Below are 57,671 nucleotides of genomic sequence, written 5' to 3'. Positions count from 1 at the left end.
TCGAACGTTTCTTACGAGACGATCGCAAGGTAATCAGCACTGGTATTTCCAGTCTGTTTGAGGAGATAGTTACCTCCACTTCTGGTGAGATACGTTATTTTCAAACAATCAAAAAGCCTATTCAAGATGTAGAAGGTAAATCAAGATTGGTTCTCGGAATCAGTACAGATATAACCCATGTTAGGAAGTCAGAATCTTCTTTGGCAAAACGAGAGCGATATCTAGCAATGCTAGTTAAAATCCAGCAATTGTTACTATCTTCCCAAAGTACACAAGTTCAGTATGATGAAATTCTGAAACAATTGGGGCTAGCTTCTGGGGCTTCTAGAGTTTATTTGTTTGAAAATTATCGAGATGATGCGGGCACTCTGCTAGGGAGTCAGCGCGTAGAGTGGTGTGCCCCAGGAATTTCACCTAGGACTGGCAATTTCGCCCAGTATGATTTCTCTTGTCAAGACTTAGTTCCACGCTGGACGATGCCCCTAGCCCAGGGGAAAAGCGTTTATGAGATGGCCAGTGATCTGCCAGAGTCAGAACGATTGATATTAGAATCCCAGGGGATTTTAGCCATTTTGATTTTTCCAATAATGGTCAGAGGAGAATTTTTTGGATGTATTAGTTTTGACAATTGCGAAACTCTTAAGGACTGGGATGAGTTAGAAATTAGTCTACTTTGGGCAGCGGTTTCTGCCCTGTCTTTATACCAAGAGCGCCAGCAGGCTCAGATTATACTCGCTCAGCTTTTAGCTCAAACCCAGGAACAGTCTCTCGCTTTGGCAAAGGCGAAGGATGCTGCGGAGGCTGCTAACCGAGCCAAGAGTGAATTTCTGGCTCACATGAGCCATGAGTTACGAACACCTCTCAATGCAATCCTTGGGTTTACTCAGGTCATGGGTCATGATCAGAGTCTAAGCCTAGAAAGTCAAAATCATCTAGCGATTATTAACCGCAGCGGTCAGAATTTACTGGAATTAATTAATGATGTCTTGGAAATGTCTAAGATTGAGGCAGGCAAAGTCTGCCTTAATTCCTCTAGCTTTGATCTCTACAATCTTCTGGATGAGCTAGAGACCATGCTCTATATTAAAGCGCAAGCTAAGCAGCTTCAGTTGATCTTTGACTGTGCTCCGACAGTTCCTCAATATATCATCACCGATGCCGGGAAATTACGTCAAGTGCTGCTTAATCTTCTCGACAATGCCATTAAATTTACGGATGTGGGGCAGGTCTCGTTGCGGGTTAGTATTTCTCCCGAGGCTGATCAGCAACGAGGAGAGGATGGGGGATTGCTTGTGCTCCCGATTACCTTTGAGGTTAAAGATACTGGTTCTGGTATTGCTCCAGAGGAACTCAACTCTCTATTTCAGTCCTTTGCCCAAGCTCGGGCTGGACAGAGGGCTAATGAAGGGACTGGCTTAGGGTTGGCAATCAGCCGTAAGTTTGTTCATCTCATGGGGGGAGAGATTCAGGTTAATAGCGCGGTTGATCGGGGCAGCCACTTCTCATTTGATATCCAGGCAACGGTAGCCTCCACCACGGATTTAGCCCTAGGCAACGGGCCGCAAGTAGTGATCTCTCTAGCCCCCAATCAGCCCACCTATCGTCTTCTGATTGTTGAAGACCAGTGGGAAAACAGTCAAGTGTTAGTCAGCTTATTAGTCCCTCTAGGATTTGAAGTGCGTGAAGCGAGAAACGGGAAAGAGGGCATCCATATATGGCGGCAGTGGCATCCTCACCTCATCCTGATGGATATCCGCATGCCAGTTATGGATGGTATTGAAGCAACTCAAGTAATTCGAGCTCTGGAGCAATCTAGCCCGCCTCACTCCGAACTGCCAACTGCGGCGGCATTATCTTCTAACGAAGACTCTGGGGTTATGACAAAAATTATCGCTTTGTCGGCCAGTGTTTTTGAGGAGACCAAACTCAATGCGACGGCGATTGGCTGTGATGACTTTTTACGTAAGCCGATTCAGGAAAATGTACTGCTGCTGAAATTGGCACAACATCTCGGCGTGGTTTACCTCTACACAGAGGCTTCCTATCCGGGACAAGTCTCCGCTCAGGGTTCCCTGATTCCATCAGATTCCCTGGATTTTAGGATTCACCTTGCTCAAATGCCCAGGGACTGGGTTCGACAACTTCATCATCTAGCGGTGAGGGGATCGGATCGCCAGATCGCCCTACTGATTGAGAAAATCCCCCCAGATTGTACTCCCCTAGCTCAAGCTTTAACGGCTTGGACTGACCATTTTCGGTTTGATGATATTATTCATCTGACCGAAACCTTTCTATATAGCGGTTCTCGGTGATATGCGTTTACCTGTATCCCGGCCACTCATTTATCAAGTCTTTCGTGGGATACCTCTACGCCTGATTTTAGTGGTTCCGTTTGTCTTGCAAGTTCTAGCTGCTGTAGGTATAACAGGCTGGATTTCCCTGCGTAATGGCCATAAAGCTGTCCATGATTTAGCAACCCAGCTTCGTAGTAAAACCAGTGATCAAGTGACTCATCACTTAGAAGATCAACTGCTGATCCCCCATCAAATCAATCAACTTAATATGGATGCCATTCAAATTGGGATTCTGGATTTGCAAGATTTTGATAGTTTAGGACGTACTTTCCATCGGGAAATGCAGATTTTTGGTGTGGATTATATTAATTTTGCTAATCCCCAAGGTGAGTTTATTGGGGTTGAGCGTTTAGAAGAGAATGAACTGGTTATTAATGAAACTCGTCAGCCTGATCTCGATCAAATGTCAATTTATGAACCTAATGATGCGGGCGATCGGGCTGGGCTGAGGGAAATCATTATGAATGATGTGTCGGTGATTAAAGAGGAGTGGTATGCCGATGCCGTTGAGGCCCAACAACCCATCTGGAGTAATATCTACCAGTGGTCTGATAAGCCAGAGGTACTTTCAATTTCTGCTAGCTATCCTATTTATAATGAACAAGGACAACTATGGGGAGTAATTGGTGTTGACTTAATTTTATCAAATCTCAGAGATTTTCTTCAAGCTCTAGACTTGAGTCCTACGGGAGAAATTTTTATTCTTGAACGCAATGGATTGCTCGTGGCTAGTTCGGATGTTGAATTACCTTTTGAGCTAGATGCAGACAATAATATTGAACGCATGTATCCTAGCAAAAGTCGAAATCCCTTGATTCAGGAGACTGCTGATTATATTACCCGTAAATTTACGGATTTAACCCAAATTCAAACGACTCAGCAACTGAGCTTTTCTGTAGCTGGACAACAGCAATTCGTACAGATTACGCCTTGGCAAGATAACTATGGCTTAGACTGGTTAGTTGTCGTGGTGGTTCCAGAGTCTGACTTTATGGAACAAATTAATGCAAACACTCGCATGACGATTCTGCTGTGTTTACTGTCGTTAACATCGGCTATTTTTTTAGGGCTGATTACATCACGCTGGATTTCTCACCAAATTCAATGTTTAGTTCAGATCAGTCAGGAGATTGCTCAAGGTGAACTAGATTCAAGCATTGATATTCAGGGTATTCGGGAGTTTGAGGATTTATCAGAATCTTTTAACCAGATGGCGATTCAACTTAATAGGGTCTTTCTGGAATTAGAGGATCGGGTTGCTGAACGAACCGCTGATCTTTATGAGGCGAAAACGCTAGCGGAATCTGCTAATCAGGCTAAGGGTGAGTTTCTGGCGGCTATGAGCCATGAATTAAGAACGCCGCTGAATGCTATTCTTGGGGTCGCCCAGGGATTTGAGACGAGTCTGGCGTTGTCACCAGAGCATCAAGAGCAGTTGATGGTGCTGCACCGCAATGGAAACCGGCTCTTAGGGTTGATTAACAATCTACTGGAGATTGCTAAGGCTGGGGTGCCTGAGGGCTCTACGGAGAATCTGCAATGGGATCTGGATTGGTTATTGTTGAGTGATGAATTGCCTTCAGGGGAGGAGACTTTGGATCAGTCTCTGACGGTTGCTTTGGCTCAGATGCCACTAGCCTGGAGAACGGCACTGAAACAGGCGGCGATCAGGGGTTATGATCAAGAAATTATTGATTTGGCGAGTCAGATCTCGACAAAGTTTGCCCCTTTGGCCATCAGTTTGATTGCCTGGGCGAAGGATTTTAAGTTTGATCAAGTAATTGTTCTCATTCAGCAGGTGGAAGAATAAGCGGTGGAGGTTTGTAATCATGGCAATTCTTAGCTGCAAAACATGATGAATAACTCGATGACTAATGGGGTAAAAGGTGACATTTTGCTGGTGGATGACACACCAGACAATTTGCGGGTTTTGTCTGCAATGTTGAGCAACCACGGATTTGAGGTGCGAAAGGCATTGAATGGCAAGCGGGCCTTGGCTTCTGTACAGGCAGATTTACCTAATTTAATTTTGCTCGATATTAAAATGCCTGAGATGGATGGCTATAGGGTCTGCCAAATCCTAAAATCTGACGCTAGAACTCGGGATGTTCCTGTAATTTTTATCAGTGCTTTGGATGATGCTTTGGATAAGGTGCAGGCTTTTTCGGCGGGGGGGGTAGATTATGTCACTAAGCCGTTTCAGGAAATGGAGGTCTTGGCACGGATAGAGCATCAGCTTTGCATTCAGCGATTACAGCAGCAACTTGTCCAGCACAATCAGGAACTGGCACGTTCTAACCAAGAGTTGGAGCAGTTTGCCCATGTGGTTTCCCATGACTTACAGCAGCCATTGCAGAGTATTACAGGGTTTGCCAAGATTATTCATCTGAAGTATCAGGAGCATCTGGATGATGTGGCGGTGGATTACCTGAATCGCATCCATGATGCGGGTGGTCGCATGCAGATGCTGATTCAGGATCTGCTGAGTTACTCGAAGGTTGGCAAGGCGGATCGGGAGCTTCAGGTGGTGGACTTTAATCTTGTTCTGAAGCAAGTGATGGAGAATTTGGAGATTGCGATCGCAGATCAGAATGTTACCCTAACCCATGATTCCTTACCTACCCTGATGGGGTACGAAACCCAACTGATTCAGCTCGTGCAAAATTTGATTAGTAATGCGATCAAGTTTGTAAAGCCTGAGGTGACGCCACAGGTCAATATTACCGTTGTTAAGGAGGGTAAATATTGGTTGTTTGGCGTTCATGATAATGGTATCGGCATTGATTCCCAGAATCTAAAGCAGGTGTTTGAGATTTTCCTAAGAACGGAGTCAGCTCGCAGCTACCCTGGCACAGGAATTGGTTTGGCAACCTGCAAAAAGATTGTCGAAAACCATGGAGGTCAAATTTGGGCAGACTCTCAACTAGGCGTGGGAACAGATTTTTATTTTACGCTCCGTGACGTGGCGAGTTGACTTGCAAAACTTTTGAATCTATAGCGGTTCTCACTCGGGTTAAGTACAGGCAAGGGGCTTAAGCCCCTTGTTCCCCGAATTGCCATCAAGTTGAGCTGTACCTCATCTATTAGGGAGTTGAACTGCCCTCCCCCTCAGCGGCCTAGAACAGCGGTGCCTTCGTAGAAGTAGACTCCAGCGATACACCCTGTCATCAGGGTGGCCAGGGTACCAGCCCACAGGGCTTTCCAACCCACAGAGCTAATGTCTCGACGGCGCTCTGGTACCAGCCCCGCCAGACCCCCCACAAAGATGCCCACCGAAGGAATGTGGGCAAAGCCGCAGAGCACATAGCTGACGATCACCAAAGCGCGATCGCTGATTGCCCCTTCTGCTGACAAATTGGCCAGAGCCACGTAGGGGGGAATCGCCGTCTTCAATAGCCGCTGGCCGATCAGCACCGAGGAGGTCCAGAGTTCGGTCCAATCTAGAGAAACTCCCGTCAAGAAGGTGAGGGGCAGAAATAGAATCCCAGTGAGGTTGTCTAGGGTAATGACGCTAAAGACAGTGCCAATACCTCGGAAGACGATAAAGTCACTGCCCTGCAAATTGGCCAGGAAGATGAAAAGCTGATCGAGCAGGGCCACCATACCTAGAATGGCCACCAAGGAGGCGAAGATGCCCACCGACAGCTTCACCCCGTCCAGTGCCCCGAGGATGAGGGCATCCATCGGCCCCTTCTGCTCTTCATCCGCCATGGCTAGGTCTGGCACTTCCCCAAGGGTCTCTGGCACCCCCTTCTCTGGCACCAAAATCTTGGCCATGATAAAGGCGGCGGGAATGGTCAGCACCGAAGCTGACATCAAGTGACCTGAGATCGCGGGAAAAGTCCCTCGCAAAAAGCCGGCGTAGAGGCCCAAGACCGTGGAGGCAATAGAGCCAAAGCAGGAGGCCAAAACCGCACAAAGCTCACTACGGGTCATCTTCAGCAAAAAGGGCTTAATCGCCACCGCTGACTCAATGCCCACAAAGATATTGGCTGCCCCCGCCAAGGACTCAGCCCCGCTGATGTTCATGATGGAGCGAAAGAACTTGGCAAATACCCGCACCACGGGCTGTACCAGATTCAGGTTGTAGAGCAGAGCAAAAATAGCCGCGAAAAAGATCACCTGGGGCAGCGATCGCAGGGCAAAGATAAAGCCCAAATTCAGGTTGCTCTCCCCCAGCCGATCTCCCGCTACGGGGACAAAGGGCGGGGTCAAGGCGCGGGCAATCCAGCGGCCCGCCCCCTGTGGCCCCACCTGCTGGCCCAGATCTGGCACCAGAATGGGGCCAAACAAAAACTTCGCCCCCGCCTCCGAAGCGTCAATTAGGCCGTTGAGCAGCGTACTCAACCAAACCACCACCTCGCGAGTGATGGGAAACCGAAAAATGAATAGCCCCAGAACGAGTTGGAGGCCGATGCCCCACAAAATAATTTTCCACGGCACCTGACGACGGTCTTCCGACCCTAACCAGGCCACCATACACAATCCTCCCAAGCCCACCAGTGAGAGTAAGTTGAGCATTCAGCGCCATCCATTTCCCTAGGGGTCGCCACGATTTTACAAGCAGATATGGCCAATAGAACGCCCTGACGCCGAATGTGGCAGGAAAGTCAGTATTATCCTTCAAACTTTGATACGCAGGATAGTGGCATTTCCCGGCCCAACCCATAATGGGGAAAGCCTTGCTAGGTTTCACCATGGATGCCTTTTCTCCGGTCCCTCCCGCCTGGGCAGAATCGGCTACCCACGCGCTCCAGTTTTGCTGTCCCCGTTGTGGAGCCAGCACTGCCCAGGCCCAAGCAGTGTGGATCAACCGTCGTACCCCGGTCTATACCCCCAATCACCGCCGCAAGTGGCAAGAGTTTTACCACTGCGGCGAATGCCAGACCCCGTGGTGGGCCTGGAACAGCGATCGCCCGCCCACCCCCGGTCTCAGTGATGAGCATGGCGAGGCGGATGAGGATGAGGATGTATGACTCTGCTTGTTTTGGGCAGCCTAAATATGGATCTGGTGGTGCGATCGCACCACCTGCCCCAACCAGGGGAGACCTTGGTGGGCAGTGAATTCACCACCGTAGCGGGGGGTAAAGGAGCCAACCAGGCCGTTGCGGCGGCGCGGTTGGGGGCCACCACCTATTTAGTGGGTCGGGTCGGAGATGATAGCTTTGGTCGCGCCCTGGGCGCAGGCTTGGCGGCGGCGGGGGTGCAGGAAAATGGCCTCTATATCGATGCTTCAACCGCTACGGGCATCGCTGCGATCGCAGTAGCCGATACCGGCGAAAATCATATTGTGATTGTGCCAGGGGCCAATGGCCGGGTGGACCATCACGATGTCGCCCGCTTGCAGCCCCTATTGCCCCAGGCCCAGTTTTTGCTGATGCAGCTAGAGATTCCTCTGGCGGCAGTACTGGCAGCGGCCCGCGCCGCCCGTGCCGCCGAAGTGGCGGTCATCCTCGACCCGGCCCCGGCCCCAGACGCCTTTCCCCCCGAGCTGTATTCCCTGGTGAACATCCTCACGCCCAATCAGGTGGAAGCGGCCCAACTGGTGGGGCATCCGGTAGAGACGGTGGCCCAGGCTCAAACGGCAGCCGCGACCCTGCGGGGGCGGGGTGTAGAGACGGTGCTCATTACCCTCAGCGCCCTAGGCACAGTCTGTGCCCAGGGCGCTGAAATGTTTCATTGTCCTGCCTTTACGGTAAGGGCGGTGGATACCGTCGCCGCTGGAGATGCCTTTAATGGGGCGCTGGCGGTGGCCCTGGCTGAGGGACAGCCGTTGTCAGCGGCGGTGCGCTGGGCCTCAGGTGCAGCGGCGCTGGCGGTCACCCAACCCGGAGCCCAGACCTCGTTGCCATTGCGATCGCAACTAGAGGCATTCCTCGCCGCGCAGAGATCTACGGAACCCTAGTTGCCGCCGATACTGATGGGGGTGCCCACCACTTCCGCAGAGGTTAAATCAATATTCTCCATCGACGCCCCCGCTACCTCCACAAAGTAGAGGCTGGCTTGGGTCAGGTTAGCCCCGTCTAGATTAGCGTCAGTGAAATTGGCATGGGTCAAAAAGGCGCTGGTCAGATTGGCCTCTGCCAAATTGGCTCCCTCCAAGTCGGCTCCTTCTAGATTGGCTTCCGTCAGGTTGGCTCCTTGGAGATCGGCAAATCGTAGGTCTGCCCCAATCAGGTGGGCCTGGGTCAGGTCCGCCCCGCTCAAATCACACAGGGGACAACTTCCAGTGGTGAGCAACTGCTCTACATGCAACGGATTTTCGGCTTGACCCGGAACCGCGATCGCCAGTGGAATCGCCACAGACAATGCCACCCATGGGATACGTTTGATTATTTGCATAAGGTCCCCCTTTATCTATTGAAATCTGATGTAAGACCGGGGTAGCCATCGTCTAACTGGTCTCCAAGAGCGATCCCCTCTGGGGCTCAGCTTCGGAGTTCATTCCCGCAATTAAAAAGACAAAGGGAAACATTGAAACGTCCCCATGTTTAGCCTGTTACAGTTCAGGACTTGTCCAGTATTGCCAGCCACAATACAGAGAAAAAATCCCTAAGACGACCGGCTTAATTGAGCCACAGGATGGCTTTCGAGATGGAATAGGTTTGAATAACTAACCCTATAGCTATGCTGGCACAGGGCTCTTGTCTTGATCACAGCAGAGCCAAAATCTTGAACAAAAGATATAGATCATGGGTCTATTAATGCCATCAACCTATACCTTTCGATAGGTTCCTTGCGTAGGAGGTCTCATGGGCGCACATCAAGATCAGGTTCGAGGATTCGCTAAGTACAACATCGAGCTCAATCGAAGGCTCTTTGACAAACTCTCAGGGTTGGCCGATGCCGAGCGCAAAAAGGATATGGGCGCTTTCTTTGGTTCGATTCATGGGACTCTGAACCACATCCTGCTTGCGGACCGAATCTGGCTTGGCCGTTTTGCGGTGGCAATCCCTAGCCTATCGTCGTTGACTGGGGCAGCCCTGGTACAGGAGTTCTCGTCATTGCGCCAAGAGCTCTGTACTGAGTTTGATGAGCTGTATGCCGAGCGGCGTGCCACCGACCAGGTCATTTCAAACTGGGCTGAGCAACTCTCGGACGATCTGCTTGCGGCAACGATGAGCTATCAAAATTCCCAGGGCCATCTCCGCAGTCATCCCGTCTGGATTGCAGTGGCGCACATGTTCAATCATCAGACCCACCATCGCGGTCAAGTCACAACCTTGATGCATCAACTCGGGTGTGCTCCTGGTGTAACCGACTACTTCATGTATGTATAGCAATCCTGCATGAGCAGCGATATTTCTAGATCAAATGTGTCCATACGCTGATTTTCTGGATGCTCAGCTTGTGCGTCCTTTATGCGCTGTTGAGCGGCATTTCTGGTCAGATCACCAGATGGACGCGGGTTGCCGTGGGGTTGGTGCTGATCGAGAGTGGGGTATCCCCCCCTGGCAATTGGGATCTCTTGTACTAAACTATCGGCACTACTGCTATTTTCCTGTCGATGACTACCGCCGAACTCCCCGAATTACTCCATTTCCTTCATCAAGATCTCGCCGTTCCTCAAAGCGCTATCGCCCTCGGCCTAGAACGCACGACCGATACCCCCACCCTGCTGCCGATGGTGTTGTGGCAGTACGGCTTGGTCACCTTGGCAGAGCTAGAGCAAATCTTCGACTGGCTAGAACAACGTCCGCTGCCCAGTGCCTAGTACTGGGCGGCGGAAATACCCTGGCCGTTCCATCGTGGCACACTCGGCCCCTCACCCTAGCCCTCTCCCACGGGGAGAGGGGACCGGAAAATGTTGGGCTGGTGTAACGATAGTGGACTGATTTACGCCCTACGGTACTAGTACTCTGCGGCGGAAATATCCTGGCCGTTCCATCGTGGCACACTCGGCCCCTCACCCTAGCCCTCTCCCACGGGGAGAGGGGACCGGAAAATGTTGGGCTGGTGTAACGATAAAGGTAACAAGCTAAAAGCCTCCCCTACAACACCCTCACCACTGCGTGAGGGGCCAATTAGAGTGGCCTAGAGTATGCTGAGGGACGAACAACCTATTCGTTTGAACAGTTTTATACCGTCCTGACTCCATGACATGTTCTCCCCTTGCCTATGAGCGCCTTGGATGGGGTTGGGCCATTGCCTTACCCATCGCAGTGGTAGCAGGATTAGCTCCCCTCCCTGCCGCCGCAGATATGACCAATGATTATTTGTGCTGGATTGAAACTCCTGGCAATAGTACCTATACCCTAGAGGGCCTATGCGGCGGAGCAGCCTTGGGACCAGGGTTATTCGACTATGGGGCTAGCGGCTATTTCATTGATGATTACAACTTCGATTCACAGGGGTCTACCGCAGCGGATGGCAACTCCGATTTCTTTGAAGACCCAGTGGCTATGGCCCTGTTTGAAGATTTTGCCAACATGTACCTGGGGCTAGTGGGACTCCGCCCTGAGGAAATCCTAGGCTGGGATTTATTGCTCAACTTTCTGATTTATTGCGAGGCCCAGATTCAAGGTCGAAGTCAAGCGGAATTCTTACGGGACGTGGATGAGTTTGCCCAGGCAAGCGGTATGTCTCCTGCGGACAGGGTGTCTTGGGACAATCACTGGCAAGCGATGATTACATCTGCTGAAGCGACCAAGGTTTGCAGCATCCTGTAGCTACTCCCTTGCAAATATTGCGGGCTCATCGGTAGTCCATGTGGGGTATCAACTCACAGCGGGACAACTCTCGTGGGGAGGAGTTAGGAGCCAGAATCTAGGAGAGTACTGGATTCGGACTTCTGACTGGCCAGCTTTAAGCAGTTCATTGAGACCAACCTGAACCTGGTACCGGCCCTGCTGGTGGTGACCCAGCGTCCCCGCGATCTGACCCGCGCCCAGATCAAGGCGTTGCGGGCGGCGCTGGATGGGGCAGGCTATTCGGAAACCATGCTGCGATCGGCGTGGCGCGATGCCACCAATGAAGATATTGCCGCGTCGATTGTGGGCTACATTGGGCAGGCGGCGCTGGGCGATGCGCTGGTGCCCTATGGGGAACGGGTTGATCGCGCCATGAAGACGATTCTGTCCAGTCAGCCCTGGACGACCCCGCAACGGCAGTGGCTAGAGCGCATTGGCCAGCAGATGAAGCAGGAAACGGTGGTGGATAAAGCTGCCCTGGATCAAGGACAGTTCAAGGCCCAGGGCGGCTTTAAGCGCATCGACAAGGTGTTTGAAGGTCAGCTAGAGACCCTACTGGCCGAGATCAACAGTGCGATCTGGCCAGATGTGGGTTAAAGCTAGAGGTTGAGTAGTTGCTGAATAAACTGCTCTGCCGCCGCATAGTTGTAGCCCGTGTCGATGAAATAAGCACCGATCAAGGCTTCAAGGGCACCACTGAGGACCTTGCAACTTTTTCGACATCCTTGCTTAATGGCATATTCAGCTAGGTAAAGCTGTTGGCCCAGATTAAGGTGTTTGGCAACTTTGGCTAGCGCAGCGTTGCACACAAGCTTGGATCGCTCTCGCGTTAAGCGCCCTTCTCGATAGTTGGGATAACGCTGACTAAGCAGCGCCGTCACCACACCTTGAAGGATGCCATCCCCAATGAACTCTAAGCGCTCATTATGATTGGGTAAAGAACGATGGGTCAGTGCTTGGCGGCGTAGATCATCATTGTTGAATTTGGGTAATTTAGCCATCATGGCCTCCGTATACGTGTAAAAACACGCGCCACGAGTAGTCCAAATCAGCCCACACGAAAATGTGGACTAGGACGTTGCCTAAAGGCTTAATAAACAAAAATGGGAACGCTTGAAATATTTATGCCTCAAGCTCGCGACTGCTAAAGCGCTAAGGCTTTAGCTAGCTAATCTCCATAAAACAGAGCATTCGGTAGAACCGAACAGCGAGGAGTCAAACCAAGCAAGGTGTGCTTTCTAAAAGCGCATCTTGTCCCTAGCATTCAGGGGATCCGCTCCACTAAGGGAGTAGTTGCTGCTTGGGGCATAAATATGCCAAGGGTTCTAAAGCATGTTCACTGAAACAGCTAGAACAACGCTGGATTTTTCGAGGTACGTAACTACTGGTGTAACCTTTCAATCATCAAAATGTCAATCCGCTTTAGTTAAATTGCATTAAGTGACTCAGTAGTTAGGTCGCCGAACCGCTCTTGGTAGCGGGCTAGTTCTGCTTCTACCTCAGTCGTAGGGTGGGCATTGCCCACCGCTCAAACTCGCTCCCCCACCTCCAAGCACCTCCCCGAACACTCAACATTCTCACATCCCCAAAAGGCATATTGGCTTTGATGGTAGCCATGGCATAGCGTAAACGTCGTGCATTTTCCGGCCCAGGGATGGTGGGCAATGCCCACCCTACCAAGAGCTTGTCCAACAAGGGTTACGGATTACTGAGGAGAAGGCTTGCTCAGTCAGAGCGATCGCTACGATCCCCAACCGCCCGGCATTCAAATGACCGGGCTAATCGCTGCCGTTCTCTAAAGAGAACTCAAAGCTCAGGAATCCTCTTTAGAGGACGGTTGCTATGAGCGGCGGAATTCCATTCCGGCGCGGGGTTGCAGCAGTGGGGTGGACGACTTTAATGGCATCCCCATTTCCGGGTATGGATCCTTATTTAGAACAGAGCACCTTCTGGTCTGAGTTTCATAGCCACTTGATTGTGGCGATCGCCGATGCCCTGGCCCCCAGCCTCCTGCCGCAATACTACGTGGCGGTGGAGACTCGGACCTACCTAGATGGCACCAGTGAAGAGCTTCTGGTGGGGATTCCAGATGCGATTGTGTTGTCTAGCCCTGTGCCATTGCCCCCCGCCAAAGCCGAGAGGTCTAGCGCTGGGGTAGCCACTACGGTACGGCCCCAGTCAGTGATTTTGCCCATGCCGCTAGCGGTTAAAGAACGCTATCTGGAGATTCGGGAGGCGGGTAGTGACGCAGTCATCACCCTGGTTGAGGTCCTGTCGCCGACAAATAAGCGCCAGGGCCAAGGGCGCAGAATTTATAGCACTAAGCGCCAAACCATTCTGGGCAGCGCCTCCTATTTAGTGGAAATCGACCTGCTGCGGGCCGATGAACCCATGGCGAGGCGATCGCTAGGGACAGAGTCAGCCTCGGCGGATCGGTATCGTATTTTGGTGAGTCGGTCAGAGTGTCGCCCTCGGGCTGACCTGTACGAATTTACGCTGTGGGAACCCATCCCTGAGTTTTCGCTGCCGCTCCAGGCAGAAGGGGAACAGGTGATGGTGGATTTGCAGCCCCTAATCCACGGGATTTATGAGCGCAGTGGCTACAGCCTACGGATAGATTATCAAGCCCCCGTGCCACCACCGGCCCTGACGGTGGCTGATCAAGCTTGGGTGCATGAGGTATTACCCAGCGCTTAGTTCCCGTAGCTACAAATTGAGGCTTGACTGAGCACTAGGGTTGTAAAGCCTGCTTAGCCCGCTGCCAAAACACTTCCAATTCCTCTACAGACAAGTCTCCCAGGGATCCTCCAGCAGAAGCTTCCACCTGCTCGAAGCGCTGAATAAAGCGACGATTGGTGCCCTGGAGGGCAGCGGCGGGGTCCAATCCATACCAACGGGCCAGATTGACAAGGGTGAATAGAACATCTCCCAATTCTGCCTCCTGGTTCTCGCGGGGTTCCGCTGCGATCGCAGTGCGAAATTCCCCCAGCTCCTCCTCAAACTTGGCCCAGACCCCCTCCACCGTATCCCACTCGAACCCAGCTTGCGCAGCCCGATGGGAAATCTTGCTCGCGGCCATGAGGGGAGGCAGGGTGCGGCTATCCCGCTGCAATTTAGGCGTCAGACGATGGGGATCGGGGACTTCGCCCTTTTCCTGGGCCTTGATCGCCTCCCAGTTGCGGTGGACTTCCTCCACCCCCTCTACCTGCACATCCCCGAAGACATGGGGATGGCGGCGGATTAGCTTCTCACTGATGCCCGTCGCCACGGTGGCCAGATCAAACGCCCCAGCATCCGCCGCCACCTGGGACTGAAGCACCACTTGCAGAAGCAAATCTCCCAGTTCCTCCGCGATCGCACCTTTGTCCCCCGACCGAATTGCATCTACGACTTCGTAGGCTTCCTCAATCACATAGGGAATCAGGGTCTCCGGCGTCTGCTGCAAATCCCAAGGGCACCCCGTTTGGGGATGGCGCAGTTGGGCCACGATAGCGACTAACCGCTCTAGGGCCGCCAGCACGGCGGGGGCAACGGGCTGAGACATAACAAGCACCTAACTTGACTCCAGTGGGCTAATTCCGAAAACAGCGAAACCCCCCATTGCTGGGAGGTTTCGCCTTATCGGAGCGACAGGATTTGAACCTGCGACCCCCACTACCCCAAAGTGGTGCGCTACCAAGCTGCGCTACGCCCCGGTTTATTAATGATGCTTTGAAAGCATAACATAAGATACCCCCAAGATTATTGACCGACTCCGGCCCTTTTGCCCTGGGGGTATCTGGGACTTATCTGTCGCTGCCTTGGGCATAGGGCGCTTCCACTAGGCCCAATTCATAGAGTTGCTGATAGGCTCGTTGCCCCAGTTCGCGGGTGGGTTGCTGGCTGCGGAGGATTTCCATCAATAGCGCGACGGCCTCCTCGGGACGGTTTTGGGTGCGATGGACCAGGGCCAACTGATAGGAGGTCTGGTCACGCTTTTGGGCTATGGCTAGGGCCAGGGTACGGTTGCTATTGGTTTGGCTAGCATCTACGCCGATGAACATCGCCGCCAGTTCTTGGTAATAGCCGGAGAGCTGGTTGTAGAGTGTCTGTGCTGCCTGGAGGCGTTGAATGGTGAGGGGGTAGTCTTGGGCCGAGATCGCTTGGCGGGCTTCTTCGGCCAGACGATCGGCGGCGGCCACACTAAAGCTGCCATCATTGGCGGGGCTGACTTCGGCGGGGGAACTGCCGGGGCCAAAGGGCGCTTCCACTAGGCCCAATTCATAAAGTTGCTGGTAGGCCCGTTGCCCCAGTTCGCGGGTGGGTTGCTGGCTGCGGAGGATTTCCATCAGCAGGGGGACAGCATCCTGGGGACGGTTTTGGGTGCGATAGACCAGGGCTAACTGGTAGGATGTCTGGTCGCGCTTTTGGGCTGAGGCTAGGGCCAGGGCACGGTTGCTATTGGTTTGGCGGGTGTCTACACCGATGAACATCGCCGCCAGTTCTTGGTGGTAGCCGGAGAGCTGGTTGTAGAGTTCCCGTGCCGTCCGGAGTTGTTCAATGGCACGGGGGTAGTCTTGGGCCGCGATCGCTTGGGTGGCTTCTTCGACAAGGCGATCGGCGGTGGCCACATTTAAGCGCCCCCCCACATTGGCAGGGCGGACTTGGGAGGGGGAGGTGACCTCGGCTTCAGGGGCAGGGTTTTGGGCTAGGGCGGACTGCATTCCCAGTCCTAAGCTGCTCACTGCAATAACGCTACTGCCCAGCCAGCTCGCTAACCACGCTGTTCGAGGAAACTGAAGCACAGCCATAAAGTAACCTAAGGTGTTGACAAACGTAGGACAGAAAAAGCTCTGGAGTATACTACCACTTTGGCTAATCTTCTTCGCCCTTCCCTAGGGAGTCGCGATCAGATTAACTCCACGGTCAGGCAGGATGCCTGACCTACAAGACCCTACAAAACAGGCAGGATGCCTGTCCTACCAAGAGGCAAGATGCCTGATCCACAAAAATTGCAGATAAAATTGCACATTGAAGGATCTGGGTTCCTAAGTATGAGCAGAGACCGTCTTACCCGATCATCGGTTCCCCTGCGGCCATGACGAACGCCACGGGGATGAATGGACCTGCCCCTAGTGAGGGCTTGATATTGCAGCGGGGCGGGGAAGAATTGCTGCTGGAGAAGGGGCGAGATCGCTTCACAACTCAGCTTACTGATCCCGATGCGATCGCAGTTTTAGAGTCGATCTTGCAACCCAGATCTCGCCATCCCGTTGCCCAGGGTCAACTGGTGGTGTGGGAGGTGGAGCCGGAACGCCTAGAGACGACCTTAGAGCAGGCCCGAAGTCTAGAGGCGGTGCAGTTTGCCAGCCATGTCTATCGATTGGTTGCGAGTTCTCAAACCTGGGTCTATCTAACGGACCAGATCACGGTACAGTTCACCCCCACCCTGACCCGCCCAGAGCAAGGGGCGATCACGGAACCCTTGGGGTTAGTGTTGGATCATCCCCTCTTGGGAATATCCAATACCGCCGTCTACCGCGTCGGTCCTACTGCCACCGCCAACCCGATCAAGCTGGCGAATCGTCTCATGGCCCATTCGGTGGTGTTGACGGCGGAGCCCAATGTGGTGGTGGCTACTGAGGGGCTATACCGTCCTGTGGATACCCTCTACTCCCAGCAGTGGCACTTGGCCACCAGTGGCGGTAATGAGGTGCTGGCGGATGCCCACATTTCTGTAGAGCGGGCCTGGGATATCACCCGAGGGACGCGGTCGGTAGTGATTGCGATCGCAGATGATGGTTTTGACCTAAACCATCCCGATTTGCAGGGCAGGGGCAAGCTAGTGGCCCCCCGCGACCTGAAATCACGGAATGCCGTGCCCCTACCCATGGGGACCGATGAAAACCACGGCACCGCCTGCGCCGGATTAGCCATCGGCGAAGAAAATCAGTCGGGCATTGTCGGGGTCGCCCCCGGTTGTGGCTTCATGCCCATCCGCACCACGGGCTACCTGGATGACACCTCCATTGAAATGTTGTTTGACTGGGTAATCACCCAAGGGGCAGCAGTGGTGTCCTGTAGCTGGTCCCCCGCCGCCGTGTATTTTCCCCTATCCCTACGTCAGCGCCATGCCCTGACTCGGGCCGCCACCCAGGGACGGGACGGCAAGGGCTGTGTGGTGCTGTTCTCGGCGGGAAATGCCAATCGTCCCGTCAGCGGTACGGTGCAGGAACAGGGCTGGCCTCCAAATACCCTACGCGGTTCCACCACTTGGCTCAGCGGCTTTGCGGTCCATCCCGATGCGATCGCAGTTTCCGCCTGCACCAGTCTCAATCGCAAAGCAGCCTACAGCAATTGGGGCACCCATATCGCCGTCAGCGCCCCCAGCAATAATGCCGCCCCCAGCATGGCCCTACCCCAGGTGGGCAGCGTCGCCACAGGACCAACAATCAACCAACGACTACCAGGACGGGGCATGGTCACCAGCGATCGCCTCGATGATCGGGGCTACGATCGAGGGGCCTTTACCCACACTTTTGGCGGTACGTCGAGCGCCTGCCCGGTGGCAGCGGGGGTAGCGGGATTAGTGTTGTCGGCCAATCCGGATCTGACCGCCCGCGAGGTGCGGCAAATTCTGGAACAGACCGCCGACAAGATCACCGATGCCAACCCCGACCCCCAGCTCGGCAACCGCTATGGCTCCTATGACCAAAATGGTCATTCCCAATGGTTTGGCTATGGCCGGGTCAATGCCTACCGGGCGGTGGCGGAAGCACGACGGCGAGCCTGGAGCCGTGGGACTTCTGGGCAACAGGTGACCCCTCGTGATGAGGCAGCGGTGGGCATTCCCGATAATCGGGCGACGCCCTTGGTGCGAATGCTGGCGGTGACGGGCAGCGGCACGGTGCAAGATGTGCGAGTAGATGTCGCCATCGACCATGAATACTTAGGGGATCTGACCCTGGCCCTCAGTTCCCCGGCGGGGAAAACGGTCACGATTCAGGGTCGTACCCTGAGCAATCAGCAGCAGCTACGCAGCCACTACGACCTAGCAACGACTCCGGCATTGCGATGGTTTTTGGGCGGGGCGGCGGCGGGGACTTGGCAACTGCGGGTGGTAGACCATGCCCCCGGCCACACGGGGAGATTGCAGTGGTGGCAGTTGACGCTGACGCTAGGCTAGGGCAGGTGGGCAATTAATAAGGAAACCCTTGCGGGGTAGGCACGACCACGCCCGCTCTCATGAATCAATTTAGGAGTTGTAGCCACCCCATAACAATTGAGTTCAACAGCGGCAAGAAAGCTTGGGCTATTTGCAATAGTATTTCGCCTGCCATTGCAACCATTTATTAGCCTGCTTCTGCACGGTGTGTAAGCCATCGCTGCAATGACTTCTGACTTTCCCCTGATGGTTGACCCAAAATCATATTTTTAACGCTGATATCTTCGTCAAACTGGTTCCAATGAATACCTTCACCCTTACTAAATTAATCGCCAATTTTGACGCTCTTCTGTAGAACCGTGTAATAGACGTGGATACCACGCTAACGGTACGGAAATAGTATGACTATCTGACAAATCAACAGATAAGGTGTCGTCTGTGATCTCAATTGATTGAATTGTAGGTATATCTAGTAAGTCAATCATTAAAGAAGTCATTCTAGCCCTCTAGTAACCTACCCGATTAAGTGGCTTCAGCGACTATAAGGTTGCTCCAGACTAAAGCCTGAAATAATTTGATAGTGCTTCACGTTGAACGTACATGTCGATCATGACATCAGTATCAACTAGATACATTTGTCACCTAAGCCCGCTCACGGTGTTCAGCTTGGTCACGCAATCTGCGGGCATGCTCCTGGCTATCATCAATATCGGGTCGAGAGTTGATCATCCCAACGCTTTCCCAGTAAGTAACCAACTCCACCCCGGTTGTAGGAAACATCAGACTATCCTATGAGCCCCTCTACGGGACGCTTCTAGGTGATGCACTTCATTCTAGAATCGGCGAAATTTAAGCTGGGATGCTTCAGTAGAGAGTTCATTTTTTAGATCAGAAGGCCGCTCTATGCTGACGTTCACTATCCACTCCTACACTAACTGCCTAACAAAACCGATCATAGCTGATACACAAGCTACTTTGTTTGTAATTAGTCACCGCAATAGTGAGTCACTATTGAGAAAAAAAATCCTAGAACCCTTAATTCATAGGCATTCCACAAGAAATAGTTCATACGCTCTAGTTGCGCCTGTCCTCAATAAGTAGCAATTTTCTCACCTAGTTGACAATAGCTAACAGTTCAAATGAATTAGGGCATTGAGCGCAAATTAGCGATGCCTGATGTTCAAGGGTTTCAGCCTGCACTATTCTCAATAAGCCTCGCTTGTTGCGGTGACTAATTACGCCAAATCTTGTATTTTCAGAGCAACCAATTATCTAATTTCAAGGCAAGCACACGCTCAAATTCACGGGTATTTGCTGTGACAAGAGTCAGATCGAGAGCTAGAGAATGCGCAGCAATCAGTAAATCATTTGGACCGATCGGGGTTCCTGCTTGCTCCAAATATGTACGAATTGCAGCGTAGTGTTCATCTACAGGTGATTCCAACGGCAAAACTGTCAAAACTTCAAGAATTTGTTCTAGTTGCTGTACCAAGCGTGAGGAACCGCTCTTAACCACTCCAAATCGTAGTTCACACGCCACAATGATGCTAGTACAAACGCTATCTTCCCCGACATCTACAATATGCTGAAAAACCCGACCTTGAGGATGTCTGACCAAATCTGACAGGATGTTGGTATCAAGCAGGTACTGATAGGACATTGGGTAGCACTAAAGTGTGATGTCATCAAGGAGAAGTAAACCCTCATCTATATCAGGGAAACTATCCGTAACGTCTTGCAACGTAGTCAGCAAAGAAAGTAGAGAACTAGAAGAAATGGGTTCAATGATTAAGCGATGACCTTCTTTGCGTAACAAAACTTCTGTGCCCGACAGGGCAAGTTCATGGGGAATGGTTAGGACTTGGTCTTGTCCACTTTTTAGTAAAGAAACATGACGCGAGTTTTGCATAAGTGACCTCTTTCTCTGGGATAGATGCGAGACTATTATTTAGGGCGCAGGACGCAGGAGACAAGACATAGGATAAGAGTATTCGGATTTCAGCAAGTTAACGGTTCGCTTGAGCCGCTGCGAAAAAACTTCGCTACATACCCAGATCTTTCGTCAGTCCGCTCCAAGTGAATTGTTCACGCCCAGCATGGGCGTGAACTAATGGGGTGAAAGTCCCCTGTGGGAGAACCAGCCATCCAAATGCTCGCAAGTCGTAGGAGCCGAGAGATGGACAACCACTAGCTTAAGGCAAGGGCGTTTCCGCGAGGGAGGGTCGGTCAGAAGCGTTCGACTGAGCTCACACCGAAGTCCAGCGGCCAAAGTCCGAGCCGACGGACAGAAGGCCGAGTCTCTGGGGCGAGTTGGCACAACACAACATAGGCGAAGCCTTCCCGCAGGGTAGCCCGTTGGCTCAGGAGATACGGTAAATGAGGCGATCGCGCATCGACAGTTCACGTTCTTATCTGGGGAGATCTGCCTCTTTCGTCACAGATTGAATCCCAGTCAACATCATTCAATATTTTTAGTAATAAATTGATGAATGCGATGATTGCTCCACCAACCTCTGGACTGGGATCTATAATCCGGTGTGCATAATGATTACGAAAAACAGCCATCATACCTGCATATAAATCACGATATCCCTTGCGTTGCTTCTCATCAAGCTTGCCAGCTAGTACTGGGTTCTTACCAGCAAAAATGAGGTTAACTATGCCTTCACCAGTAGCACCTGGGTTGATAGATTCAGTTCTTCCAAGTTCCCTCAAACGTTCTTCTAGCACCACCATTGCTGTGCGGACTGCCTGGTCCCAAGCTTTTGGATCATCTCCACCAACACTCAACGAAAAACGGCATCTCTCCCATAGTGTAGGATCCAAATGCTTAACTTCAATTAGAGGAATCAAGTGAGGAATAGCAGACAAGTTGGGAGCACTAAAATTAGAGTCAACGGCTTCATAGGCTTTGCTGGTTAGAGCGCACTTATACTGATGTTGACGACTTCGGTCACATGATAGACAACCACCACTCTGCAAAGCGTCGAGAGTTGTCGACTTTACTTCAGGGACATTCTCCTGATAACCAACTAAACTTGTACGGCCAGAAATCCAAATAAACCAAATTTCCTCCTCATTAAGTATCCCAGCACGTACTTGTTCTACTAGCCATTGTAAAAGGTTTTTCTGGGTTTCAGTTAAATTCAAAGGTTGCATATTGAGAGGTTGAAATGAGTACAGGTATTCTAGCAGTAATTTTTTAGACAGGCATCACTTTCTTCTAAATTTCTTCTCTGACAACTTCAAAATAGGGTGCAGCGGGATACTAATCTCTGGCAAAGCCAGACTTTTGGATTGCGTCTGCTTTCGGGTAAGTCGCTTTTCTAGGCTCTGTTTCACCATGGGAACTCCCTATTAGCGCCAGTGTCACTTGCAATGAGTGTCTGATTGCGCCCTGCTCCCAGCTTCGACCTCCCGAATTCCGAGTCGGGCCATCGTGGGCAGGTCAGGAGCCACATCCGAGTTTGATGGGAGGGACTTTCACCTCATCAAGAGGACAGTTCAGCTTTTTAGAGGGCTTCATATTTGGAAGCTAAGCTGGTAGAGTTATTTACGGACTCTAACCGTTATTCGTCTGCAACGAATCGCACCTTTTATCCCGATTAGCAGGGTAAGCGCAAGAACCAATAAGAAGGGGAGTATTCGCAATAAGCCCAATACTGATAGCAGCACTATTGAAATTAGAGCTTAACTATCGATAATTTTTACGGCTACACACCATACTTTGGTACATTTTTTCTTGCGCTTACCCTGTCCCGATTAGGCTTACATCTCATAGAGATGTAGCCCCACTGAAGCACCGATGATGTACCATATGTCCTGCCATAGTACATAGGCTAAATCCGTCCCTGCATAAGCTGTTTCTTCATTTCCTTTCCTTAATAGCTTGCCGTTCGCCAAATACTTGCTCTCGAGTGAACCAATCTTTCTAGGGCTAAGTTCTTTGGGCAGTACAATTCTTAGGGGATTGCAATATACAGGGTCGTCCGCGACTAAAAAAAACTCATCAAATAGATGTGAGAATGCGACCATATGGTTGCCAAGCTCAGAACTATACCATTTCTCAGCAATAGTATTTATACGAACTTCGCCCTTCTCGTATTCTTTAACATATCCATCCAAATGCTTAACCTTATGAGAGTCTTCTTCTGGATGAAATACAAAAACAGTAATAAAAGATTTTTCATGCAGCCATTCAATAGCATGAGGAATTAACTCTTCTAAATTTATTGCTGACAAGTTTTTGTTGGGATGCAACTGCTTGAAAAAACTAATCGCTTTAGCTGCCTCCCTACGGACAAATGGGTAATCAATGTACATCACACGATATTTTACTGGAGATCTTTGCATGCGCTCACTGTAAATTTGACGGACTTCTAAGACACAGTCTTTGGGATTTCTGTTGATTTCTCTGCCGGTAAATCTAATTACGGTATAACCAGCTCGTGATAAATATCGCTGTCTAATAGCGTCTTCTTCAAGCTGATCTTTTGTTGAATGGTAATCATATCCATCTAACTCAATGATTAAACGAGCATCTTTAAGAATAAAATCAACTCTAAATCTACTGTGTTTTTCAGGGTCTCCAAACCAATGTTCACTTTCAATGGTGTCAGCCAAATCACCCAATTCTCTACTAAACTCTTTCTCGATGTAAGATTGACCTCGATCCCTGTACCAACTTGGGGGTGATTCTGGTTGCCCTGGGTATTTCATTTTCCCTCGAATATTATGTAAAGCCTAACTATTGTATTGAGCATCAAAAGTGATAGATAAGTCCGATGCTGGGGGTGTTATCCAGGCTCTTCCGGTAGCATAGTGATAAGTTTTTCCAATTAGAAAATCAGGCTAGCAAAAGCTTGCGGAAATTTCCAAAGTTTACAAACCCATAAGCTTGGCGCTTAATCACCTTGATTCGATTGTTGATTCCTTCCATTGACCCACTTGTGGTTCGAGTACGAAAGTAGTTGCAAATATCATCTAAATGATTACGAATGGTCGTCGTCATCTCACTGAAAATCTTTTGGGCTCGATTTAACCATTCCTGAAAGTGCAGTCTCCCTGTCTCAACCGTTAACGGACTCTCATAGATAGCACGAAGTTCTTCTTTCGACTCATAGGCTTTCCTGAGTCGTTTAGACCGATTCAAAAGCTGCTCTAGTGTCTGTTTCTCATCCTCCGTTAAATCAACACCATTTTTCAACAGGATAAACTTACTACCTCGGTCAAAAACACGCACTTGTCTGCGAATCTTATTTAGCTCCTTATTCGCCGCTTTCATCACATGAAACCGATCGATCACAAGGGTGGCATTGGGAAACACTTTTTCGACAACTTTGGGAAAGCCACCCCACATGTCAACACTCACTTCCACAATCTGCTCACGCACCGCTATCGGTTGCTGCTCAAGGGCTTCAATGATATCCATCTGCTGATGACTGTCAATCACCTCCAAGAGTTGCCCAGCTTCAAGGTCTCCGACAACAGTGGCAAAGTTCCGATGTCCTTTACGGTGACTGACTTCATCAATTGCGATTCGTTTCGCTCCAGTCCAACTCTTTTTTTTAATTCGTATTGATGATTAAAAATACCTTGAACACGGTCATAGGTTAAGTCTTCCATGCGACTAACCTGCTCAATAGTCGTCAATTATACTTGCTGATAGATATACTCTTTGTATCGAAAAGTATACTGCCGCCCTTTGTCTACATATGGCAGAGATTCCGTAAAGTACCGTTGGTAAGAACGGCAATAAAACTGACGTCGCGGAACCTTCAAGTGAGTGGCTTGACCAAAAATGGATAAATCGCGCAATAATACGGGGCGACTTTGGTGCAATTTTTCAGTCGTTTTCCCACAGTGAGGACAATCGGCTGCATCGTTGAGTAATCGCAATGTCAGAAATATTTCTCCGGCCTCCTGAATGCACTGTTCAACGGTTACATTAGGAAAATTGAGCAGCGTATCTAGGTGAAAGTCCATGATGCTAGCCCCCCTAAATGTGACTCATTATACAATTACCACCTTGGATCCGGAAGAGCCTCTGGAATTGCAATATATAAGCGCGTGCGATAAATCAACCGTACAGAGTTTTGAGGATCGCAGAAGCGTTGATGAAATACGGTTAAGTCTGACATCAGCTTTTCCAAATCTTCCCCTCCAGAGGGTGTAAACCCTTGGCTTCGGGCTAAACCTATTAACCCTAAGAAATCTAGATATTGGTTAGACATAAACTCATGTCGCTGTAAGCGTGTAAAGGAAGGTAGCCATAACCCTTGCCAAAAAAGTTGATAACGTATGCCTTTGAACCATGTTTTTAGCTGTATTCGAGATTGGGATTGAGGCTCTCGATCTTTGGATGCTTCAAAAAGCAAGCGAGTGTATTCTTTGGACACAGGATCGCTTTGATCCCAAAAGCTCCATATTAATGCTAAACGTCCACCAGATTTGAGGATACGGCGAAACTCTTGGAGGCTTTTATCAAAATCAAACCAATGGAATGCTTGAAATGAGGTCACTAAATCGACCGATACATTCTTGAGAGGAATCTGCTCGGCAGTTCCGGCTAGAAACTCTACTCCTTCATGTGGTGTCGCTGCCGTTCTCATCTCTTCGTTGGGTTCAATCGCCACAACTCGAACACCTCGATTCGCCAACAATCTTGCTCCAATCCCTGTTCCTGCTCCAACATCAACAGCAGTAATCTGAGTCAGAGATTCCAAACCTGACAAAATTGTGTCAATCGCAGAAGCTGGATAAATCGGACGATACTTCTCGTAATCTTCGCCTCGATCAGAAAAATAGCTCAACGGGTCTGTTATCGAATCGGAGACAGTGGAAAAATCAAAACTCATATCACCTCGCCATCAGTTGCATTATGAGACTATCTCAGAAGCCAGGATTGCAGGATAATGCTCGACTCACGCAACGGTTTGGAGCTGCGAAGCAGCGAACAATCGATCGCTGTGCAGCCGATTGTTAGAGTTCAAGGCTGGTAGTTGGCTTCTGGCCATATTTCATTAATCTCATCAGCTTGATGCTGGGCAGTGAATCGCTCCCAGATAATACCGTTCACATCAGTATCCTGTGTAAACTCAGGCGCTGTAGGATCTTCCCAACCCAAGTGCCTTAGGGCACCAGCCTCACAAGTGAGGTCTTGACGCACAGAAACATTCAAAAAATCCGTTCTCCACAGTGCATATTCGCCAGGAATAAATGAACACGGCTGCTTTCCTAAGCGTACAGAATAGTCGGCAACAGTTTCGTCGATTTTATCTGTTGATATTGCAATATGAAGTTTCTTCATGATTTTCCTTTTGGGCTCTTGCGGCTTAAGTATGCAAAACTGCTCCACGATGACCTGAAAGCATTGCTATACAAGGCTTTTAGCTTAAAATAATTCTTCAAGGCTCCTTTTATGGGGCTAAAGCTTACAAGCATTGGTATGAGAGGATTTTAGGTATCTTGGGTCTTGGCTTCCCATAGCCAGACCGGAAGAGCCAAAACTCAAAACTTTCTGCAACCCACTACATTGGGCGCGGAAACCGCGCCCCTACGAGATATTCAATTCAAAACTCAAAACTCAAAACTCAAAACTCAAAACTCAAAATTCCCCCACCTAAGTCCGACTAATGACTGATAGCCCTGCCACCACCACAGACGGGGTATAGCAACCGCCGTTCCATTCGCCATCATTGCCTAGGGCTAGCAGATTGAGTAGGGCGGTGTAGACATTGCCCGCGACCATGGTGTCCTTCACCCGTCCCTGGATGGTGCCGTGGTGGATGCGGTAGCCCAGATCCACATTGATGGAGAAGTCGCCGGATATACCTGCTCCATCCCCCAGCATTTGGTCCACGATGATGGCCTCATCTAGACTCTGGATCAACTGCTCCAGGGATTGATCTCCTGGGGCGACCAAAGTATTGAACAGCCCCGGTGTGGGATAGCTGCCTAAATCGGGGCGAAAACCATTGCCCGTAGACCCGCCACCCAAGGCGCGGCCCACGGTGCAATCGGTATAGAACAGGCGCAGGGTGCCCTGGTCAATAAACACCAGGGATTGGGTGGGGTTGCCTTCGTCATCGAAGGGGCAGCTAAAGGGGCCAGATTCGGGATCTTGGGAAATGGTGAGGGCGGGGGCGGTGACCACTTCCCCTAGACGATCGCTCCAGGGGGAAGAACTTTCGATGACTCGCTTGCCACTGAGGGCCGCCTGCACCGTCCCCCACAGCATGTCTGCGGCTTTGGCGGTGAAGAGGACGGGGACTCGTCCTTGGGGAGCGGAGACGTTATCTTCGGCCCAGGCCAGCCGCTGCAAGACCTGCTGGGCTAGGGCGTGGGGGTCAAGGCAGTCCCGTCGGGTTTGACCATCTCCAACGCTAAGGAAATCGTCGCCCCGCACCCGCTCCGCCGAGAGATAGCCGTTCAGGGTGGTATCCGCATAGCTGTAGTCCAGCCCTCGGGAATTGACGATGCGGGTGGTTTCCACGTCGCATTCCAACTCCGCTTCGCAGATTACATCGGGGTAGGCGGTGCGGATTTGGGCGATGGCCTCTTGGCCCCAGTCCACAAGCTGGGCCACCGCTACGGGAGTGCCCACGTCGGGATAGCGCTGGATCTGCCCTGCCCGCATTTCAATCGCCTCGGCAACATTGAGATGGCTAATGGCCAGGGCTTTTTCTACCAGGGCTTGGGGTTGAATTGGGCCGTGGGCTACGGCAATACCGGGGCGACCCTGGTGCCATAGGCGCAGGGCGGTACCTTCGACCTGATTGCTCTCTAGCTGCTTGAGGCGGTTGGCTTCAAAGTACACGGGTTGGGAGGCGGCCCGAGACTGGAAGACTTCGGCGGCCTCTGCCCCTGCTTGGTGGGCAAGATCCAAGAGTTGTTCTGGCAGGGTTTCCCAGTGCGTTGCTGCCCCCATGTGGTTCCTGATTGCTCCGCCTGTCACACCTCTACACCTCCCCATCATCTCGGAAAGGGTGACATTTCCGACAAAAAATTGGGGCAGGTCTGGGGACAAGTTTGGTCTCAGGGGTGATGGGGTGATGGGGTGATGGGGTGATGGGGTAAATCCCGTAGGGGCGGGTTTGGCTCGGATCTAATGGGGAATCCGGGATGGGAGGCTCAAAACCCGCCCTGCTGTCGCCGGGTGACCCGGATTGGGGGAGTGGGGGAGCTGGTGAAAATCCCTGGTCTTACCTCAGGGTCCGGTGACAGCGCTAGACTGGGCAAGGGCCGCGATGGTCATTGGTGTAGCCGCCCCTAGGGGGCTAGACCGGCCCCAGTAGACCATCGTGGATTCGGATTCTAGACCTAGACAGTAGACCAGTAGGACCGCAGTAAACCAACCATGCCAACCATTCAGGACATTGCCACCGCCGCTGAGAAGGCTGCTAAAACCCTCGGCATTAGCAAGTACGACGTGTATGGGTCGGCGGTAGACGAGACCAGTGTGCAAGTCGATAAGGGGGAACCCAAGCAGGTTAAGGCGTCTCAGCGCTCCAGCGTGATTGTGCGGGTCTGGAATGATGAGGGATTACTGGGGGTGACCACTACGACTGATGTGGATGGGGCGGGTTTGAAGCTAGCACTGGAAACGGCTCAGGAGGCCAGTGCCTTTGGGGCTAAGGAACATATTCCCGACTTTAGTCCTGAGGCTACGGCTCCCTTGGCTGAGGTGATGGTGGAAAAGGTGCCTGCGGCTCCAGTACCGGCCCTAGTGGAAACCCTGGTGGCGGCGGAGGCGGCTCTCTTGGCGGCCCATCCTGCGATCGCGGCGGTTCCCTATAATGGTCTGGCCCAGCGCCAGGTGGATAAGTTCTATCTCAACAGCGCCGGAGCCCTGCGACAGGATAGCCGCTCCTACGCTTCGATTTACCTCTATACCAAGACGGAGCAGGAGGGGCGTAAGCCGAGATCGGCGGGGGCCATGCGGGTGCAACCGGGGCTGAATTCTCTGGATGTGCAGGGTTGCCTCCAGGAAGCCCAGGAAAAAACCATTAGCCATCTGGACTACCGTGGCATCGAGTCGGGCAAGTATCTGGTGGTGTTTTCCGCTGAAGCTTTTCTGAGTTTGTTGGATGCCTTTTCTAATCTCTTCAATGCCCAGAGCATTCTGGATAACCGCAGTCTCTCTACGGTGGAGTCTCTGGGAACTGCGATCGCAGTTCCCCTGCTGTCGGTCTATGATGATGCCCTCCACCCCGACAACATCAGCATCGAAACCTTTGACGGCGAAGGCACCCCCACGCGGCGTTTGCCCATTATTGAAGCGGGGGTGCTGACCCACTTTCTCCACAGTGCGGGTACTGCCAAGCGGCTCAATACCCAGCCGACGGGCCACGCTTCCATTGGAGCCAAGGTGAGTGTCGGCCCCAGTTTTTACCATGTGCTGGCAGCCCAACCCTCGACCTCTTCCCTGAGCTTAGAGACCGCCGAAAATGTGGTGTACATCGACGATGTGCAGGCACTCCATGCGGGGGTCAATGCCCTCCAGGGATCTTTTTCCTTGCCCTTTGATGGTTGGCTGGTGAACCAGGGGGAAAAGGTCAGTATTGAGTCCGCTACTGTAGCCGGGGACTTCCGGGATCTGCTCAAGTCCATTGTCCACATCGAAGCGGAACCGGAGATTACCCCCGGTGGTGTCTGTCCTCGAATTTGGGTGGAGGCTCTGTCTATTACGGGTGAAGGTTAGGGCTAGGTGTTGAGAAGTCTAGGTCAGGGCAAAGTGCGATCGCATAAAATCCCCAGGGTTTCCCGGAAAGGTACATATCCGTACTCAGGGCGCGATCGCGCCTCTTTCTGGGAGAACCACACCCATGGCCTTCTTTCGTTTTCCGACTAAAAAGCGTCCCGCACCTCAAGGCTTCGGCCCCCAAACCTCAGCCCCTACGTCTCTGCTGGGCCAAACCTTCATCCTAGAGCCCATCCTCACCCCCAGCGGCCTCCTAGATACCGGCAGCGATAATGATGCGCTCAGCGATCTAGATACGATCCCAATTCCTGAGATTGATGGCGATGGTGACCTGACTGGCCTGAATAATGATTTCGCCTTTGCCAGTCGTGATGTCGCCGCCGAAGACGCTGACATTCCCTTTGTGACCTCAGAAGGTATTGGCGATGATGGCGAGCTGAGCGACGGTTTTGTCCCAGATGGCGACGATGACTATGGCTTTGGTTTCCCCGGCAGCGATCTGCCGTTGGACTTTGATAGCCCCCAGTTTGAGTCCGGTGTCTTCATCGTCGGCGACAGCGGCGCAGTCACCATCGACTATCTCTTCGACGGCGGCAGCTACCAGGGCGAACTAGCCATCTTTAGCCTGGAGGGGATGGAGGAGTTTGAACTGGGCTCTGAGGACTTCATCCGCGAAGCCGCCCGCCGCGCCCTCACTGGCACCGAAGAAGGCCACATCGTCATCCGCGATCGCCTGGAAGGTGCCCGCTTTGGGGAATACAATCCCAAGCTGGATCAGTGGAACTCGGGGGATTACCTGGGAGCCAAGACCTTTCAGATGAAGGCGGGGGATGAATTCGGCCTCATGCTGGTGCCCAGGGGCCGGGTCTGGAGCGCTTTCAATAACCCGAGTGTTGGTAGCAGCGGCACACCGCTGTTCTCGATGTCCACGGCGAACCCCGATGATATGTTCGCCATGGGCCAAATCGCTGATGTCTTCGGTGATGGCAACACTTTTGTCTTTGAAGACATGCGCGTCGATGGCAAATCAGATCTGGACTACAACGACATTGTGTTCCAAGTGCGGGGAGCCACCGGCACCGCGATCTACATGGGTGATGTGGTTAATACTGATTTGGACTGGCGCACTACGGATATCGGACAATCCATTAGGGCTTATACCGATGCAGCAGTGACCTGGGCTGACGCAGACTTCTCCCTGGGATTCACCGCCCCCCTAGAGCAGCAGCCCCTCATAGGCATTATTGACACGGGCTTCAGCGGCGATAATCCTGACATTGACTACTCCCGAATTGTCCATGGACGTGACTTGATAGGTGGTGATAATAACCCCTTGTTGTCCCCAGGCGAAGGCAATGAGCATGGCACCCATGTTCTGGGTATCATCGGCGCTACCCGTGATAACGACCTCGGCATTGACGGTATCAACGACCAAGCCCCGCTTTGGCTAGAGCGTTCTATTGGGTCGGGACAGTGGGCTGACTCTCTGGCTAAGTTTGTAACCCAGTTTATTGAGTCTGATCAGCCCAATGGCATTGTTAATCTCAGCCTGGATCTGACCCAAATCAATGCTGATGGCAGCATGACCACCCGTTATGAACTCACACCTCAAGAACGGATGGCACTGGAATTTGCCCGCCAGCATAATGTCGTTGTCGTCGTCGCAGCGGGTAATGACGGTGGGGTCATGTCTGCCCTAGGGCAGGCCGCCCAAGAATTTGACAACATTATTACCGTTGGGGCTAGCGATGGTCTTGACCGGGCAGAGTACTCCAGCTATGGTGCTGGCCTCAGTATTTTGGCCCCTGGGGGCACCCTAGATAATCCTAAGCTCTCCACCGTTGGCGATGGTCTCGGTTCTATGCATGGCAGCTCGGTAGCTGCGGCTAAGGTGACTGGGGTGGTGTCGCAAGTATGGGCGGCGAACCCAGAGCTGAGCTATCGCCAGGTGATTGAAATTCTGCAACAGACGGCGCGGGATCTGGGCACCCCCAACTGGAACCCCGAAACGGGTGCTGGACTGGTGAATATGGCCGCCGCCGTCTACATGGCCAAGGCAGCCGCACCCCAGAGTCACCATGCCCCAGCCTCTCTGATTCCTGAAACCTGGAGTGGCGATGGGATTGTCACTCCCTTTGAAAGGGCCGTCCAACATCCCATTGTGGCCGAGACATTTACGGGTTCTCCCACTCCCAGCATTGGGACAGCCTATCGCTACACCCCCGTACATAACAATCGGGTGCCTAGTCCTTTTCCTGGGGCTACTTACCTTGCAGAATCAATCGGTAAGTCATTGACATTCAACGCTTGGACCTATGGCGAACGAATCACTTGGAATAACAACCCACCCAACGAACTGTGGTATCGCATTAACTACAACGGTACAAACTACTGGATGCCTGCGGCTTACCTTGCGGGTGCCCCAGCCAGCAACCCCCCTCGACTAGCGCCTCCAGCATCGAACCCTAACCCCTCCCCGCAGCCTGTAAATGTGCCCATTAATGTGGGGTCTGCTAATTACCGCAACGGCAACCTGAATCCCTTTGCCTGGAATTCGGCGCTGATTGGTCAATGTACCTGGTACACCTATGGGCGGATGCGGGAAACGGGGTTGCTGCCCGCCAATGTTGGGAATCGTTTCCTGGGCCATGCTGCTAACTGGGCGCAGGATGCTCGTACTTTGGGATTACCTGTTACCTCAACGCCGACACCCGGAGCCCGTGGCATCGTCGTCTGGCCCCCTGGTGTCCAAGGCGGTCATGCTCGCTTTGGACATGTGGCTTTCCTGGAGGAGGTCTATCCCGATGGCCGCATCCGTATTTCTGAATCCAACTGGGCCGGACGACCGGCTGGGAGTAGCCGGATTCTGACTCCGGCTCAGTACAACGGACTTCAGTTTGTCCAGTTGGAAAATGCATCGACTCCTACAGTACCCGTCACTCCTCCCCCACCACCAGGACGGTACCAGCAATATGTGGTGCAACGTGGGGATACCCTATGGGGCATTGCTCAGCGCTATCTGGGCAATGGTAATCGCTGGCGTGAGATCGTGAAATCTCCAGGAGGCGCTAGCTTCACGGATGCTGAGGCCAGAGTTCTGCAAATTGGCCGTACGGTTTATATTCCTGTCACCCAACAGGTGGGAACTGGGCAGCCTGTGGTTCCGACACCACCGACGCCTAATCCTGCCCCAGTCCAGACCCGGCCTGGTCACGTCAATGCCAATGTGGGGAATTTGTCTCTGAATATGCGGCGGGGGGCATCTACTGGCCATGGTGTGATTCGGACATTGCCTCGGGGAACGAATCTGACCATTCTGAGAACTGTGAGCGGCGGTAGCTACTCTACACCAAACGATACTCGCTCTGACTGGCATGAGGTGCGAGTGGGCAATCAAACCGGCTTTGTGGCTGCTTACTACATTGGTTCCGGTCATCAGAACTCTGGTCCCTCTCCATCAAGTGGCCAGCCTGCTACTGTGATGTCCTTGGCTCAGTTTGATCAGTGGCGGAACCGGCCTGAATATACCTCTCGCAATCCTTTCCCAGCTAAGGGAATGAACTGTACCTGGTACGCCCATGGCCGGATGTTGCAACTGGGGTATAGCAAACATGCCTTGGATAGTATGCTGGGCAACGCTGGCACTTGGGACAACACAGCTAGTCGAGGAGCGCGAGTGGTAAGCAGTCCACAGGCACCCTCAATTGCACTCTGGGAAGCAAGGGTCGGCGGCGCTGGTTCGGTAGGCCACGTTGCGGTTGTTGAGCGTATTAATGCGGATGGTTCCATTGTGATTTCCGAGTCCAATTGGAACGGGCAACGCTATAACGTGCGGACTATCCAACCTGGCTCATCTCAATGGCCTAGCAAGTTCATCACGGTGCCGAGAGCATAGTAGATAGTGCCAGGTGAGCATTGCCCACCTGGCAGTTTTAGTCAGCGATCGCACTTTTCAATCCCACACATCCACATCCCCAGTGGCGGTATTGAGCGAGATGGGTAGACGCGATGGTCTGCGACCGGCCCAAGGCCATCGCCCCACCCAAAATCTCACGCCGCGATCGCAGTGGCAGGGCTGAGAGAATTTGGTGTTACCTGAGGCGGCTGCATCGCTATAGGCATCTACAATAGGGGTACAGATGTTTGAACTGATGGCTTAAAGGGTGACAGTTTCGCGAGAACCCTGCGGTTGCGTGTTTGTCTGAGATCACGCCGAAGCCTTCCCCCCTCATCGTCATAAGGGTGGAGGCTGACCTTGATTGAGCGCCAGAGTCGTTACTGGGTCGCCGCCCACACTGGCTACAAATCTAAATTTCATGGGGGAACCCCAATGATGTCTCCAGTTCCCACGGCCACCATTGCCCCGGCTATTTTTCATGGACACCAGATCACCAAGACCTACCAGATGGGAGAGGTAGCGGTTCACGCTTTGCGGGCGGTGGATCTGGATCTGTACGAGGGAGAGTTCGTGGTGTTGCTGGGGCCATCGGGCAGCGGCAAATCTACCCTGCTGAACATCCTGGGGGGGCTGGATATCCCCACCAGCGGGGAGGTGTATTTTCGTCAGCAAAATCTGAGCCTAGGGGGTGACCGCCTGCTGACTCGGTTTCGGCGGGAGTCCATCGGCTTTATTTTCCAGTTCTACAATCTAATCCCCAGTCTGACGGCACGGGAGAATGTGGCCCTAGTAACGGACATTGCCCCCCGCCCGATGAAGCCGGAGGTGGCCCTGGATCTGGTAGGGCTGGGAGATCGGTTGGATCACTTTCCCTCGCAGTTATCTGGGGGGCAGCAGCAGCGGGTGGCGATCGCCCGCGCCATTGCCAAGCGCCCAGAAGTGCTGTTCTGCGACGAGCCGACGGGGGCGCTGGACTTTAGCACTGGCAAGCTGGTGCTGGAGGTACTGGCGCGGGTGAACCAGGAGTTGGGGACTACGGTGGTGATCATTACCCACAATGCTGGGATCGGGGCTATGGGCGATCGGGTCATCACGATGCGAGATGGTCAGATCCACACCATTGAACAGAATGATCGGCGGGCTAGTCCTGACGAGTTGGAATGGTAGGGAAATCGATGGATTACGGCTCGCCCTGATCCTTATACAGACTTGTTCAAATTTTGTCTGCCACCGCCGATTTGCTTACAGGGTGACACCCCCCCCTACCAGTTCCAAGTCCACTTTGGCTTTCCCTCCCCCAGTTGCGGTCTCACTCGCTCCTTTCTAGCTCTAGTTCGGGGAGATCTGAAGACAGCAATGCAATTCCACGCCTTTGGGCCGCTGATCTTTGCAGGATTTCTCACCATTCTCACGACAGCGGTGCTGGAGTTGCGATCGCGGCGATCGCTGATGAAGATCTACGCCTTTCTGCTCAACTGGCGCGGCCTCGTGCTAATCACAGCCACCTACTTGGGTTACTACCTCCTACGGCTGTGGGTCCGTTATGGAGCAGGCGATTTACCCTGGGGGCTAGACCAAACCGCCCTGTGGCGGTTTGTCAAGATCGGAGCCAAGGCCCTTTAAACCTTGCCCTAGACCATAATTTAGAGCAATCATCCTACTGACCTATCAACCCTGGAGGCAAGCGCACGTTAAAGGTTGTACCTTCCCCCAGGGTTGAGTCGAAGTTGATTTCGCCCTGGTGATATTTGGTAACAATTTGATGACTAGTGGGCAACCCCATACCAGTACCGCTGCCCACAGATTTAGTGGTAAAGAACGGCTCAAAAATCTTGGTCTTGACCCGCTCCGTCATACCCATGCCATTATCTTGCACCGAAATTGAAACCATTCCAGACTCATCCTGATGGGTGGTAATTACAATTACTCCTTGATAGGTTGAATTTCTTTCAATTTGTTGACGTTCTTCAATGGCATCAATCCCATTCACCAACAAATTCATGAAAACTTGATTCAGCAAACCAATATGACATTCAAAATTAGACAGATTGCCATAGTTTTTGATAATCTTTATTTCCGCATTCCCTGATCGGCCATTTAGCTGGTTTTGCAAAATCATTAGGGTGCTGTCAATATTTTCATGAAGATCAACCGCTTTGAGTTGGGCTTCATCCAACCGAGAGAACGTCCGCAGAGATTTAACAATATCTCGAATTCGAGAAGCTCCTGTTTTCATGGATTCGAGAGTTTTCGGCAAATCATCGACAATAAAGGGCAGATCCAACTCTGTCACTAAGTCGATTAGCTCTGGGGTCGGCTGTGGGTAGGTATTTTGATAAGCCCGAATAATGTCCAATAAATTATTCGCATACCCTGCCAGGGGTTCTAGATTGCCATAGATAAAGCTCACGGGATTGTTGATCTCATGGGCAATACCAGCGACCAATTGCCCCAAGCTAGACATTTTCTCGGCTTGAATCAATTGCACTTGCGTCTCTTGCAACTCTTGATAGGCGGTTTTGAGTTCCTGAGTTTGGCGTTGTGCAGTTTGGTAGAGGTCAGCCTGTTGAACTGCGATCGCAATTTGCGTCCCCAGACTTTCTAACAGGTCAATTTCATCGGCTTGCCATCCTGGCCTCCCTGCAACTCGCCCTAGCTCTAGACACAGCCGTTCACCAGACGTTTGAATGGGTACCATCAAGTACCGGGTAATGCCTACTGATTCACAGAAGCGGTCAATGCCCGGATCATAGACTTCTCCAAGGTTTTCCCGATCAAAGGTGAACACTTGATTCCTGAGCAATGCTTGATGATAAGCAGGGAATTCCGCTAGATCATAAGTTCCCAGCCAACTTGCCATCTCTGGGCGACGGTTTTCCCGTATTACTTCGGAGTAGGGATGACCATTCTCCTTCCAGTAGCGGACACAGGTGCAAATATCCACCTCAATTTGGTTGAAGACAGCATCTACTGCGGTCTCAATAATCTGATCGAGGTCTAGGGACTGGCGAATCTGATGGCTGAGATCGTTGAGGAGTTGCGTGCTGCTTAAGAGGGCTTCTAGTTTAGCCTGGGCTTCAACCCGCTCTGTAATGTCTCGCGCTGCGGCATAAATCAGCTCACCTTGGGGCACAGACAGCCATTCAATATGGCGATAGGTTCCTGCCTTGGTGCGATAGCGATTGGTGAACTTAATCACAGTCTGCCCTTCATCTAGGGTGGAAACAGCCGCGAGGGTATCGTCAATGTCCTCAGGGTGAACAAAATTCAGGAAGACTTGCCCTTCTAATTCCGCAGATGGATAACCCAGAATATCTTGCCATGCCTGATTAAGGCGACGGAAATGACCGCCAGTATCGGCAATACAAAGGAGGTCAAGGGAAATGGTAAAAAAGCGTTCCAGTTCTAGCTCGGCCACCCGGCGGTCGGTGATATCCATGACGACCCCAAAGAGTCGCACTGCTTGGCCTCCCTGCAACTCTAGTTCAGTCCGGCAATTGATGTGGCGAACTGTGCCGTCAGGGTGAACAATGCGGTGATCAAAGTTCTGGGACACACCTTGGCTAGCAATAGTGAGCTGGTCTACAGCCTGGGCTCGATCTTCGGGATGAATGTAATCAACATATTCCTCGAAGTTTGGTTCTCCTTGCTCTAATGAACGACCGAAGATCTGAAACACTTCTGCTGACCAACTAATCGTCTGATTCACCAGATCACAGGACCAGTGACCGAGTTGGGCAATATCTTGGGCTTTTCTGAGTTGGGCACTGACCTCCGTGAGCGCAAGTTCGATTTGTTTGCGATCGCTAATATCCGTAAATGTACCAATAAATCGCAGCGGATGTTCTGACTCATCCCATTCCACTACCCGCCCCTTGGCACAAATCCATTTATAGAGGCCATCTTTGCAGCGGATGCGATGTTCATTTTCATACATCGACGTTTTGCCTTGCAGATGTTGTGCCATACCCATCTTGGCAATTTCCAAATCTTCAGGGTGAACACGACTCTCCCACTCGGTGACGCTAGGCTGAGGCTCATATTCGTGGATATGACCCAGTAACTGTTTCCACTGCTCATCAAAGAGCATCTCATCGCTCTGAATATCCCAATCCCATAGGCCAATATTTGAGGAGTCAAGGGCCAGTTGTAGCTGGAGTTGAGTCTTATTTAACGCTTGAGTATTGAAGTCTAATGCTTGCCTTAAAGCCTGGGCTAGGTTATCCACCTCTTGATACAGTTGAGCATTTTCCAGGGAAATAGCTGCTTGGGTACAGAGGAAGCTAAGAGCCGCAGTGCGTTCATGGGTAAAAACCCCACGAGTTAGGGAATTTTGTAGATATAAAATACCGATACAGCGACCCTGATTTAGAATTGGTAAACCCAATATGCTTTGAGGCTGTTGCGTTTGCAGATAGTCATCTAAGACTGGCAGATTAGTTTCTAAATTGTCGATGACAACTACTTCTTGAGTATTTCTGACATATTGAATTAGCTTGGTAGGCAGAGTGGTGTTGTGATCGAGTGTTTCCGTACAAAGACGAGTTTCCTGCTGGGTGGAAATCGCCCGTACCTGCCAAATACCTGTATCCTTGGGAAGGATTAGAGCACATAAATCGCCCCCAGAATTTTGCAAAATAATTTGGGTAAGCTGATGCAGGAGCTCATCTAACTTGAGTGTGCCAGAAAGAGTTTGGGAAGCCTGTAAAATATTAGCAAAGTCAAAAGTTTGATTGAAGTTGTGTTGCCCTGTATCAGAGCCAGACTCAGAATTAAAAGAAGTTTTCTGCTGTGTAATCGTCATCAGATTAGAAAACACATCAGAGACAGGGGCGGAGGGCTTTAGGATGGGACGTAATAAGTCATGATAGAGAGTCTCCAAGTCCAATACTTTGGCCTTTGCCCCCCAGCGGGAATAACAATAATAGGCGTCTTGCATATAGCCTGCCGCCACTCTTTCTTTACCCCAGGCTAGGTAAAACTTGGCTGCAAGTTCATTGGCAATTGCTTCCTCTTGCAGGTAGCCGTTGTCTTTTGCAGCAGCAATGGACTGATCATATTTTTCTAGAGCTTCATAGCGTTGACCCAGCACCCGACAATGCTCTGCTTCTACCAGTCTTAACTTGTGCAAATAATTGCTGGGGGCTAGATCTGCCCACCCTTGAAGCTTCTCTAGGTGGCGTTGCAGCCGCTGATGAATGGCAGGCGACTCATCATCATCAGTCCGCTGCGTACCCGCTAATTGTGCTAGGGAATCATAAAAAGGCAGCAAAGCACTGACAAACAAACCGGGCACACCATCTAGGTATTGTTCTGCGATCGCAGCTTCAGCAATGGCTTGATCGTATTTGCCAAATAGGAAAGAGAGAATCAGTTTATTAACATGGAGATGGTAAATTGCAGGGCGATCATTGACTTGTAAATGTTGAGCCCGCATTTGTGTTTCATCATAGCTAGAGCCCACCAAGCAATCCGGATTTTCACTATTACCGATTAAGTTCAGAACTGCTTGATGGTACATCTGGTGATAGCGCAAGGCAGTCGTCTGTTTCAGACGAGTGATCGCGGCTCCATGGCTAGCCAATTCCTTTTCTAGGTCAAGAAGTTCTTTCCCAGAGCAATAGGCATAAAAGCCATAACCAAAGATGCACCATACAGCCCACTCCACATCACCCGTGGCTAACCCAGTCTCATAGCCCTTCAAAAAAGACTTGAGCGTCATCTGCAACGGGTCTTGCCAATGTCTAATGCAGTTATTAAAGATGCCTTCAATTTTGGCACAGAGTTGTGGCGCATTCAGCTTATCCATTAAGGCCAAACCCAGTTTTCCAAACTGATAGCTGCGCTCAACAACCCCAGTAAAGGCACAAAGAATTAAGCCATAGCTGGCATAGGCAAAGGCTGATAATTCCGTATTACCATACTGCCAAGACAACTCAACTTGTTGACAAATGGTCAAAGGCAAAAGTAAGGGACGCCCATTATATGCAGCTCCAAACATGCTAGACAAAATTCGCATTTTTGCCTGAGCCCAGTCATCAGTCATCAGCGGCAGATCAACCAAGTCCGGGGGCGAAATTTCCGCTAATAGAGCATGGGTTCCACCCAGAGCTGCCCCCACATCTTCTGGCGTAGGATTATCCGGCAAGTCAATCCCCAATTCACCCAGAATAACCAGGGCTGTCTCGATGCCTAAGCCAAGTTGATTTTGAGCCACACAGGCTTGAATCTTAGCCTCATAGATGGGGACTCGATCTAACACAGTTTTAGCTTGTTGCAGACTGATTTCAGCCCACTGTTCCATCTGCTCAAAGTCAGCATTGAGGTAGCAAGCCTCTACCATTTCGCGATGTAGAGCTAGCGTTAGCGCATATTCCTGCTGCCAATCATCCGTAGGTAATAGCTCGATACCAATGCTCAGATACTCAAGGGCCGCACCGTAAGCGGTTGCGGCTTTAGCCTTACGAGCAGCCCGCAAATTAAACTGGGATAACTCAGTCCGTTGGGTGGCTGCTGTCACCAGGGTACGGCTGAGATTTACATGGTTGATGATGGCAAAAAGCCGCTCTTCCTGCTCCGATTCTGTCAGGTTTTGCTGAAGTAAGGTAGCGATGCGATAATGGGTTTGTTGCTTTTGCTCTGCTGGAATCAGAGAGTAGCTAGCTTGCTGAATCCGATCATGGAGAAAACGGTAGTTAACCTGTCCAGAAAAATCATCCTTCGGGGCTGAGTTGTAATCCGACTGGCTATCGTTCCCATAAAACCGATAGATCTTATTGGTTGGTAAAATGACTCCCGCTTGGAGGGCTGACCATAGGGCTGTAGCTACTTCAGTTTGAGATTGTTCCGAGACAATGCTGAGAGTTTTGAGGTCAAACTGTGCCCCAATACAAGCAGCAAATGTCAACTGGCCTTGGGTGGCTGCGGGCAGTTTTTGTAACTGCAACGCCATAAATTCCACCACATCATTGGTCAATGCGGCACTGTGCACCTGCACCAAGTCACATTGCCAATGGCGAGCGTTCTGGTCAAAGGTAATCAGGCTGTCTTGGTATAATGCTTTGAGAAACTGGGTAGCAAAGAAGGGGTTACCTTGGGTCTTCTGTATCACCAGTTCCGTCAACGGTTGCACAATTGCCTGTGGAGCATGAAAGGCATCGGCAATCAGGTGGCTTAGACTGTCGGCATCCAAGGGTCGCAGAACGATCGTCTGGAGAGATACCTCCGTTTTTCGTAACTCATTCACGGTTATGAGGAAGGGGTGTCCGGGAAACACTTCGTTATCTCGATAAGCTCCCAAGACCAACAGATATTTGCATTGAGCCTCTGTAAGCAGGCACTGCATTAAGCCCAAAGAGGCGAGATCTGCCCACTGGAGGTCATCAATGAAGATGACTAGGGGATGTTCTGGAGTAGTGAAGACCTGAATGAAGCTTTGAAACAGCAGGTTAAAGCGGTTTTGGGCAGCTTCACCCGATAGTTCCGGGGCGGGTGGTTGTGGCCCAATGATGCGTGCTAGTTCAGGGATTAAATCAATAATTACCTGGGCATTTCCCTCCAGTGCTCCTAGAATTTGCACTTTCCAGAGTTGCAATTGAGCATCAGATTCTGACAGTAACTGTCCCACGAGGTCGCGGAAAGCTTGAACAAAGGCAGAGAAGGGAATATTGCGATTAAACTGATCAAATTTGCCTTTGATGAAGTAGCCCCGTTGCCGCACGATGGGTTTGTGAACTTCGTTAATAACGGCGGTTTTGCCAATGCCGGAGAAGCCAGCCACCAGTAGTAACTCTGAGCTACCCTCGGCTACACGGTCAAAGGCTTGCAGCAGCGTTTGGACTTCTTTTTCTCGACCGTAGAGTTTTTCAGGAATGAGGAAGCGATCGCTGATATCTCGCTGGCCCAAGGGAAACGCGCTAATTTCACCCCGGTCTTGCCATTGACTCAGGCATTGGTGTAGATCCTGCTGAAGTCCCAGGGCGCTCTGGTAGCGGTCTTCAGCATTTTTAGCCATCAGTTTGGCCACGATCGCCGCCACCATGGCAGGCACCGCCCGGTTCACCTGATCAACCGGGGTAGGCATTTGAGCGAGATGGCTATGAATCATCCCTAAGGGATCATCACTGGAGAACGGCAGCTCACCCGTGAGCAGTTGATATAGGGTGACCCCCAGGGCATAGAAATCGGTGCGGTAGTCGATGCCCCGGTTCATGCGTCCGGTTTGTTCTGGGGCCAGATAAGCCAGAGTACCCTCTAGGCTCTGGGGACTTTGGAGGGTGGGGGTTTCTTTGGGCAAGAGGGAGGCGATGCTGAAGTCAATCAGTGTCACCTCCTTGGTTTCTGGATGAATCAGAATATTGGCAGGTTTAATGTCTTTGTGGATCACCCGCGCTTGGTGCAGGTCGTGGAGGATCGTAGCCAATTGCAGGCCAATGCTGAGGGTATCCGTCAGGGTCAGGGGGTGTTGCTGGGCATATTGCCCTAAATCGACCCCGCCAAAGTCTTCCATAATCAGGGCGTAGCCATTACCCCAGGGTTCTAGACCCAAGGGAGAGGTAATCCCTGGCACCGCTAGGTTTTGGGTGACTGCATATTGGTGGCGAAACTGAATCAGCTCGCCAAAGCTGGGATATTCCTGAGACAGAACTTTAATGATGACGCTCTGTTGGCTAGCGATGTCGCGCCCGCGATATACGGTGGTGCGATTGCCCTGGTAAATGGATTCCAAGGCGGTATAGCCAGCCAATTGAGAGAGGATCAAACTCGTCATAGGATAAATATCAAGGATGAATTGTGGAGCCAGAGGATTAGAATTATCAAGTAAAATTAGACCGCGATTAGTTGCTCAAACTCGTTACAGGGCAACTCAATAATGAATTCTGTTTTGCCCGGTTTTGAGTCACATTTAAGATACCCAGAGTGCTTTTGGGTAATGATTTGATAGCTGATGGAGAGCCCTAATCCAGTCCCTTTGCCAACGGCTTTAGTTGTAAAGAAAGGATCAAATAGTTTCTTTTGAACGTCTGTCGGAATGCCAATGCCATTATCTCGAATTACAACTTGAATCCATTGCTGATGGCAGCGCGTCTCAATTTCTATGTAGGCATCTTGGAGATTCTGGTTGACCATTGCTTCTTCTAAGGCATCAATAGCGTTAACCAGAATATTCATGAATACTTGGTTGATTTCCCCGGCATAGCAAGTTATGGAGGGAATATCCCCATAGCGACGAATAACTTGAATGGGCGATCGGTGGCCATGAGCCCGCAACCGATGCTCTAGGATAATCAGGGTACTGTCCAAGCCTTGATGTAGATCCACCGACTTGATGACCGCCTCATTCATACGTGAGAAATGTTTGAGGCTGCTGACAATAGTTGTGATTCGTTGAGAACCATTTTCCATGGAATTCAACAGGCGGGATACATCCTCCCTGAGGAAATCAAAATCGATTACTTGTCGATAGTGCTCAACTTTAAGATTGGGATGGGGTAAAACCTCTTGGTAGAGGTCAATCAATTTAATCAAATCGTGGATGTAATTTTTGGCGGGGTGGATATTGGCATGAATAAAATTGATTGGATTGTTGATTTCATGGGCAACCCCAGCAACCATTTGACCTAATCCAGCCATTTTCTCTGTTTGAATAAGTGTGGGCACCTGCTGTAATCGAGCCAGAGATTCCTCTGCCCATTGCTTGGCCTGACTTAGCTCCTGTTTTGAATGAATCAGATGTTGTAGTGTTTGATGATAGGTGGTAACACTAAAGAGCACAAAGAAGGAGCCACCAAAGAAAACCATTCCGGTCAGCAAGGTAACTAAATTAGTATTTTGCTCCCAAGTTAACCAGGCAGCTAAGGAATAGCCTCCCAAAAACATAATCATCAGAGAGTATAGAATCTTCCAATTGCGAGGAATGTGTTCCGGGGGAAATAGAAGTAGTAGATTCTGAGTTTTTCGGATGGATACGATCATGGTGATCGTGCCAGCTAGAATTAAGAATGTAGGCACCTCTTTAAAGAATGAAGCTTCCATAATGTTTATCCAGATTTATCCAGATCAATCTAAATATTTTTGATTTTCTACCTTCAGGGAAATCAATAGAGTTAATGCCTATCTGCCTTGAAGGCCCTAGAGCAACCCCATTTAATTTCTGAAAGCCATCGCAGCGTGGGTTGAGCCGCGTTTTAGACCTTGCCCAAGTCCAGAAGTGGAGTTTTCCCGGTGGGGAAACTCCCGATTTCGAGCTGGACTTGGTATGGATAGGATCTGCATTAGGAGGAAACCTACGAAAACGCTTGCTCAAGTGTCATGCAGGATCGTTCTATAGACGCACCAAGATAGCAACTATTTTTAGCCCCAACCTAAAGGTAGTGGAAGGTTGTGACAAACTTGTGGCAGGGGGTATTTCAGTGTTGTCGTCCTGTTCACGAAGCAAATCCTGAGGGGCCAGGGCGTGGAGTCGTACAATTGCAACCCATGCCCCTCCAGCTCTGAGCACTTTTCCCGGTATGGCATCCCGTGGCTGTGATGACCACCGCTGAAGAGAACCCGCTAATCTTCTAGAACTACGCTATGCCAGTCCTTGCGCTGGTCGCCGCTGAGGTCCAGCATGACGTGCTTGACGACGGTGAACTCCTCTAGGGCGTAGTGGGACATATCCTTACCAATGCCGCTCTGCTTGAAGCCACCGTGGGGCATCTCACTGCCCAGGGGTAGGTGGTCATTGATCCACACCGTGCCGCACTTCAGGGCGGCGGCCAGTCGCATGGCCCGTTGCACATTTAGGGTCCAGACACTCCCGGCGAGGCCGTAGGGTACGTCATTGGCGAGGTGAATGGCCTCCGCTTCGTCCTGGAAGCGATTTACCGTCACCACCGGGCCAAAGATTTCCTCCTGGACACAGCTTGCGGCCTGGGATGGCTCCACGAGGATCGTCGGCGGATAGAAAAATCCGGGTCCCTCAGGCAGGACGCCGCCGGTAGCGATGGTGATGCCCTGGTGGCGGGCGGCTTGGACGTAGCCGTCTACCTTTTGGCGCTGGGCCTCACTGACCAAGGGACCCAGGTCTGTCCCCTCCTCAAAGGGATGACCCAGCCGCACTTTTTGGGTCAGGGCGGTGAACCGCTCTAGGAAGGCGTCAAAGACGGCATCCTGCACATAGATGCGGGTAGCGGCGGTGCAATCTTGTCCTGTGTTCATGTAGGCGGCGGGGATAGCGCCTCGGGCGGCGGCTTCGATGTCGGCATCGGCAAACACGACAAAGGGCGCTTTGCCCCCCAGTTCCAGGGTTACCCGCTTCACCAGGGGCGTGGCGAGGGCCGCGACCCGCTGCCCGGTGCGGGTGCTGCCCGTGAAGGTGATCATGCCGATATCAGGATGGGTACAGAGGGCTTCGCCGACTTCTACATTGCCGGTGACGACGTTGATGAGCCCTGGTGGCAGGTCCGCCTCTAGGGCAATTTTGGCCAGTTCGATCGTGGTGATGGGGGTATTGGGGGCGGGCTTGATGACTACGGCATTCCCCGCTGCTAGGGCTGGCCCTAGTTTCCAAATCGCCATCATGAAGGGGTAGTTCCAGGGGGCGATGGCTCCGACGACGCCGATGGGTTCGCGGCGGGTGAAGCTGGTGTAGCCGCCGACGTATTCCCCGGCGGCGGATCCTTCTTGGCGGCGCACGACTGAGGCGAAGTAGCGGAGGTTGTCAATGGCAAAGGGAATGTCGCCGCCAGTGGTTAATTTCAGGGGCTTGCCCGCGTTCTGACTTTCTAGACGGGCGAGGCGATCGCTGTGGGCCTCTAGGGCGTCCGCCAGTTTCCAGAGGGCGGTGCTGCGCTCTCCCACGGATAGCGCTGCCCAGGCGGGTTGGGCTTCTTTAGCCGCTGCCACGGCGCGATCCACGTCTGCTGCTGTCCCCACTGCTACGGTGGCAAAGCTCTGGCCTGTGGCTGGATCGATCAGGGTTTGGCTGCCACTGGCAACGGTGTCGGCCCCAATCACCATGGGGTAGTGGGGCAGGGGTGTAGACGTTGACATGGCTTACCTCGGGGAAATCTGGGCACCAGACTACATATAGCCTGTCCCGACCCAGTCCGGCGCAGTCCGGCGCACTGAATTATGGGGAGACGGTGAAGAAAAGCAGATGAGGAGACGACGATGCACTGGATGAACAGTGGGGCAGGGAATATGATGTCAACACCCCCAGCATCAAGGTCGTAGGATGCACCCGCGCCAGCGATGCCCCGTTTTCAGGGCACCGGGATAAACCGTCGCCGCCCAATCCTTGGTAATCGAACCTCAGCGACCCCTAACTATGCCCCGTTATGCCCTGATTGTTGGCATTGGCCAGCAGTACCAGTATTTATCTCGGCTGACCAAACCGGAAGGGGATGCCCAAAGGGTGCATGACCTGCTGAAGCAGCGGGGAGATTTTCAGGATATCCAGCTACTTATAGATGGGGTCACGTTCGGTTGCCTAGGCTCCGCCCTAGAAACCCTACTCCTGAAGCGGGCCAACCGGGATGACGTGGTGATCTACTTCACGGGCCATGGGTTCATCGCGGGGGAGACGGAGGACGACCAGGAGGGGTACTTGGCTACGGCGGACTGCCAGGTGGAACTGGCGGGGGATCGGGTACTGAATCAGCGGCGGGGGTTATCCTTTCGGCGCTTGAATGGGTTGGTGCAGCGGGCTAATTTGGCCAGCCTGGTGATGTTTTTGGATTGTTGCCACAGTGGCTATGCCCTAGAGCAGGGGACGATTCAGGCCGGGTTGTCAGCCTTCATCGATCGCAACTATTGCCTGATTGCCGCCTGTCGGGGATTTGAACAAGCCTATGCGGAGCGGGAGGATCGCCATAGTTTGTTTACGGGGGCGTTGGTGGCGGGGTTGCAGTCACCGCCTGAGGCCGGGGACATCACCACTTCGGGATTATTTCAGCGGATCAGTGCTGAGTTGCGGGGGGTGGGGCAGGAACCAACTTGGCTCAATGCGGGGACGGATGTGGTGGTGGTGCGATCGCGCCACCAGCCGATCGCACCTGTGGAGGACGAAACCAGTGAACCTTACCAGGGGTTGCGGGCGTTTACGCCGGAGACGCGGCGGTTTTTCTTTGGTAGGGATCGCGAAATTGTCCAAATCGTGCAGCACTTGGGCCGGGGGGCGGTGGTGCCGGTGATTGGGCCATCGGGTAGTGGCAAGTCCTCGGTGGTGCGGGCGGGGGTGGTGCCCTGGGCGCAGGAACAGGGGTGGCGGGTGTTGGAGCCGTGGATGCCGGGGCTGGAGCCCTGGGGGGAGGTGAAGCGCAGCTTTCGACAGGTGTTTGGCAACCGCGATATTGGGGCGGTGTATGGCCATCTGGAGGCGGGGGACTGGGGGGCGGTGGTGGCGATGTGGCCACCGGGGCCACCGACGTTGATGGTGGTGGATCAGTTTGAGGAGCTGTTTACGGTCTGCCGGGATGGGGCGGGGCGGCGGCGGGTGCTGGATTGGTTGGCGGCGGTGTGGCAAGGGCCGGAGCCAGTGGTGCGGGTGGTGATGACGATGCGGGCGGATTTTGTCCCCCAGTGGTTGGCCTGTCACCAGTTGATGCCGATGATCCAGCAGGGGGCGGTGTGGTTGGGGCCGCTGGTGGGGGCGGATCTGGAGCAGGCGATTACGGGGCCAGCGGCCTGTCTCAACTACCAGGTGCCGGGGGAGTTGCTGGGGTTGATTTTGGATGATGGGGCGACGGAGCCCAATTGTTTGCCGTTGCTGGAGTTTGCCCTGGCGGAGTTGTGGCAGCAGCGAGATCGCACCCAGCACCAGCTTACCGTTGCTGCCTATCGAGCCATGGGGCGGTTGCAGGGGGCGTTGGCCCAGCGGGCGGAGACCCTTTATCAACGGGATCTTAAAACGGAGCGGGAGCGGCAGATCTGTCGGGATCTGTGTGTGGCGTTGGTGCGGATTGGGCCGGAGGGGGTGGATACCCGCTGTCGCCAGGAGTGGCAGCGGTTGCTAGCGCAGCAGGCAGCAGGGCCAGATCAGCAAATCTGGGTTGATGTGCAGGAGGCATTGGTGGCGGGGCGGCTGTTGGTGCGGGATGGAAAAAATGGGGAGCTATTGGATTTGGCCCATGAGGCGCTGATGGGGGGGTGGCCTCGGTTTGTGGAGTGGCGGCAGGAAAACCGGGCTCAGCACCTGTTGGTGCAACGGCTGAAGGATGCCCAGCAGGAGTGGGAAGAGAAAGGGCAGGATGATGCCTATCTGGTGCAGGGGGGTCTGCTAGCAGAGCTACGGGAGCAGTGGGGGGCGTTGGCGGTGTCAGCGGGGCCGCTGCGGGACTTTTTTGACCACAGCGATGCCCAGGAACAGGGGCGGGTGGCGGCGTTAGAAAAAGCCTTGGCTGAGGCTCAGTTGAGGGAAACTTGTACCCGCCTCAATACTGCCCCCAACACCAATCCCCTGGAAAAACACCTCTTGGCCATCCAAGCTGTAACCATCAGCCAAGTCAAGTTCCAAGGGGAAGTAATTTCCCCTGTCCAAGACGTGCTGCATCGGGCCTTCACCCACCCCTGCGACTTCATGCGCTGGCAGTGCCATTCGGGCTCTGTCAATGCAGTGGCCTTTAGCCCCCAAGGGGATCGAGTGGTATCAGCGGGGCGTAACGGCACGGTGCGCCTGTGGGATCTGGCAGGTAATCAGATCGGCAAACCCTGGCAGGGCCATGGGAATGAGGTCAGGGGGGTGGCTCTTAGCCCACAGGGAGATCGGGTGGTCTCGGCGGGGGCGGACGGCACGGTGCGCCTGTGGGATCTGGCAGGCAATCAGATCGGCGACCCCTGGCAAGCCCACTCGGATATATTCCTTGGCGGGGGCGGCGAGGCAGTGGCTTTTAACCCACAGGGGAATCAGGTGGCCTCCGCAGGGGCGGACGGCACGGTGCGCCTGTGGGATCTGGCAGGCAATCAGATCGGCAAACCCTGGCAGGGCCATGAGGGATGGGTCAATGCGGTGGCCTTTAGGTCACAGGGGGATCGGGTGGCCTCCGCAGGGGCGGACGGCACGGTGCGCCTGTGGGATCTGGCAGGCAATCAGATCGGCGACCCCTGGCAGGGCCATGAGGGATGGGTTAGGGCGGTGGCCTTTAGTCCCCAGGGGGATCGGATCGCCTCGGCGGGCGATGACGGCACGGTGCGCCTGTGGGATCTGGAGGGCGCTCAGATCGGCCCGCCCTGGCAGGGCCATTCGAGCTCGGTCTTGGCGGTGGCCTTTAGCCCACAGGGGGATCGGGTCGCCTCGGCGGGGGCGGACAGCACCGTACGCCTGTGGGATCTGGCGGGTACTCAGCTCGGCAAACCCTGGCAGGGCCATAACGGCTATGTCAATGCAGTGATCTTTAGCCCACAGGGGGATCGGGTGGCCTCAGCGGGGGCGGACGGCACCGTGCATCTGTGGGATCTGGCAGGTATTCAGCTCGATAACCTCTGGCAGGGCCATGACAGCACGATTTTAGCGGTGGCCTTTAGCCCCCAGGGGGATCGGGTCGCCTCGGCGGGGGCGGACGGCACCGTACGCCTGTGGGATCTGGCGGGTACTCAGCTCGACAAACCCTGGTGGGGCCATGACGGCCATATCAATGCAGTGGCCTTTAGCCCCCAGGGAGAGCAGGTGGTCTCGGCAGGGGAGGACTGTACCTTGCGACTGTGGGATCTGGCAGATAATCAGATTGGTAACCCCTGGCAGGGCCATCAGGAATGGGTCAGGGCGGTGGCCTTTAGCCCCCAAGGGGATCGGGTGGTCTCGGCAGGGGAGGACTGTACCTTGCGACTGTGGGATCTGGCAGGTAATCAGATCGGTAACCCCTGGCAGGGCCATTCGGGTGGGGTCTTTAGCGGGGTTTATGCGGTGGCCTTTAGCCCACAGGGGGATCGGGTGGTGTCGGCGGGCTCTGACGGCACCCTGCGCCTGTGGGATCTGGAGGGCGCTCAGATCGGCGCGCCCTGGCAGGGCCATTCGGGCTCGGTCTTGGCGGTGGCCTTTAGCCCCCAAGGGGATCGGGTCGCCTCGGCGGGGGCGGACAGCACCGTACGCCTGTGGGATCTGGCGGGTACTCAGATCGGCGCGCCCTGGCAGGGCCATGCGGGCACGGTCTTGGCGGTGGCCTTTAGCCCACAGGGGGATCGGGTGGTGTCGGCGGGGGATGACGGCACGGTGCGCCTGTGGGATCTGGCGGGCGGTCAGATCGGCGCGCCCTGGCAGGGCCATGCGGGCAGGGTCTTGGCGGTGGCCTTTAGCCCCCAGGGGGATCGGGTGGTGTCGGCGGGGGATGACGGCACGGTGCGCCTGTGGCCGGGAGGGACGTGGCGGGATTGGTTGTATGCCTGTAGTTTGCGGTTGTTGCGGCAGCGGTGCTTGACCCGGCCCCGTAGCGACCTAGAGCGGCAGGTGGCGGCGTTTTGTCAGCAGCAGGTGTGGGGGCGGCAGGATTTGGCCCGGTATTATCAGGCCCAGGCGGTGGCGCTGGCCCAGGATGGGGAGCGGGGGGCGGCGGCGGCAAAGCTGGAGGAGGCCCGGAAGCTGGCCCCCGATCTCGACTTGGGGCAGTTTTTCTAGGGGATGCGGGGTGGACGAAAAAAAGGCGGTTTCAGATCCCTTAGGGTTATTTACATTGAAATGTAGGACTCTTTGGGGGTGATAGGCAGCAACCGCAAACATTGGTTTTGCAAATCTGGCTCTAGCCCGAGTTGTTCTTGAGGGATGACCCCCAACAGCGTTGCGACGCCATCGGGGAGTTCTAGACAGTCAAAGGTACCTTCTCTTCCCTCAATCTCTAGCAACACGCCTTGGAAGATACGGGCGGTCCCTGCCCCGGTGGCGGTGCGCGTACCCACTTCCCCGGCATAGCGCAACCCCAGAGACTGAATCAGGTTGCTGGGCAAGCAGAGCATTGAGGCTCCGGTATCGACAATGACTTCATCAACGCTGAGAGCCCGTATCTGCTCTGGGGGAATAAAGCCCCGCTCTGCCAGAACTTTGTCCACAAAGTTGGCAACTTTGATTGTGGTAACCACTTTGCCCATGTGTGCGATCGCGGTTGATAGCATGACCATGCCTCCTGAGAGTGCAGTGCGTTTATTGTAGTAGGGAGCAAAGTGGGGTAGCTCCCTGCGGCTCTAGGGTAGGCAAACAATCCTGCCGTGGGTCTCATGCTTCGACCCACGCTACAGGAGGAGAATGACTGGGGGACTGGGGATTTCAGGAGGCGGGGACGGTTTGCCGCAGGAGTTGGTGGTAGGCGCTGCGGGCGGCTTCGTAGTCGGGTTTGACTTGGATGGCCTGCTGGTAGGATGCGATCGCATCTCGGGAGCGGTCTAACATTTCCAGCATTCGGCCCCGCTGATGCCATGCCCAGTGGTTAGTCGGCTGGAGGCGCACCACATTGCCAAAGGCGATCGCCGCTTGCTGGACTCGATCTAGGCTTTCTAGAATGCTGCCCAGTTTGAACCAAGTCATATGATCCTCCGGCTGCAACTGCACCACCCGGTTGTAGGCCATGGCGGCTTCCGGCATCCGCTTTAGGTTTTCCAGGGCCATACCTCGCATCAGCCAAACATCGACATCGCGAGGGTTATCCTGGATGGCTTGGTCGCAGGCGGTAATGGTTTCTTCGTAATGGTGCAGGGTGTAGAGGGCTTCCACCCGCTTGAGGGCAATCAGCAGGCGCTTGCGGTTCTCCAGCGCCAGTTGAAAGTCGGGCTTGAGTTGGATGGCCCGATTGTAGGCCGCGATCGCGGTATCCAATTCGTTGAGGCGTTCCTGGATCTGGCCCAGATCATTCCAGACCCAGTAGTTGTCTGGTTGAATCCGAAGCACCTCCTCATAGGCCGCTAGGGCTCCCTCCATCCGCCCCAATTGCTCTAGGGCATTGCCCCGCTTTAGCCAAGCCAGGTAGTCATCGGGCTGGAGTTGCAGCACGCGATCGTAGGCCACCACCGCCGCCTCTGGGTTACCCAAGTTTTCTTGGGCCAAGGCCAGCTTGAACCAAGCGGTAACAGCATCGGGCTGAATCTGCACCACCTTGTCGTACCAAGGCAGGGCATCGGCAAAGCGATTTTGTTGAAATAGCTCATCGGCCCGCTCTAGCCAAGCCAGATGACTCTCGGAAAACGTCGCAGGGGTGGGGGTAATCCCTGTGGCCAGGGAAGTCGCTGGAACGACAACGGGAGTCGGCGAAATCGCTGCCTGCAAAGCTTGGAACGCTTCGCCCGCACTGTGGTAGCGCTGGCGAAAGTCGTAGCGCACCATCTTGTCAATCACATCGGCCAGGGGAGATTGTACCGAAGTCAAATCCCGCCACATGACCTCACTGGTGCGGGGATCCTTGGGCATCCGGCGGGGATCGAGGCCCGTCAGGGCTTGCAGAGCCAGCATTCCCACGGCATAGATATCGCTGCTGAGGCTGGGTTGCCCCGCCAGTTGCTCGTTGGGCATGTAGCCCATGGAGCCGATGGCCACGGTAATGCTGATCTGGCCATTTTCCTCAATGGGCTGGCTGCTGACCTGTTTCACCGAGCCAAAATCAATCACCACGATCTTGCCGTCCCGATGGCGGCGAATCAAGTTAGAGGGCTTAATATCCCGGTGAATGACCTGATGGTGGTGAACAATGCGGAGGGTGTTGAGGACATCCTGCATTAGCTCCACCACCGCCGTTTCTGAGAGCTGTTTACCGGGGTGGATTTCCTCCGTCAGCAGGGTGCCTTCCACATATTCCTGCACGAGGTAAAACTGGGTGTTTTCCTCAAAGTGGGCTAGCAGGCGGGGAATTTGATCGTGGGTGCCTAGGGAATAGAGCGCTTCCGCCTCCGCGTCGAAGAGGCGGCGGGCCGACTCTAGGGCGATAGGATCCGTTGTCCGGGGCTGGAGCCGTTTGACGACACAGCGGGGATGTCCCGGCAGATGTCGATCCTCGGCGAGATAGGTTTGCCCAAATCCTCCCCCACCCAAGTGATGGAGAATGTGGTAACGACCACCCAAAATCTGACTAGCCATAGCAGTTGCACCCGATTAATTTGAGGTCTCTACCCGAGGGCAAGCTCAATAGTTCTTATTGTGGCGATTCTCTCCATCATCGCGCACCCGTAGAACTGCTCTTCATCGGATATTCAAATTTTTCTGACCTTTATGAAATCTTCTTGGGGAAGTCGGGAACCTCACCCCCTGCTTAACTCAAGTTACCGGGATCTCGATGCCAGGTGGTTTGGGCCGGTACCGTGGTTACCAGGGGGACTCCCCGCGAAATTACGGTGCAGACCGTGGCGCGATCGCGGATTGCTGCGATCTCATCCGTCGTATCCAGGGTAATAACATTAGCGGGTTGCCCCACCGCCAGCCCATAATTCCCCGCCAGATTCAGAGTACGGGCACCATTCTCCGTAATCATGGCATAGCAGGCTTCCAGTTGGTCCCGGCCCGTCATTTGGCAGCCGTGGACCGCCACAGAGGCCACCTCCAGTAGATTACCCGTCCCCAAGCTGTACCAAGGATCCTGAATACAGTCGCTGCCCAGACTCACATTCTGTCCCTGCTGCCACAGTTCCTTGACGCGGGTCAAGCCCCGCCGCTTGGGGTAGGTGTCGCCCCGCCCCTGGAGGGTGAGGTTGATCAGGGGATTGGCGACAAAGTTAATCCCTGCCCGCTTGACAAAGCCCATCAGCTTAAAGGCATAGGCATTGTTATAGGAGCCAAAGGCGGTCGTGTGGCTGGCGGTGACCCGATGACCCATGTTCCGGCGGATGGCCTCCGCCGCCACCACCTCTAGAAACCGGGATTGGTCATCATCAATTTCGTCGCAGTGGATATCCACCAAGCGATCGTACTTTTCCGCCAGGTCAAAGCCGTACTGCACCGACTTCACCCCATCCTCCCGCGTCAGTTCGTAGTGGGGAATGCCCCCCACCGCATCGGCCCCCAGTTTTAGCGCCTCCTCCATCCGCTCCGCATTTCCCGGTGAGCTGTAGATCCCATCCTGGGGAAAGGCCACCACCTGCACAGTGATCCAGTCCTTCACCGCCTCTCGCACCGCCAGCAGCGCCTTCAGAGGGGTGAAATTGGGCTCGCTGACATCGGCATGGCTACGGACAAACAGCACCCCTTGGCGGGCCTGCATCTTCAAAGCTGCGATCGCACGTTCCTGAACATCCGCCAGCGTTAGGGACTGTTTGCGATCGCTCCAGATGGCAATCCCCTCAAACAGGGTGCCACTCTCATTCCAGCGGGGCTGGCCAGCGGTCAGCGCCGAGTCGAGGTGAATGTGGGATTCTACAAAAGGGGGACTCACCAACTGCCCCTGCACATCAATCTCCTGGGCTCCAGTCACCGCAAGCCGGGGACCAATAGCGGTGATATAGCCGCCATCCATAGCAATATCCACCAATTCCCCCGTCGCAGGGCTCCCTAGCAGTCGCCCCCGCCGCAATACCAACGCTACCGTCGCGGTCATGCCCCATCCCTCGTTACGCTATGTCCGGTATTTAGACCCGGTATTTAGACTTACTACAATTACGTTCCCAATGGGTGACCACAATTGGCACAAAAGCGATCGCTGGGCTGCACCGGAGAACCACACTGACTACAAAACTTGCTGGCAGACCCACTAGAGGCCGAGGAATTAGCCGAGGCAGTACTCGCCGCAGCACTCGCCGCAGACGCATGATCCGGGGAAGTCCTGGAAGGGGGTGTCCCCATCCGCATTTCCATATTCCCCATCCGCATCTCCATGGGGTTGGCATTCATCGTCATATTCCCCATTTGCATCGGCTGCATGGGGCGCATCGGTTCCATAGGCTGCATAGGACGCATCGGTTCCATCGGCTGCATTCCAGGAGTCACCGAGGGCATCGGACTCGGTTGGGCACCGGGGGCATGGGAAACTTGGGACGAAGCGGGTTGGGAAAACTGCATCGGTTCCATCGTCGGCAGCGTCCCCTTCGGCATCGCCGCTACTTGGCTCGTCTGCATCTGCTGGGCATGGGCCAGGGTATGGCCACTAGACATCCAACCCAATTGCCCCGATTGGAACTGGAGATGCTGATCGCCCTGGTTCGTACTGAGCTTGATCACAACCCCGTGTTCGGTGCGAAATAGCTCCGGCGGTGCGGTCCAAGCCCCAGTGGTGAACTGGCTACCGGACTGCTGCTGTTGCCCCGGCCCCCCCGAAGCTAGGGTGACAGCGGTTTGGTCACCAATGTTGTCAATGTAAAGATGCTGTCCGCCGCCTAAGTCGCAGGTGTAAGCCATGGTGGGTATGCCGCCGTCGGGTTCTGTTCCATCCTATTGTGACGCTAACCCCTGCCCTCCCACGCGGAAATCGATGGCAAGGTGAGGAATCCCGGTCTTTTAGGTTAGGCATCCTGCCTGACCGTGGGAAGCCGAGACCGCTATCCCACTTGATTTAATCCTGGGGTATCAACTCAAAGCGGGACAAGTGTTCTGGGGAGGAGTTAGGAGTTAGGAGCCAGAATCTAGGAGAGTACTGGATTCTGACTCCTGACTCCTGAATTCCTTGGAACCAATATTGTCTCGGCTTACGTTGATACCCTAATCCTGAATTTTTAAATCCAGACCTGGATCTGAATCCCCTGAACCTGAACCGGGCGCTCCTGGCGACAGGCGATAGCAGCGAGGGTCGAGGAACTCGGTATTGAGAGAAGCAGATTGGCCCGCCTGGGTATTGTGCAACAGCAGGGCAAAACTGCCCGCCCCCAGCCCCGACTGGGGCCACAGGCGATAACAGGGCAGATCCGTTAGAGCCGACTGGAACCCCTGGAGATAGGGTACAGGGACAGGAGCGAATTCCGGGAATCGCTGAAGTAACCATGCCCCCACCTCCTCATTTTCCGCCGGGGCATAGGTGCAGGTGGTGTATACCAGATAGCCCCCTGGTGCCACCAGTTGAGCCGCACCCGCCAGAATCCGCTTTTGACGATTGGCATTACGATTCGTGGTGATCGGATGGAAGCAACCAGGAACCTTTCCCCCTTTGGCTAATAGGGATTGGCCGCTACAGGGGGCATCCACCACCACCACTTGGGCACTGTGGGGGGTATGTTCTGCCCACAGTGCGGGGTCCAGGTTGAATACCTGGGCCTGGAATACCCCGCAGCGCTTGAGGTTGGCAATCAGAATTTTGACCCGCTTACGCACGGTCTCATTGCAGAGGAGGGTTGTGGGCTGGAGAGCCCGCCAACTGTAGAGACTCTTGCCCCCAGGGGCAGCACAAAGGTCCACCAAGGTAGTCACGGGGGTAGGAATCGCTCCCAGTACTGAAATGGCAAATATGGAGGAAAAGTCCAGACAGTAGAAATGGCCGGATTGGTGCAGAGGATGGGCTCCCGGACGGCTACCCAGGGGCAGTCGATCGACCCAGGTCGGCTGCCAAGTCAGGGGCGGTAACGGGGTCAGGTCCGACGGCAAGGACTCAGGGCGAGGGCGGGTCCAGAGAATGGCGGGGGGATAGGAGATGGGATGCTGTAGGGTCTGGATAAAGGAAGTGCGATCGCACTCCTCTGTAAACACCTGCTGACTTAGCTTGACCAGATGACGGGAAGGATCTGTAGCCGAGAGAGATTTCTTAACCACCAATTCCCCTATCCCATTCGCTTCCAGATGCGGATGGTTTTATCGGCACTAGCGCTGGCCAGGAGCCTACCGCTCCGGTGAATCGCCACGGAAGTCACCGCATTGGTATGCTCCGCCAGCGTCGTTTGTAAATGGCCAGTCTTCGCATCCCAAATACGCACCGTAGCGTCGGTACCACCACTGATAATAGTGCGATTGTCGGGGGCAATTTCCACAGAATTAACCTCCTGCAAATGGCCACTGAGACAATGAATTAAAGCCCCCGTAGCCGTACTCCACAAACGGACCGTGCGATCCTTACTAGCACTAGCAACAAATAACCCATCCCGACTGACCGTGACACAGTTCACGGACCCATGGTGGCCCGCCAGCGTCCGCACCACCACCCCCGTCTTCAAATCCCAGATACGAATCCGATTGTCCATCCCCCCACTGAGGAGCAGCGATTCATTGGGAGTAATAGCCAAGGACTTAATAGCCGCTGGAGAGCCCGTCAGAGTCCGAATTAGGGTGCCTTTATCCAATTTCCAGAGGTTAATCGTTTTATCCTTGCTGCCACTAGCCAAAAGCCATCCCTCATGACCAATGGCCACACTGGTCACGTCCCGCACATGACCCTTGAGGGTGTGGAGTCGTCGCCCCGCCGTTAGATTCCACACCCGCACCGTCTCATCATCACCACAACTTACAAGCACCTGCCCCTTAGCGCTGATAGTGACCCCATTAACCCCCCGAGGATGGCCCTGGAGAGTAAACATGAGGGCTCCAGTTTGGAGGTTCCAGACCTTAATGGTGTCATCCAGACTACCGCTGACCAGGGTAGGGGTGCGGGGATTAAAGGCCACTGTCGTCACCCAAGACTGGTGACCTTGCAGCATTCCAATGCAATGCCAACCACTTTCCGGAGGCACCTTAAGCACAGGAGTGCCAGAAGAGGGCAATGGCAGAGGCGCAGACGGCGGTGTAGGAGGAGTTGTGACCGGCACTACGGTATCGGGAGCCTCCCGAGGGGTTGACACCGGCAAGGCGGTATTTTCCGAGAGTCGTCCAGTGGGATGCTGGCGCACCCATGCCGGTACATTGCCCTGGAGTTGGGGCAAGTAGGTCAAGTCCTCCAGGACTTCGGCGGCGGTTTGGTAGCGCTCACTTACCGCATCCTTCACCATGCGATCCAGGATTTGCCCCAGTTCTTTACTGACCTCCAGATCTTGCTGGGCCAGATATTCTCGCCAGCGCCAGCAGCCCTCCATAGGGTCGTACAACCGCTCCGGTTTGCGCCCTGTCAATAGATGCAGAGCAGTGGCCCCCAGGCTATACACATCACTACAGGGGTAGGCTTGACCACTGCGTAATTGTTCGATGGGGGCATAGCCCTCAGTGCCGATGCGGGTACCGGGTTCCAGAGCGAGGGCTTCTCCGAATTGCTTGGCAATGCCGAAATCGATTAGAAATAGGCGGCGATCGGTTTCCCGGCGAATGAGATTACTGGGAGTAATATCCCGATGAACTACGCCGTGGTGGTGAATGAAATCAAGGACGGGTAGCAGATCCTTCAGTAGGCTCCGAACACCCGCCTCATCCAATGGACCCTTCTGGACCATCTCCTGGATTAGGGTTTTGCCATCGATAAACTGCTGCACTAGATAGAGGTACTGCTCATGCTCAAAATAGGCCAGTAGGGCAGGAATCTGAGCATGTTCCCCTAGATCATGGAGCCGTACCGCCTCCTGGGTGAACAACTGCACGGCCTTATCAAAGGCTTTGGTGCCCTGGGCTTGGGGGGCAAATTGTTTGACGACGCAGGGGGCATTGAGGCGGTCCCAGTCCTCCGACAAATAGGTGCGCCCAAAGCCACCCCGCCCAATTAGCTTAATAGGACGATACCGCCCTCGTAGTAACTTGACCAAGGGCGTTCCGCAGGCATGGCAGGCGTCTGCCGTATCGCGGTTAGCAGGTTGTGAACAGTTAGGATTCAAGCAGGAAATCATACCGCCAGAAGCACCACACCATGGTGTACGTAGACCCCGGTTGGGGAAACCCTAAATTTTAGAGCAGTATTTAGAGCCGTTGTCTTAGGGCTAGGGTGCTGCCGGATAGTATCCCTGCCGTTTATGGAACCAGCATAGTTCAGAACAACTGGCCCCTTACGAGTTTTGGTGGATTCTTAGGGTCTTTACAGAAAAATTCCTGCTCTGGGAGGGTATTGGGGTATTGGGGTATTGGGGTATTGGGGTATTGGGGTATTGGGGTATTGGGGTATTG

The 57,671-nt window shown here is 53.4% G+C and carries 41 protein-coding genes and 1 tRNA gene (1 of these 42 running past the window's edge); 17 read left to right on the top strand and 25 right to left on the bottom strand.

Annotated elements, in window-relative coordinates; all coding sequences use genetic code 11:
• The 3 genes in view from LEP6406_RS30245 to LEP6406_RS0210880 are tightly spaced (at most 57 nt apart) and all read left to right on the top strand, a layout consistent with a single transcriptional unit that may run on beyond the window.
• Window positions 1–2,312 carry the 3' portion of a PAS domain-containing protein gene (locus LEP6406_RS30245; protein ID WP_008311096.1) on the top strand. 1,117 nt of this gene lie to the left of the window's left edge, so 2,312 of the gene's 3,429 nt are visible here — the last part of the coding sequence; the start codon falls outside the window, past its left edge; its stop codon occupies window positions 2,310–2,312.
• Between the two features lies 1 nt (window position 2,313).
• Window positions 2,314–4,164 (top strand): histidine kinase dimerization/phospho-acceptor domain-containing protein, encoded by a 1,851-nt coding sequence (locus tag LEP6406_RS0210885; RefSeq protein WP_008311094.1) that lies wholly within the window; start codon window positions 2,314–2,316, stop codon window positions 4,162–4,164.
• 57 nt (window positions 4,165–4,221) lie between these two features.
• Window positions 4,222–5,328, top strand: coding sequence for a sensor histidine kinase (locus LEP6406_RS0210880; RefSeq protein ID WP_008311092.1), 1,107 nt, complete (start codon window positions 4,222–4,224; stop codon window positions 5,326–5,328).
• 134 nt (window positions 5,329–5,462) lie between these two features.
• Here LEP6406_RS0210880 and LEP6406_RS0210875 read toward each other — a convergent pair whose 3' ends face one another.
• Window positions 5,463–6,875 (bottom strand): NupC/NupG family nucleoside CNT transporter, encoded by a 1,413-nt coding sequence (locus LEP6406_RS0210875; RefSeq protein ID WP_027269044.1) that lies wholly within the window; start codon window positions 6,873–6,875, stop codon window positions 5,463–5,465.
• 161 nt (window positions 6,876–7,036) lie between these two features.
• Between LEP6406_RS0210875 and LEP6406_RS0210870 the strand changes: the two genes are divergently transcribed.
• Entirely contained in the window at window positions 7,037–7,330 is a 294-nt protein-coding gene (locus LEP6406_RS0210870; RefSeq protein ID WP_317133831.1) for a hypothetical protein, read from the top strand.
• Window positions 7,327–8,259 carry a ribokinase gene (gene rbsK / locus LEP6406_RS0210865; protein WP_008311087.1) on the top strand — a complete coding sequence of 311 codons (933 nt, stop codon included), beginning with the start codon at window positions 7,327–7,329 and terminating at the stop codon, window positions 8,257–8,259. Before LEP6406_RS0210870 ends, rbsK begins: the two co-directional genes overlap by 4 nt.
• Here rbsK and LEP6406_RS0210860 read toward each other — a convergent pair.
• On the bottom strand, window positions 8,256–8,657 hold the full coding sequence (locus tag LEP6406_RS0210860) for a pentapeptide repeat-containing protein (RefSeq protein ID WP_263971163.1): 402 nt from the start codon (window positions 8,655–8,657) through the stop codon (window positions 8,256–8,258). The two genes, rbsK and LEP6406_RS0210860, sit on opposite strands and share 4 nt — an antisense overlap.
• 449 nt (window positions 8,658–9,106) lie before the next feature.
• Here LEP6406_RS0210860 and LEP6406_RS0210855 point away from each other — a divergent pair, with 449 nt between their 5' ends.
• The 4 genes from LEP6406_RS0210855 (at window position 9,107) to LEP6406_RS0210840 (ending at window position 11,641) form a co-directional block, all read left to right on the top strand.
• A complete protein-coding gene (locus tag LEP6406_RS0210855; protein WP_008311082.1) occupies window positions 9,107–9,634 on the top strand; it encodes a DinB family protein in 528 nt (175 codons plus the stop codon).
• Between the two features lie 227 nt (window positions 9,635–9,861).
• Entirely contained in the window at window positions 9,862–10,068 is a 207-nt protein-coding gene (locus tag LEP6406_RS0210850; protein WP_008311079.1) for a DUF2949 domain-containing protein, read from the top strand.
• A 382-nt stretch (window positions 10,069–10,450) separates the two neighbouring features.
• Complete coding sequence (locus LEP6406_RS0210845; protein WP_008310990.1) at window positions 10,451–11,023, top strand: hypothetical protein; 573 nt, start codon at window positions 10,451–10,453, stop codon at window positions 11,021–11,023.
• Window positions 11,024–11,149: 126 nt separating this feature from the next.
• Window positions 11,150–11,641 carry a type I restriction-modification enzyme R subunit C-terminal domain-containing protein gene (locus LEP6406_RS0210840; protein ID WP_081748060.1) on the top strand — a complete coding sequence of 164 codons (492 nt, stop codon included), beginning with the start codon at window positions 11,150–11,152 and terminating at the stop codon, window positions 11,639–11,641.
• 2 nt (window positions 11,642–11,643) lie between these two features.
• On the opposite strand, the gene LEP6406_RS27550 is transcribed toward LEP6406_RS0210840, so the two are convergent.
• Window positions 11,644–12,048 (bottom strand): ribonuclease III family protein, encoded by a 405-nt coding sequence (locus tag LEP6406_RS27550; RefSeq protein WP_051463670.1) that lies wholly within the window; start codon window positions 12,046–12,048, stop codon window positions 11,644–11,646.
• An 895-nt stretch (window positions 12,049–12,943) separates the two neighbouring features.
• Between LEP6406_RS27550 and LEP6406_RS0210830 the strand changes: the two genes are divergently transcribed.
• The gene (locus LEP6406_RS0210830; RefSeq protein WP_027269042.1) at window positions 12,944–13,741 is read left to right on the top strand and encodes a DUF4058 family protein; all 798 of its coding nucleotides are present in this window, start codon (window positions 12,944–12,946) and stop codon (window positions 13,739–13,741) included.
• A gap of 34 nt (window positions 13,742–13,775) precedes the next feature.
• On the opposite strand, the gene mazG is transcribed toward LEP6406_RS0210830, so the two are convergent.
• From mazG to LEP6406_RS33575, 3 genes are all read right to left on the bottom strand, one after another.
• Complete coding sequence (gene mazG, locus LEP6406_RS0210825; protein ID WP_008310981.1) at window positions 13,776–14,588, bottom strand: nucleoside triphosphate pyrophosphohydrolase; 813 nt, start codon at window positions 14,586–14,588, stop codon at window positions 13,776–13,778.
• A 77-nt stretch (window positions 14,589–14,665) separates the two neighbouring features.
• A tRNA-Pro gene (locus LEP6406_RS0210820) sits at window positions 14,666–14,739 on the bottom strand.
• A gap of 90 nt (window positions 14,740–14,829) precedes the next feature.
• A complete protein-coding gene (locus tag LEP6406_RS33575; protein ID WP_008310979.1) occupies window positions 14,830–15,834 on the bottom strand; it encodes a hypothetical protein in 1,005 nt (334 codons plus the stop codon).
• A gap of 287 nt (window positions 15,835–16,121) precedes the next feature.
• Here LEP6406_RS33575 and LEP6406_RS35030 point away from each other — a divergent pair, with 287 nt between their 5' ends.
• Entirely contained in the window at window positions 16,122–18,209 is a 2,088-nt protein-coding gene (locus tag LEP6406_RS35030) for a S8 family serine peptidase (RefSeq protein WP_008310977.1), read from the top strand.
• A 299-nt stretch (window positions 18,210–18,508) separates the two neighbouring features.
• Here the strand turns inward: LEP6406_RS35030 and LEP6406_RS35610 are convergent, their stop codons facing one another.
• The 10 genes from LEP6406_RS35610 to LEP6406_RS0210765 form a co-directional block, all read right to left on the bottom strand.
• Window positions 18,509–18,673 (bottom strand): DUF2442 domain-containing protein, encoded by a 165-nt coding sequence (locus LEP6406_RS35610; RefSeq protein ID WP_409978146.1) that lies wholly within the window; start codon window positions 18,671–18,673, stop codon window positions 18,509–18,511.
• Window positions 18,674–19,443: 770 nt separating this feature from the next.
• Window positions 19,444–19,848 carry a type II toxin-antitoxin system VapC family toxin gene (locus LEP6406_RS0210800; protein ID WP_008310973.1) on the bottom strand — a complete coding sequence of 135 codons (405 nt, stop codon included), beginning with the start codon at window positions 19,846–19,848 and terminating at the stop codon, window positions 19,444–19,446.
• A gap of 9 nt (window positions 19,849–19,857) precedes the next feature.
• Window positions 19,858–20,097 carry an antitoxin gene (locus LEP6406_RS31115; protein WP_008310972.1) on the bottom strand — a complete coding sequence of 80 codons (240 nt, stop codon included), beginning with the start codon at window positions 20,095–20,097 and terminating at the stop codon, window positions 19,858–19,860.
• Between the two features lie 491 nt (window positions 20,098–20,588).
• The gene (locus LEP6406_RS30240) at window positions 20,589–21,347 is read right to left on the bottom strand and encodes a TIGR02391 family protein (RefSeq protein ID WP_008310970.1); all 759 of its coding nucleotides are present in this window, start codon (window positions 21,345–21,347) and stop codon (window positions 20,589–20,591) included.
• Window positions 21,348–21,956: 609 nt separating this feature from the next.
• A complete protein-coding gene (locus LEP6406_RS0210790) occupies window positions 21,957–22,811 on the bottom strand; it encodes an endonuclease domain-containing protein (protein ID WP_225886503.1) in 855 nt (284 codons plus the stop codon).
• A gap of 223 nt (window positions 22,812–23,034) precedes the next feature.
• Window positions 23,035–23,760 carry an ISL3 family transposase gene (locus LEP6406_RS33825; protein ID WP_225886683.1) on the bottom strand — a complete coding sequence of 242 codons (726 nt, stop codon included), beginning with the start codon at window positions 23,758–23,760 and terminating at the stop codon, window positions 23,035–23,037.
• An 80-nt stretch (window positions 23,761–23,840) separates the two neighbouring features.
• The gene (locus LEP6406_RS35605; protein WP_008310960.1) at window positions 23,841–24,173 is read right to left on the bottom strand and encodes a transposase family protein; all 333 of its coding nucleotides are present in this window, start codon (window positions 24,171–24,173) and stop codon (window positions 23,841–23,843) included.
• 35 nt (window positions 24,174–24,208) lie between these two features.
• Window positions 24,209–25,045: a class I SAM-dependent methyltransferase gene (locus LEP6406_RS27525; RefSeq protein WP_008310958.1), complete on the bottom strand. Its 837-nt coding sequence runs from the start codon at window positions 25,043–25,045 to the stop codon at window positions 24,209–24,211.
• A gap of 131 nt (window positions 25,046–25,176) precedes the next feature.
• Entirely contained in the window at window positions 25,177–25,497 is a 321-nt protein-coding gene (locus LEP6406_RS0210770; protein ID WP_008310956.1) for a hypothetical protein, read from the bottom strand.
• 312 nt (window positions 25,498–25,809) lie between these two features.
• A complete protein-coding gene (locus LEP6406_RS0210765) occupies window positions 25,810–27,117 on the bottom strand; it encodes a TldD/PmbA family protein (RefSeq protein WP_008310954.1) in 1,308 nt (435 codons plus the stop codon).
• A gap of 429 nt (window positions 27,118–27,546) precedes the next feature.
• On the opposite strand from LEP6406_RS0210765, the gene LEP6406_RS0210760 reads away from it, so the two are divergent.
• From LEP6406_RS0210760 to LEP6406_RS30225, 5 genes are all read left to right on the top strand, one after another.
• Window positions 27,547–28,890 (top strand): TldD/PmbA family protein, encoded by a 1,344-nt coding sequence (locus LEP6406_RS0210760; RefSeq protein WP_008310952.1) that lies wholly within the window; start codon window positions 27,547–27,549, stop codon window positions 28,888–28,890.
• A 124-nt stretch (window positions 28,891–29,014) separates the two neighbouring features.
• The gene (locus tag LEP6406_RS30230; protein ID WP_027269041.1) at window positions 29,015–32,785 is read left to right on the top strand and encodes a CHAP domain-containing protein; all 3,771 of its coding nucleotides are present in this window, start codon (window positions 29,015–29,017) and stop codon (window positions 32,783–32,785) included.
• Between the two features lie 13 nt (window positions 32,786–32,798).
• Window positions 32,799–32,969, top strand: coding sequence for a hypothetical protein (locus LEP6406_RS32815; RefSeq protein WP_155834673.1), 171 nt, complete (start codon window positions 32,799–32,801; stop codon window positions 32,967–32,969).
• Window positions 32,970–33,220: 251 nt separating this feature from the next.
• Window positions 33,221–33,955 (top strand): ABC transporter ATP-binding protein, encoded by a 735-nt coding sequence (locus LEP6406_RS0210750; protein ID WP_027269040.1) that lies wholly within the window; start codon window positions 33,221–33,223, stop codon window positions 33,953–33,955.
• Window positions 33,956–33,997: 42 nt separating this feature from the next.
• Window positions 33,998–34,411 carry a DUF2752 domain-containing protein gene (locus LEP6406_RS30225; protein WP_051463668.1) on the top strand — a complete coding sequence of 138 codons (414 nt, stop codon included), beginning with the start codon at window positions 33,998–34,000 and terminating at the stop codon, window positions 34,409–34,411.
• A gap of 34 nt (window positions 34,412–34,445) precedes the next feature.
• Here the strand turns inward: LEP6406_RS30225 and LEP6406_RS30220 are convergent, their stop codons facing one another.
• The 3 genes from LEP6406_RS30220 to LEP6406_RS0210730 form a co-directional block, all read right to left on the bottom strand.
• Window positions 34,446–41,558 carry an AAA family ATPase gene (locus LEP6406_RS30220; RefSeq protein ID WP_008309376.1) on the bottom strand — a complete coding sequence of 2,371 codons (7,113 nt, stop codon included), beginning with the start codon at window positions 41,556–41,558 and terminating at the stop codon, window positions 34,446–34,448.
• A 56-nt stretch (window positions 41,559–41,614) separates the two neighbouring features.
• Complete coding sequence (locus LEP6406_RS0210735; protein ID WP_008309378.1) at window positions 41,615–42,823, bottom strand: sensor histidine kinase; 1,209 nt, start codon at window positions 42,821–42,823, stop codon at window positions 41,615–41,617.
• A gap of 519 nt (window positions 42,824–43,342) precedes the next feature.
• Window positions 43,343–44,824 carry an aminobutyraldehyde dehydrogenase gene (locus tag LEP6406_RS0210730; protein ID WP_008309380.1) on the bottom strand — a complete coding sequence of 494 codons (1,482 nt, stop codon included), beginning with the start codon at window positions 44,822–44,824 and terminating at the stop codon, window positions 43,343–43,345.
• Window positions 44,825–45,101: 277 nt separating this feature from the next.
• Between LEP6406_RS0210730 and LEP6406_RS34760 the strand changes: the two genes are divergently transcribed.
• Window positions 45,102–49,382, top strand: coding sequence for an nSTAND1 domain-containing NTPase (locus tag LEP6406_RS34760; protein WP_027269038.1), 4,281 nt, complete (start codon window positions 45,102–45,104; stop codon window positions 49,380–49,382).
• 50 nt (window positions 49,383–49,432) lie between these two features.
• On the opposite strand, the gene LEP6406_RS0210720 is transcribed toward LEP6406_RS34760, so the two are convergent.
• The 6 genes from LEP6406_RS0210720 to LEP6406_RS0210695 form a co-directional block, all read right to left on the bottom strand.
• Window positions 49,433–49,879 (bottom strand): retroviral-like aspartic protease family protein, encoded by a 447-nt coding sequence (locus LEP6406_RS0210720; RefSeq protein ID WP_263971162.1) that lies wholly within the window; start codon window positions 49,877–49,879, stop codon window positions 49,433–49,435.
• Between the two features lie 145 nt (window positions 49,880–50,024).
• On the bottom strand, window positions 50,025–51,821 hold the full coding sequence (locus tag LEP6406_RS27500; RefSeq protein ID WP_008308002.1) for a tetratricopeptide repeat protein: 1,797 nt from the start codon (window positions 51,819–51,821) through the stop codon (window positions 50,025–50,027).
• Between the two features lie 172 nt (window positions 51,822–51,993).
• Window positions 51,994–53,271, bottom strand: coding sequence for a cytosine deaminase (gene codA / locus LEP6406_RS0210710; protein ID WP_008308004.1), 1,278 nt, complete (start codon window positions 53,269–53,271; stop codon window positions 51,994–51,996).
• Window positions 53,272–53,330: 59 nt separating this feature from the next.
• A complete protein-coding gene (locus LEP6406_RS0210705) occupies window positions 53,331–54,068 on the bottom strand; it encodes a zinc ribbon domain-containing protein (RefSeq protein ID WP_008308006.1) in 738 nt (245 codons plus the stop codon).
• 300 nt (window positions 54,069–54,368) lie between these two features.
• The gene (locus LEP6406_RS0210700; protein WP_008308009.1) at window positions 54,369–55,409 is read right to left on the bottom strand and encodes an RsmB/NOP family class I SAM-dependent RNA methyltransferase; all 1,041 of its coding nucleotides are present in this window, start codon (window positions 55,407–55,409) and stop codon (window positions 54,369–54,371) included.
• A gap of 8 nt (window positions 55,410–55,417) precedes the next feature.
• Window positions 55,418–57,397, bottom strand: coding sequence for a protein kinase domain-containing protein (locus tag LEP6406_RS0210695; protein ID WP_027269037.1), 1,980 nt, complete (start codon window positions 57,395–57,397; stop codon window positions 55,418–55,420).
• Between the last annotated feature and the right edge of the window lie 274 nt (window positions 57,398–57,671).

Origin of the sequence: Leptolyngbya sp. PCC 6406 (genome assembly GCF_000332095.2) — a bacterium.
GTDB lineage: Bacteria > Cyanobacteriota > Cyanobacteriia > Phormidesmidales > Phormidesmidaceae > PCC-6406.
Note: the sequence above shows the minus strand (reverse complement) of the source record. Positions and strands in the feature narration are given on the sequence as shown.

Excerpts from the sequence above, each read along its gene's own strand:
- LEP6406_RS0210765 (WP_008310954.1), bottom strand. The coding sequence starts at position 27,117 with ATGGGGGCAGCAACGCACTGGGAAACCCTGCCAGAACAACTCTTGGAT.
- LEP6406_RS0210735 (WP_008309378.1), bottom strand. The coding sequence starts at position 42,823 with ATGGAAGCTTCATTCTTTAAAGAGGTGCCTACATTCTTAATTCTAGCT.
- LEP6406_RS33575 (WP_008310979.1), bottom strand. The coding sequence starts at position 15,834 with ATGGCTGTGCTTCAGTTTCCTCGAACAGCGTGGTTAGCGAGCTGGCTG.
- rbsK (WP_008311087.1), top strand. The coding sequence starts at position 7,327 with ATGACTCTGCTTGTTTTGGGCAGCCTAAATATGGATCTGGTGGTGCGA.
- LEP6406_RS34760 (WP_027269038.1), top strand. The coding sequence starts at position 45,102 with ATGCCCCGTTATGCCCTGATTGTTGGCATTGGCCAGCAGTACCAGTAT.
- LEP6406_RS27500 (WP_008308002.1), bottom strand. The coding sequence starts at position 51,821 with ATGGCTAGTCAGATTTTGGGTGGTCGTTACCACATTCTCCATCACTTG.
- LEP6406_RS27550 (WP_051463670.1), bottom strand. The coding sequence starts at position 12,048 with ATGATGGCTAAATTACCCAAATTCAACAATGATGATCTACGCCGCCAA.
- LEP6406_RS35030 (WP_008310977.1), top strand. The coding sequence starts at position 16,122 with ATGACGAACGCCACGGGGATGAATGGACCTGCCCCTAGTGAGGGCTTG.
- LEP6406_RS0210720 (WP_263971162.1), bottom strand. The coding sequence starts at position 49,879 with ATGGTCATGCTATCAACCGCGATCGCACACATGGGCAAAGTGGTTACC.
- LEP6406_RS0210845 (WP_008310990.1), top strand. The coding sequence starts at position 10,451 with ATGACATGTTCTCCCCTTGCCTATGAGCGCCTTGGATGGGGTTGGGCC.
- codA (WP_008308004.1), bottom strand. The coding sequence starts at position 53,271 with ATGACCGCGACGGTAGCGTTGGTATTGCGGCGGGGGCGACTGCTAGGG.
- LEP6406_RS0210885 (WP_008311094.1), top strand. The coding sequence starts at position 2,314 with ATGCGTTTACCTGTATCCCGGCCACTCATTTATCAAGTCTTTCGTGGG.
- LEP6406_RS27525 (WP_008310958.1), bottom strand. The coding sequence starts at position 25,045 with ATGAGTTTTGATTTTTCCACTGTCTCCGATTCGATAACAGACCCGTTG.
- LEP6406_RS35605 (WP_008310960.1), bottom strand. The coding sequence starts at position 24,173 with ATGGACTTTCACCTAGATACGCTGCTCAATTTTCCTAATGTAACCGTT.
- LEP6406_RS0210730 (WP_008309380.1), bottom strand. The coding sequence starts at position 44,824 with ATGTCAACGTCTACACCCCTGCCCCACTACCCCATGGTGATTGGGGCC.
- LEP6406_RS0210705 (WP_008308006.1), bottom strand. The coding sequence starts at position 54,068 with ATGGCTTACACCTGCGACTTAGGCGGCGGACAGCATCTTTACATTGAC.
- LEP6406_RS0210695 (WP_027269037.1), bottom strand. The coding sequence starts at position 57,397 with ATGATTTCCTGCTTGAATCCTAACTGTTCACAACCTGCTAACCGCGAT.
- LEP6406_RS35610 (WP_409978146.1), bottom strand. The coding sequence starts at position 18,673 with ATGATTGACTTACTAGATATACCTACAATTCAATCAATTGAGATCACA.
- LEP6406_RS0210750 (WP_027269040.1), top strand. The coding sequence starts at position 33,221 with ATGATGTCTCCAGTTCCCACGGCCACCATTGCCCCGGCTATTTTTCAT.
- LEP6406_RS30230 (WP_027269041.1), top strand. The coding sequence starts at position 29,015 with ATGGCCTTCTTTCGTTTTCCGACTAAAAAGCGTCCCGCACCTCAAGGC.
- LEP6406_RS0210855 (WP_008311082.1), top strand. The coding sequence starts at position 9,107 with ATGGGCGCACATCAAGATCAGGTTCGAGGATTCGCTAAGTACAACATC.
- LEP6406_RS0210880 (WP_008311092.1), top strand. The coding sequence starts at position 4,222 with ATGACTAATGGGGTAAAAGGTGACATTTTGCTGGTGGATGACACACCA.
- LEP6406_RS30220 (WP_008309376.1), bottom strand. The coding sequence starts at position 41,558 with ATGACGAGTTTGATCCTCTCTCAATTGGCTGGCTATACCGCCTTGGAA.
- LEP6406_RS0210770 (WP_008310956.1), bottom strand. The coding sequence starts at position 25,497 with ATGAAGAAACTTCATATTGCAATATCAACAGATAAAATCGACGAAACT.
- mazG (WP_008310981.1), bottom strand. The coding sequence starts at position 14,588 with ATGTCTCAGCCCGTTGCCCCCGCCGTGCTGGCGGCCCTAGAGCGGTTA.
- LEP6406_RS0210760 (WP_008310952.1), top strand. The coding sequence starts at position 27,547 with ATGCCAACCATTCAGGACATTGCCACCGCCGCTGAGAAGGCTGCTAAA.
- LEP6406_RS0210850 (WP_008311079.1), top strand. The coding sequence starts at position 9,862 with ATGACTACCGCCGAACTCCCCGAATTACTCCATTTCCTTCATCAAGAT.
- LEP6406_RS0210830 (WP_027269042.1), top strand. The coding sequence starts at position 12,944 with ATGGCATCCCCATTTCCGGGTATGGATCCTTATTTAGAACAGAGCACC.
- LEP6406_RS0210800 (WP_008310973.1), bottom strand. The coding sequence starts at position 19,848 with ATGTCCTATCAGTACCTGCTTGATACCAACATCCTGTCAGATTTGGTC.
- LEP6406_RS31115 (WP_008310972.1), bottom strand. The coding sequence starts at position 20,097 with ATGCAAAACTCGCGTCATGTTTCTTTACTAAAAAGTGGACAAGACCAA.
- LEP6406_RS0210875 (WP_027269044.1), bottom strand. The coding sequence starts at position 6,875 with ATGCTCAACTTACTCTCACTGGTGGGCTTGGGAGGATTGTGTATGGTG.
- LEP6406_RS30240 (WP_008310970.1), bottom strand. The coding sequence starts at position 21,347 with ATGCAACCTTTGAATTTAACTGAAACCCAGAAAAACCTTTTACAATGG.